The organism is Pseudomonas segetis (genome assembly GCF_900188155.1).
In the GTDB taxonomy this organism is placed as follows: domain Bacteria; phylum Pseudomonadota; class Gammaproteobacteria; order Pseudomonadales; family Pseudomonadaceae; genus Aquipseudomonas; species Aquipseudomonas segetis.
The window spans coordinates 342389-388989 of sequence record NZ_FZOG01000004.1; the positions used below are offsets into that span (position 1 = coordinate 342389).

Sequence of the window (46601 nt, forward strand, 5' to 3'; positions counted from 1 at the left end):
GCCATCGGCCTCGCTGTACTGTTCCCAGACATCGCTGACCAGATTGATCTCTTTCGGCGCTGGCGGCTGCGCATTGGCCTCGGAGCCAAGGACACATACCAGCAATATCGCTAAACATCTCGCGATCATAGGCCTTTCAAATCCATTCGTGAGCAGCGCGACTGCGCTCAATTAGCGCGTAGCCCACGCGCCTCGACTCAAGCCACAACAACTCAGAAACCCAAGCTGGACGCAAAACCACTCGTCCAACCCCAAATTACCAACTGCATTGCGAGCCAGGCAAACACACCTGCCAGCACATCGTCCAGCATAATCCCGAGTCCGCCATGCACATGCCGATCAAGCCAACTGATCGGCCACGGCTTGAGGATGTCGAACAGACGAAACATTAGGAAGCCTAGCAGCAACCAGCCCCATCCTTCAGGAACCAGCCAAAGCGTGATCCACATGCCGACCATTTCATCCCAGACGATGCCTTCATGGTCATGCACGCGCAGGTCGGTCGCCACCTTGCCACACAACCAGAAGCCAAACAGCATGCTGATGCCGAGCATCAGCCAATAGCCCCAGTCCGGAAGCATCTGCCACAGCGGAACAAAGGGCACGGCAGCCATCGAGCCCCAGGTGCCTGGGGCCTTGGGCAGTGTTCCGGAACCGAAACCAAAAGCGATGAAATGCCACGGGTTGCTCCACACCGAATGCGGGATTTTTTCCGGTTCAGCCACCACTGCTCCCAAAATGTTGATAGCCGCCTTTGGCCTGGATAATTTCTTGTCCCTGCGCATCGACCAGCTTAACCCCTTGCCCCGCCAGAACCTTGCCAATGACATGGATCGACAAGCCTTGCTCCTGCAGCGGCGCAAGCCTGGCTTCGGGCAAGGTGAATGCCAGCACATAATCATCGCCGCCACTGAGCGCACAGTTGCGCGCTGTCTCGGCATCGACAAAGACTTGCAGGGATGTTGATAGCGGTACTTTGGCCAACTCGATCTGAAGACAGACCCGGGATGCAGCAGCAATGTGGCCGCAGTCGGCAAGCAGTCCGTCTGAAATATCCAGCGCGGCACTGGCATTACCGCGCAATGCCTGTCCCAGCGAAAGCTGCGGCTGTGGCGACCAGTACTGCTGCAGCAAGGCCTTGGCAGCGGCTGAATCATCACTGCGCTGACCGAGCACCAGCGGCAAGGCACCAGCGGCATCGCCCAGGCACCCGCCGACACAGAGCAAATCCCCCACCTGGGCACCGCTGCGTGTCAGGGCCAGGCCGCGTGGCGTACGTCCAAATACCGTCAGCGTCAGGCTCAGCGGGCCACGGGTGGTATCACCGCCAATCAAGCTTACCGAGCAGGCTCGCGCCATTTGATCCAGGCCTTGGGCAAAAGCCCGCAACCAATCGGCATTGGCGGCTTCGAGGGTTAACGCCAGGGTAAAGCCCAGCGGTGTGGCCCCCATTGCCGCCAAGTCGCTGACGGAGACCGCCAGCGCACGCTGGGCCAGCAGGCAGGGATCAGGATTATGCGGAAAATGCACACCGGCGACCAAGGTATCGGTCGAGACGGCCAGTTGTTCACCAGCAGGCACATCAAGCAAGGCGCAATCATCGCCAATGCCCAGCGCCACGCCGTCACCCGCCTGGGCGCATGCCGCCGAAGCGAAGTAGTGACCAATTAGTTCGAACTCACCCATGACCTTTGACGCCCGAATAGATAAGCAAAAGCCGCACTAAGGCAGGCGGCTTTTGGCTATGACAACGCTGATTGATTAACGCCTGTGAGCGCGAACCTCATCAGCACGCAGGCGCGGTGCCAGCTTGTCGAGCACACCGTTGACGAACTTGTGACCGTCGGTAGCACCGAAGACCTTCGCCAGTTCGATGCCTTCGTTGATCACCACGCGATACGGGATATCGATACGGTTGCGCAACTCGTAGGTCGACAGGCGCAGGATAGCCAGCTCAACCGGGTCCATCTCATCCATAGGACGATCAAGCAAGGGCTCGAATGCGCTGTCTATCTCGGCCTTCTGGCGTGGAACGCCGTGCAGGATCTCGTGAAAATAGGCGCCATCAACCGCAGTGAAATCGTTATCGACACGAAATTGCGCCTCGATTTCATGGAGCGGCTGACCGGCCAGGTGCCATGAATACAATGCCTGCATGGCCAAGGTACGCGCCTGGCGACGGGCCAAGGTTTTCGGACTTGGACCTTTCTTGGCCGGGGCCGCCGACTTTGGCGGCTGGCTATTGCTATCGTTCTGGCTCACTTGGCCTCCAACTGCGCCAGCAGGCTGACCATTTCCAGGGCAGACAAGGCCGCCTCTGCACCTTTGTTACCGGCTTTGGTACCGGAACGCTCGATTGCTTGCTCGATAGAATCCACAGTCAGCACGCCAAATGCAACCGGTACGCCGAATTCCATGGACACCTGAGCCAAGCCCTTGGTGCACTCGCCTGCCACGTATTCAAAGTGCGGAGTACCGCCACGAATAACCGCGCCAAGGGCGATGATTGCATCGAAATCGCCACGTTGAGCGACTTTCTGGGCAACCAGTGGAATCTCAAACGCACCCGGTGCGCGAATGATTGTAATGTCGCTTTCGTTCACGCCATGGCGAACCAGTGCGTCTACGGCGCCACTTACCAGGCTTTCAACAACAAAGCTGTTGAAGCGGCCAACCACCAGAGCAAAGCGGCCCTTGGGGGCAATAAAAGTACCTTCGATGGTCTTCAGGGTCATAGCGAGTCTCGTCTATTAAAGAGCCAGGCCGCCGTTAGCGGCCATGAATGAATTATTCAGAGGGCAGATATTCTACTACCTCTAGATCGAATCCGGATATCGCGTTGAACTTCATCGGTGAACTCATCAGGCGCATTTTGCGCACACCGAGGTCACGAAGTATCTGCGATCCGGCACCGACCGTGCTGTAAGTCGCCGGGCTGGCGGCTTTGCCGTCTCCACCAAGTTGACGCTCAAGGTGCGCCAGCAGGTCCGGACCAGTCAGCGGATTGCCCAGCAGCAGCACCACGCCACTACCTGCCTTGGCCACTTCACTCATGGCCGCACGCAGACTCCAGCGACCTTCCTGCTTGACCATGAACAGGTCACGCAGCGGGTCCATGTTATGCACACGTACCAAGGTTGGTTCCTCGGGGCAAATTTTGCCCAGGGTCAGCGCCATGTGCACGTCGCCTTCAACCGAGTCACGGTAGGTCACCAGGTTGAAGCTGCCAAGTTCGCTGTCGAGCAATTGTTCGCTGACACGCTCGACCGTGCGCTCGTGAATCAGGCGGTAGTGAATCAGGTCGGCAATGGTGCCGATCTTGATCCCGTGTTGCGCGGCGAACTCTTCCAGTTCGGGGCGACGCGACATGGTGCCGTCATCGTTCATGATCTCGCAGATAACGCCACTCGGCTCAAAGCCGCCCATGCGCGCCAGGTCACATGCTGCTTCAGTATGGCCAGCACGCGCCAGTACGCCGCCGGGCTGGGCCATCAACGGGAAAATATGGCCCGGGCTGACAATATCGTCGGCCTTGGCGCTTTTCGATGCAGCCGCTTGCACCGTGCGTGCGCGGTCTGCTGCGGAGATACCGGTGGTGACGCCTTCTGCAGCCTCGATCGACACCGTGAACTTGGTGCCAAAGCCTGAACCGTTGCGCGGCGCCATCAATGGCAACTTGAGCAGTTCACAGCGTTCGCGGGTCATCGGCATGCAGATCAGGCCACGGGCGAAACGCGCCATGAAGTTGATGTGCTCGGCGGTGACGCATTCCGAGGCGATGATCAAGTCACCTTCGTTCTCGCGATCCTCGTCATCCATGAGGATGACCATTTTGCCCTGGCGGATATCTTCAACCAGCTCTTCGATACTATTGAGTGCCATGGTGATTTCCTTAACCTTTCAAGTAGCCGTGTTCAGCTAAAAAACCTTCGGTAAGACCTGAAGCCTTTGGCTCCGCGGCTTTATCACCCAGCAGCAAGCGCTCCAGATAACGTGCCAGCAAATCGACCTCTAGATTGACCTTACGCCCCGGGCGGTAGTCGACCATGATGGTCTCGGCCAGGGTATGCGGAACTATGGTCAGCTCAAACTCGGCGCCATTGACCGCATTCACCGTGAGGCTGGTGCCATCAACCGTGATCGAGCCTTTGTGGGCGATGTATTTGGCCAACTCGTTGGGCGCGCGCAGGGTGAACTGCACGGCACGGGCGTTTTCTTCGCGGCCGACAACCTCACCAACGCCATCAACGTGACCGCTTACCAGATGGCCTCCAAGACGACTGCTCGGCGTCAGGGCTTTTTCAAGATTGACCCGGCTGCCTGGCTTGAGATCGACAAAACCGGTGCGCGCCAGGGTTTCACGGCTGACATCGGCCCAGAAACCATCACCAGGCAACTCGACCGCAGTCAGGCACACACCGTTGACGGCGATGCTGTCGCCCAATTTGACGTCGGATAGATCCAGCTTGCCGGTTTCAACGTAGACCCGCACATCACCGCCCTTGGGCGTCAATGCACGAATGTGACCGATAGACTCGACTATGCCAGTGAACATGGCGCCTCCCCGTCTGCGAGCACGCCGCGGCACTGATCGATCAAGCGACCAGCCTGGGCTGGGTAAATAGAATGTGGCATTTGCGAACTCCTGTTTATAAAAAACAGGGCGTTTCGATCGATAGGGCGCTTGCCAGTGCTCAGCCAGCGAAACCGTTCAGTACACCCGCCTTGCCAACCTGACCGCAGGAACGCTGTACAACGCGTTGCGAATCAATCGACAAAGCCTGGGCAACTGGCTACAGCCTGCTGTCTGGGCACCCTTCAAACAAACCCGCTCTCTCTTTATCCGGACTATTGGGCTGTGCCGGACACCGCACAAGGCAGTGCCTGCAAAAGCCTGTAACCGTCGGCTCCGGAATCACACCGGATCTGCTGACCTTGGCGCCCATTGATCAAGCAAAGGCTCCAAGCGCTCGCGGGCTAGACGCGTTGCGCGCCATTACCGCCGGTGGGGAATTACACCCCGCCCTGAGAACGTTGCGAGGACCTCGGTTCTCGCGAGTGGCTTTTTACCATATTTACGCCCCATACGCACCGCAAACCTGCGCCAATATTGGCTCAGGCTCGCCCTGAATAGACGGCGATAACTGTTGCTTAGTGCGGGACAACCGCCTCGGCGGCCACGACCAGAGGCACCGCGATAATCCGCCAGTCATCACCAACGGCCCGAATATCAGTGATTTTAAGCTGTGGCGCCTCGGCCATTCGTCCCAACGGCAAGTCGAGCAAAGGCCGGGCACTGGAGCCAAGAAACTTGGCGGCGACGAATATCTGATACTCATCAACCAGCCCTTGCCGGGCAAATGCGCCCGCCAGCCGTGGACCAGCCTCGACCAGAATTTCGTTACTGCCACGGGCGGCCAGCTCAACCAGCAACTTGCGCAAATCGACATGACCATTGCTGCCGGGCACGGCCAGCAATTCGTGACCCTCGCTCAAGTAGCGATCTCGCGCCGTGGCGGCCGCACAGGTCGCGACCATTGCCGCACCGGCCTGAAAGAATGCCGCGTCGAGCGGCACGCGCAAGCGCCCATCAATCAGCACGCGCAAAGGCGGACGGGCATCGGCCAGGGCAGACAACTCCGCGTTGAGGCCAAGCTCTTCGTTGCGCACGGTCAGGCGCGCATCATCGGCCAGCACCGTATCGGCGCCGCTGAGCACCACGCTCGAGCGTGCACGCAGCCGCTGCACCGCCGAGCGCGCTGCTGGCCCGGTAATCCATTGGCTTTCGCCACTGGCCATGGCCGTGCGCCCATCAAGACTCATTGCCAGCTTGACCCGTACAAAGGGCAAGCCTTGCTCCATGCGCTTGATGAAACCCGCATTCAACTCGCGGGCCTGCGCTTCGAGCACGCCACTTTGCACGGCAATGCCGGCCTGCATCAGCCGTAGCAAGCCGCTACCGGAAACTTGCGGGTTGGGGTCCTGCATGGCCGCGACGACCCTGGCCACGCCTGCATCAATCAATGCGTCGGCGCAAGGCGGGGTGCGCCCATGATGGCTGCATGGCTCGAGCGTCACATAGGCCGTGGCCCCTTTGGCCCTGGCACCTGCCTGGCGCAAGGCATGTACCTCGGCATGGGGCTCACCGGAGCGGGCATGCCAGCCTTCGCCCACAATCCTGCCGTCCTGAACGATCACACAGCCCACTCGTGGATTCGGGTGCGTTGAGTACAATCCTTTACGAGCCAACTCCAAAGCACGGGCCATAAAGGCGTTATCAACTGTCATGCTTAATCCTTTGAGGGTTCTCGAGACAGGCGATCAATTTCCTCGCGAAACTCATTGAGGTCCTGGAAACGCCGATACACCGAAGCAAAGCGGATGTAAGCCACTTCATCAAGCTTTTGCAGTTCGGTCATGACCAACTCGCCGAGCACCAGCGACTTCACCTCGCGCTCACCGGTGGCACGCAGGCGATGCTTGATATGGGCGATCGCAGCCTCCACTCGCTCGATGCTCACTGGACGCTTTTCCAAAGCGCGGAGCATGCCGGCTCGCAGTTTTTCTTCATCGAAAGGCTGGCGACTGCCGTCTTGCTTGATCAGCCGAGGCATCACCAGTTCCGCAGTTTCAAAGGTCGTAAAACGTTCGCCACACGCCAGGCACTCACGGCGACGACGAACTTGCTCACCTTCGGCCACCAGACGTGAGTCAATCACTTTGGTGTCGTTGGCGGCGCAGAATGGACAGTGCATACAATGGCCTGCCTTGAACAGAAAGGCGCCATGGTAGCGCATCTCAGCGGCAAGACAAGCCGCCAGCTTTGCGGTATACAGGCGGGCAAGAATCCATTGAACGGATACACGACAAAAGGAGCACGCATGTACTTGCGCCACCTCACCCTGATCGGCCTGCTCGGTCTGCTAAGCGCCTGTGCCAGCGACCCCGCTGCGCCAGTAGCCAGCCAGCCCGAAACCAAGACCGCAGCGGCCACAGCCGCCACGCCAGCACATTTACGCGAAATCAGCGGCAACCTGATCGGTGTACCGGATGGCGCCATGGCAGAAGTCGCGCTGTTGGTCATCGGCAGCAATGGCCTGCCCGCTCAGTTGCTGGGTAACATCCAGCTGCGCGGCAATGGCTCGACCCTGCCCTTTCGCCTGGTATTCAATCCCGCGGCGTTCGACCATGGCATCCGGGTTGAGCTGCGCGGGCGAGCCAACCTTGAAGGTCGCCTGATTCAGCATATGCCCACCCAACTGATTCGCAGCGCGCAAAACCAGACGCTTGGCGATATCCGCATGCAGGTTGCGCCGTGACTTCACCCCGCCTGACGCCAAGTGCGCCAGCGGAGCTGCTTGAAGCGCTCAATGCGCTGCTTGGCGATGCGCAATTGAGCATACAAACCCTGCCAGAAACGGATATCAGGCTGTGGCTGATTGATGCCGGGAACATGGATCGCCAGTTCAGCCCGGAAGAAACCCAGCGCATACTCGAAGACCCGCCCTACTGGTGCTTCTGCTGGGCCAGCGGATTGGTCCTGGCGCGCTGGCTGGCGCAGAATCCGCAATGGGTACGCAATAAACGGGTGCTCGATTTCGGTACCGGCTCGGGGATCGCGGCCATTGCTGCAGCCAAGGCAGGAGCCAGCGAAGTCGTGGCCTGCGATCTCGACCCGATGGCCCTGGCGGCGACAAAAGCCAACGCCGAATTGAATAGTGTAAAACTGGGTTACTCCGCAGATTTTTTTACCGAAACGGATCGTTTTGACCTGATCATTGTGGCCGACGTGCTTTATGATCGCGCCAACCTGCCGCTACTGGATCAGTTCCTCAGCCGCGGGCAGCAAGCGCTGGTTGCCGATTCACGGGTACGCAACTTCGAGCACCCGCTGTACCAGCGCCTCGGCCTCATGCAGGCCTGCACCTGGCCGGACCTGGCCGAGCCGGACGAGTTTCGCCAGGTGAGCCTGTATCACGCAGCGCGCAGTTCGGCGACGACGACTTGTTAAACTAGCCCGCAAGCCTTATTAACCTACTTATCAGCCTTTGATCCTGCGAGACAGACCATGAGCGACACCCCCTATATTTTTGATATCTCCGGCGCCGCACAGTTTGATCAACTGGTCGTTGAGAACTCGTTCAATAAGCCGGTACTGGTTGATTTCTGGGCAGACTGGTGTGCGCCATGCAAGGCGCTGATGCCGCTACTGGCACAGATTACCGAGAGTTATCAGGGCGAACTGCTGTTGGCCAAGGTCAACTGTGATATCGAGCAGGACATTGTCGCTCGCTTCGGTATTCGCAGCCTGCCGACCGTTGTGCTGTTCAAGGATGGCCAACCGGTTGACGGTTTTGCCGGCGCCAAGCTCGAGTCGGAAATCCGCGCCATGCTGCAGCCCCATGTTGCGGAGCCGGCACCGGCGCAGGAAAACCTGTTCGACAGCGCCAGCAAGCTGTTTGCCGAGGGCCAGGTCGACGCTGCCGAGGCACAACTCAAGCAACTGCTCGGTGAAGACAACAGCAACGCACCGGCATTGATCTTGTACGCACGCTGCCTGGCTGAACGCGGCGAACTGACCGAGGCGCAAACAGTGCTTGATGCCGTAAGTGGCGACGAACACAAACAAGCTCTCAATGGTGCCAAAGCCCAACTGACCTTCCTGCGCCAGGCGGCTGAACTGCCTGATGCAGCTGAATTGAAGACGCGCCTGGGACAAAACCCCGAGGATGACGAAGCGACTTACCAACTGGCCGTTCAGCAGCTTGCCAACCAGCAATACGAGTCCGCGCTGGATGCATTGCTTAAATTATTCGTGCGCAATCGCAATTATGCGGACGGCCTGGCGCATAAAACCCTTCTCCAGGTGTTCGAGCTGCTCGGCAACGACCATGCGCTGGTCACTCAATATCGTAGAAAACTCTATCAAGCGATTTATTGACTGTAATTATTCAAAAGCCAAGGACTCTAGTTAAGTAAGCACTGCTGCAGAACAACAGGTTTTGCAGCGCTCACAACTATTGACTGAAGCGTTTAAACATCATGAATAGCAAGCACTCAAGGATCGGCTTTTACATTGCGCTGTACGGCACTGTGTTTATTATTGCCTGGATTGGCGCATTCAAGTTCACCCCAGGTGAAGCCAAGGCCATCAGCCACCTGATTGAGCACTCGCCATTTCTCTCGTGGATGTACAGTGTCGGCAGTATCGAGGGCGTCTCAAAGATTATTGGCGTGGGCGAATTGAGCATCGCCGCCCTGTTAGCGCTCTACCCCATCAACAAGAAAGCCTCGCTACTCGGCGGTTTGCTGGCGACAGGCCTGTTCCTGACAACCCTGACCTTCTTGCTGACAACTCCGGGTACCTTGAACCCTGAAAGCGTCTTCCCTTCACTACTGGGCGCGTTCCTGATCAAAGACGTGGTATTGCTTGGTGTTGTTCTGGTGGTCGCCGCCGAATCCTGGATTGAGCTCAAGCACTCAAGGTCAAACCAATCGGCTTGACTCCAACCAGCCGATGAACCGGTTTAGCACTAGCCAAGCCAGTGATAAACCGGCGCATCGGCCCCGCTCTCAACCCGCACCTGCGCACAATGTCGCAAGCGCACCAGCAACTGCTTTGCAGCCAACTCCCCGCCTGCCAATCCCGTAAGCTGTTCCATCAGCAACGGCCCTTCGATGCTACCTGCCTTGCCCAGTAAAGACAGGGTGCTTTGCCAAAGCGCATCAGTCCTGGGCGCCTCAACCGGCGCAGCCTCTGTAGTCGCCGGCGGCGTACTGACTGGCAAGTTAGCGGCCAGGTGCGCCCAATCCTGAGCATCAAGCTCAACAGTCAGATCAACCGGCCAATCACCGATCTTGCCGCGTATGCGTACCATATCGCCTCCAATTTCCTGGGCTGAATGCTCCCACGGCAAGGCGCGCAATGACAACTCGCGCTAGCAATCAGCGATTTAATTCGTTATAACATTACAACTTATTTCACTATCCGCCTGGAGCCAACAATGCGTCGCGTCCTGCTAGCACTGCCTTTCGCCCTTCTTCCACTTGCCGCAATGGCGCACGACCACGATCACGATCACGACCATGCGGAACATGCCAGTCTTGGCGCCCACGAACACGGGGTTGCTCAACTCAATGTCGCGCTTGATGGCAACACTCTGGAAATAGAACTGGAAAGCCCAGCCATGAACCTGGTGGGCTTTGAGCACGCGCCCAGCTCTGATGCCGACAAAGCCGCCATCAGCCAGGCCCGCAGCCAACTTGAAAAGCCTCTGGCACTATTTAGCCTCAACACTGGCGATTGCAGCCTCAGCAGCAAGGAACTGGAAAGCCCGCTGTTTTCAGGGGCTCATGCTGAATCAGAGCATGAACATGAGCACGAAGCCGGTGAGCATGAGCATGAGCACGAAGCCGGTGAGCATGAGCATGAGCATGAGCATGAGCACAGCGAAATTCATGCGCACTACAGCTTCAACTGCAAGCAACCACAAGCCTTGCAACAACTTGAACTGGCCCAGCTGTTCAAGCAATTCCCCGCTACCCATAAAATCCAGCTGCAACTGATTGGCCCAAATGGTCAGCAGGGAGCGGAACTGACCCCTGAGCAGAGCAGCGCCAAGTTCTAAAATCAGCCGCTGTACAGCACAAGGGGCAAGCCCTGCGTAACAATGGCTTCGTTTACTGGAATAAAACCAGTAGGCTCTCGGCCCAGGCTGTGGCGGTACACAGGCACACCAACTCTGTTTACTCCAATATAGACCGGCCCGGGCAACCGGGCCGTTGCATTCATGACTTCAGCACTGATTAGCCTCACCGACCTCGGCTTTGCATGGCCCGGCCAACCTGAGTTGCTTGATATTCCCAGCTTTACCCTGCAACGCGGCGAGACACTGTTCCTCAAAGGCCCCAGCGGCAGTGGCAAAACCACGCTACTGGGCTTGCTCGGTGGCGTGCAAAAGCCTGACCGAGGCTTGATCAAGCTGCTCGACCAGGATCTCAGCGCCTTGTCATCCGGCGCGCGAGATCGGTTCAGGGTCAACCATACCGGCTACATTTTCCAGCAATTCAACCTGCTGCCGTTTTTATCGGTACGTGAAAACGTCGAGTTGCCCTGTCATTTCTCGGACATCAGGAATAATCGCGCTCGTCATCGCCATGGCAGTGTTGCCAAGGCGGCTGCTGGTTTGCTCGCCCACCTGGGTTTGACCGACCCCAGACTGCTCGAGCGCCGTGCCGACTCGTTATCCATCGGCCAACAACAACGCGTTGCTGCGGCACGCGCCCTGATTGGCCAGCCGGAACTGGTCATCGCCGACGAACCGACTTCGGCACTCGATGCCGATGCGCGCGAAGCCTTCTTGCAGCTGTTGTTTGCCGAATGCCGCGAAGCGGGCGCCAGCTTGTTGTTTGTCAGCCACGACCAGAGCCTGGCGCCGCTGTTTGATCGCAACCTGTCGCTTGCCGATCTTAACCACGCCTCCCGGCCACAGGAGATTTAAGGTGTATTTATTTCGTCTGGCGCTGGCGAGCTTAAGCAACCGCCGCTTCACCGCCCTGCTCACCGTTTTCGCCATCGCCTTGTCAGTCTGCCTGTTGCTCGCCGTTGAACGCGTACGCACCGAGGCTCGCGCCAGCTTTGCCAACACCATCAGCGGCACCGACTTGATCGTTGGCGCCCGTTCCGGCTCAATCAACTTGTTGCTCTATTCAGTGTTTCGCATTGGTAATGCGACCAACAACATTCGCTGGGACAGCTTCGAACAACTGGCGCAGAACCCAAGGGTCAAGTGGGCGATCCCGATTTCGCTGGGTGACTCGCACCGCGGCTACCGGGTGATGGGCACCAATACCGACTACTTCGAACATTATCGCTACGCTCGCCAACAGCCGCTGGAGCTAAGCCAGGGCCGTGAGTTTGCCGATGATCCATTCGAGGTCGTGCTCGGCGCCGAGGTTGCCGAAGCCCTGCATTACAAACTGGGCGACGAGCTGGTTCTGGCCCATGGCGTCGCCACCATCAGCCTGGTCAAACACGATGACAAACCCTTTCATGTGGTCGGCATTCTCAAGCGCACCGGCACGCCGGTCGACCGCACCCTGCATATCTCGCTGGCCGGGATGGAAGCACTGCATGTTGACTGGAAAAACGGCATGCCCGCACAAGGCGCAGACAGGATAAGCGCAGAACAAGTGCGCAGCATGCACCTGCAGCCGACGGCGATAACCGCTGTGCTGTTGGGCCTGAAAAGCAAGATCGCCACTTTCAGCTTACAACGCGATATCAATGAGTATCGTGGCGAGCCCTTGCTCGCAATATTGCCGGGCGTTGCCTTGCAAGAGCTCTGGGGCTTGATGGGAACCGCCGAGAAAGCCCTGTTTGTGGTTTCGCTGTTCGTGGTGATAACCGGCTTGATCGGCATGCTCACTGCAATCCTGACCAGCCTCAATGAACGACGCCGCGAAATGGCTATCCTGCGTTCGGTCGGTGCCCGACCTTGGCATATTGCCAGCCTGCTGATATTCGAAGCCTTCAGCCTGGCCTTGGCAGGCGTGCTACTGGGTTTGTTGCTGTTGTATGTCGGCATCGCAGCGGTGCAAGGCTATGTTCAGGCTAACTACGGTCTCTACTTGCCACTCAATGTTCCAAGTGGCTATGAGTGGATGCTGCTCGGCTGTATCCTTGGCGCTGCATTGCTGATGGGTTGCGTACCGGCATGGCGTGCATATCGACAGTCCCTGGCTGACGGTCTTTCAATTCGCTTATGAGGTCACCCATGCTGCGCACCGCCCTTGGCGCCCTGATCCTGGCCATGTCCACCTCGCTATGGGCGGCCGAGCCCCGCGAGCTGACCTGGTCGGAGCTGATCCCGCCCAACGCGCCACCTGTTGTTCGGCAGATGGCGCCCATGCATGACCTATCGCAGCTGGGCGATACCTTGTCCGAGTCTGGCCCCGGCATGAAGCAGCTATCGCCCGCGGCGCCGGTGGTCAAGGCGCTCGATGGCGTCGACGTAAAGCTGCCGGGTTATATAGTGCCGCTGGATGCCACGGATGAGGGACGGGTAACCGAGTTCCTGCTGGTGCCCTACTTCGGCGCCTGCATCCATGTGCCGCCACCGCCGTCCAACCAGATCGTGCATATCACTACCGAACTCGGGGTCAAGCTCGATACCCTGTACCAACCTTTCTGGGTCGAAGGGCCGCTCAAGGTCGAACAAAGCACCAGCGAACTGGCGGACGCTGGTTACCAGATGAGTGCGCAGAAGATCTATCCGTACGAGTTGCCAGAAGGCGAGTAACTGAACATTCCCCCACGGCAGACAGCGCAAAACCTGTCTGCCACGGCCCAAGCCCCGAACCGCGCAAAAGCGAGCCCGCCACCTGAGCCTATTCAGTCCAAATGGTGGGTGAACAAACGCCAATCATCCTAGGGATTCGAATCACAGCGCATTCAAGCAGCGAGCAGCGCGAGGCTTGGCCGCCAGGGTTCCAGCACCGACATGCTCAAACATAAGCAAGTTGCATAACCTATGTGGCGACATGGCGGGCAAAAAATTTCCGACCCGCTCAGCGGGCACTGGCCAGCCGGTCATTGGCGTCCGCATTCAACTCGGCTTGTGCCCAGTTACGCCACTCGCGCACCTGGCGTCGATCTGCACCGGCGTTTTCAGCTTGCTTCAACGCCGCCAGACCGGCTTTCCAGCGCGACTGTTCCAATTCCAGTTGGGCCACGTTCATCCAGTGCTTGCCGCTACCCGATGCGCTAGCCAGTTGGCGATAAACCTCTACCGCATGGGCGCGATCACGGGCTTGCCAGTAGAACATACCAAGGCGCTCCTGACGGGTGCTGTTATTGGCCAGCAAGCCTTGGTCAAGCATGCCCTTGAGTAGCTTGGCGCCTTGCCATGGTTGATCGGCAGCGCTGGCCAGCAGCGTCAGGTTATCCAGTTCCTTGGCACTGAAGCTCAGGCCTTTGGTGCGTGCCGCCCGCAACGTTGCCAAGGCCTTGTCGTAATGGCCAGACAATTGCTGCAATGCCGCCAACTGGCGCCAGTGCTGTACATCATTCGGGCTGCGGGCGAGTAACTGCTGCTGCCACTTTTCTGCTTCTGAATAGCGTTTCAGGTCAGCGTTGACCCCTACCAGGAACTGTAGCCAACGATCCTCGGCACGCGGATTGGCGCGCACATAGCGCTCAGCCAAAGGCAATGCCTTGGCTGGTTGACCTGAAGCCTGGTAAGACTGCACCAGCATCTGCAGAACTTCTTCACTGGCCTTGGCTGGAACCGGCGTCAGTAGGCGTATGACCTCCTTGTAGCGCCGCTCGGAAAGGTTCAGTTTGGCGAGATTGAGCTGTTCGTTTGCCTGTGCGGTCTCGTCGAGCTTGCCGCTTTTGACTGCCTTGCTGAGAAGTTCGATCGCCTTGCCGTTACGGCCCTGGGCCCAGGCAAGATAGCCATGACTGCGCCACAACAAGGTTTCCTCGAGACTCCCGGACTCAGCCTTGACAGCGTTAAGGGCGCGCTCTGCTGCGGCATAGTCACCCTTTTGCTGGGCGACCTGGGCCGTGTTCAAGGCACGCATCACGCTCGGCTCTACCGTTTGCCCGGCCGCAAAAACTTCGCTGGCCAAGCTGGCGTTGACTAGAAAACTCAAAAGCAGTGCTAGACGGATCATTTCAACTATCTCCCTGCAAGCGGAAGTACAAGGTTTTTACTGCCTCGCGCGCCACAGCCAAGCCACCTTCTGTTCGCGGCGCAAATCGCCAGCGGACAGCCGCACGACGCGCCTCACGCTCAAACACATTTTTCGGGCTTGCCTCAAGCACACGTACATTCTCAACCGCGCCGGCACGGGTGATGGTGAAGGCCAGCTTGACGTGCCCTTCAATCCCGCGCTGCAAGGCATAGCGCGGGTATTGCGGACTCACGTCATTGAGCGGCACGACCTCGCTTTCAGGCCCGCCAGACTGAGCACCCGAGTCTGCTGCAGGCGCTGGAGCCGGGGCACTGGGCGCTGCCGCTCCTGCCACCAGACCGGTCAGGTTTGGGGTTGGAGCACTATTTACCGCCACGCCGCTGCTCATGGTCGGCAAGTCGATGTCCAATTTAGGCATGCTCGCATTAGGCGCCGCAGCAACCGGAGTCGGAGGCGTTGGCGGCTGCGGCGTTTGTGGTTGCGGTGGCTGCGGGGCTTGCTGCCGGGTGCGGGTTGCCGTGTCGCTTGAGCGGGTGTCCATGCGCACGAAATTTGCCACGGTCACGGGCTCATCGGATGGCTGGCTGGTTGGCGGTGCGACCATGTAAAGCATCAGCGCAAACAGCAGTACTGCGATCAGGCAGGCGCTTGCAAAGGACAATGCCACACGCATCAAAGCGCTCCCGAGGTGGCTGCCAGCGCGACATCCTGAACACCTGCAAGACGCGCCTGGTCCATCACCTGCACCACCAAGCCAGTGCGAGCATCCTGATCAGCCTGGACCACGACCGCACCTTCGGGCTGGTCGACACGCATGCGCTCAACATTTGCCCGAACGCTGCGTACATCAACCACTTTTTTATCCATCCAAACCTGCCCATCAGCGGTAATCGCGATGAGGATATTGCCTTTGTCTTGCGGACTGGCGGTTTGCGCTTGTGGGCGCTGAACCTCGACTCCAGACTCCTTGATAAAGGAGCTGGTGACGATGAAGAAAATCAGCATGATAAAGACCACATCGAGCATCGGCGTCAGGTCGATACCAGTGTCTTCGTCTTGCTGATGATGACGGCGCATTCTCATGATTAGCTATCTCAGTCGTGTCGCAGCTGGTCAGCCAGCCGCTCAATGGCCTGACGGGCGTTGCGTTCGAGGCGCGCCAGGCTGAACAATCCAGTAATCGCCAGCACCATGCCGGCCATGGTTGGCAACGTCGCCTGCCAGACACCCGCAGCCATTCCGCGCGGATTGCCGGTGCCGCTCATTGCCAGCACATCAAACACTGCAACCATGCCGCTCACGGTGCCAAGCAAGCCCAGCAGTGGATACATCGCCACCAGGGTTTTGCTCAGGCGCAATGGCCCAACCAGGTGTTGCCGTGCCTGGGCCAGCCAGGCGCTGCGAACAGCACGCTGCCAGGTGCCGGAGTCATCTTGCAGAAGTTGCTGCCAGGCTTTACGACGCTCGTCGACCCACACCGGGAAGACTTTGCGCATAAACCAGAAGCGCTCGAGCACCAGCGTCCAGAACACCACGCAGAGCCCTGCCAACGCCCACATCACCACACCGCCCGCGCTCATGAAATCAAGCAACGCATAGGCGCTGTCAGTTACACGCAGCCATAAGGCGAATAGATCAGTCACGGCGCGGCGCCCCAGACAAATGCAAGGCAATCAAACCGGCGCTTTGCTGTTCGAGCAGTTGGATAAGGGCCTTGCTGCGGCTCGCCAGCAAGCTGTGCAGGAACAACAGCGGAATAGCCACCACCAAGCCAAGAACGGTAGTCACCAGGGCTTGCGAAATACCATCGGCCATCAATCGCGAGTCACCGCCGCCGCCCTGGGTAATAGCCTGAAAAGTCACGATCATGCCGGTCACGGTGCCCAACAGGCCGAGCAAGGGTGCAACCGCACTCAGTAGCTTGAGCAGGCCCTGGCCTTTCTCCAGTGGTGGCGTTTCCTGAAGGATCGCTTCGTCAAGCTTGAGCTCCAGGGTTTCCAGGTCAGACAACTGCGGATTCGGCCCCAGTACGCCAATCACACGACCCAGCGGATTGCCATCATCCGGCACGCTGATGTTATGCAACTGTGCTTTCACACCACGATTGACCTTGGCCAGATAAACCATGCGCCAGAGGGCAAGCAACAGGCCCAGCGCGCCAAGCGCGACAATCACCCAGCCGACCAGCCCGCCTTGCTGCAAGCGATCCCATAGACCTGGCTTGCGCTGCAACTGTGCCAGAATCGTACCGCGACTTGGGTCGATCGGCAGGGTCGCCAATGGTTCTTTACTCGCGAGGTAATCACTCACCAGGCCCGAGCCTGCTGGTTGGCGTGCAGGCACCAGTAATTCATTTGAGTCGGCGTCGTAGCGCAAGAACTGGCCATCACTGTAGGCCGAGAATGCCCCAACGCGCAGCACAGGCTGCTGCTTGCGAGTGCCATCTGCGGCAACCACCGGCAATTCAACCTGTTCAACCCGGCCACTGGCGGCCAGGTCTTCAAGCAGCACCATCCAGTAATCTTCAAGGTCTTGAGCCGATGGCAATGCGCGGCTTTCTGACAGGGCCTGCAAACGCTTGATGCGCTCCGGGTATTGCGCATTGAGCAGACTGTCTTGCCATTGCCCGGCGACATCACCGGCACTTTGGCGGACCACGGCAAACAACTCACCCAGGCTTCCCGAGCGCTGCTTGAGCAAGGCTTCCTGCTCAGCCAGTTCGGCTTCCTGGCGGTCAAAATCGGCTTTCAAGCGTTCGGCTTCGGATTTCTGCTCTGCCAAAGAGGCCTGGGCCTTGGCCAGAAGCTGTGCGCGCTCACTACGCTGCGCGACAAATGCCTTCTCGCGGTCCTGCATGGCGCTGACTTCGGCTGCGCGCTCGCTACGAATACGTTGCAGCAACTGGTCTGGGCTCAGCGGCTCAGCCGCGCTGACGGTTACTGGCAGCGCACTCAATACCAGCGCTGCGATCAGCCCACGTTTAATCACAACACTCATTACTGGGCCCCTAGATTCAAAGTCTTCACTGGCAAATCAAGCATGGTTGGCGCTTGCTCTTGGCGGGCAATGGCAATGGCTTGATGAAGCGGACGCCGCGCACTGCTATCAAGCACCTGCCAGGCATGAGCCTGTGGGTTCCACCAACCGCTCTCGTGACCATCAAGGGTCTGGTAATACATCATCGCGCGACCCAGTCGCAGAAACTCAACACTGCGTACACCCTGCTCGCCATCGAGCTCACCGCGCCAGGCCTCAAGCGTACGTCCGTAATCACTTTCGACCTGGTAGGCCTCAAGAATGCGCCGGTATTTTTCAGCTAGGCTGACATCAGCACGAGGCAGCAGATCCTGCAATTGCGCCAGGCGGTCGGCCCGCTCTTCAGGCAGGAAAGGCACATCGGCATTGATGAACTCGCCGAGTACTTCGACCATTTTGCGCATCTGGGGCGTAGCCGCTTGCTGGGTGCGCTCAATACCGTCGAGCTGCGCCTGGTAACCCGCCAACTCTTTTTGTTGAGCGGCAACCAGTTCACGCAGTTGCACGTTGTAGCCCTTCAAGGCCTCAGCTTGCTCCAAGGCACTGCGGTATTGGCTGAGCATTTCGCGGCTGGCGTCATCAAGCTTTTCTATGCGGGCTTGAGAGGCTTTGGCATCTGCAGCCAGACCTTGGCTTTCATCCAGTGCGTCGCCTAAGGGTGCAGCGCTCACGGCAGCACTGGAAAACATCAGCGCGGCCGCCATTAGGCGGATGGGGTAACGGCTCATGCGGTGCAAATCCTCTGCTACGGATACGTTAAAGAGAACTATTATCATCTTTATTAGCAACCAAAGGCAATCGGTGAGTGCTCTAAAAAGGCCAATCCGATGACTTATTGAGCTGGATCAATGCCTGTTTTAGATAGTTAGCTATGATTTATTCATCAGCCAGCCTCACTAACTCAATAGGAGTTATCCATGAATAAATACACCCTTATAGCTCCGCTGCTTGCCCTTGCGATGACCCCTACTTTTGCCCATGCCTATGAGGCCGGTGACATCATCGTTCGCGCAGGCGCTATTACTGTCGACCCGAATGAAGACAGCTCTGGGGTCAAGAGCCCACTGGGCAATCTGGGTGGCAGTGCAACCGTTGAAAGCGACACCCAGTTGGGCCTCAACTTTGCCTACATGATGACCGACCACCTGGGGATCGAACTGCTGGCGGCCACCCCATTTACTCATGACGTAGGTGTACATGGCCTGCAAGGCGGTTTAGCGGGTTTGAATGGTGGCCTTGGTGACGTTAAACAACTGCCACCGACCCTGAGCCTGGTCTATTACCCGCTGGACAAGAACTACGCCTTCCAGCCCTATGTCGGCGTGGGCATCAACTACACCGCGTTCTATGACGCCAATACCTCAAGCAGCGCCGAAGCCAAGGGTTTCAGCAATCTTGACCTGAGCGACTCATGGGGCGCAGCTGCACAAATCGGCGCTGACTACATGATCGACGATCACTGGATGATCAACGGCCAGGTGCGCTATATCGACATCGATACCAATGCCCATGTTGACCTGGCTGGTGTTGGTAAACTGAAGCTCGATGTGGATGTAGACCCTTGGGTCTACATGGTCGGCCTGGGTTATAAGTTCTAACCCCACATCCGCAATGAAAAACCGGCACTCATGTGCCGGTTTTTTCGTATGGGTTTGACCTTATGCGCTGTTACCCGGCAAGCCCCAGCAACTGGCGCAAACCTTCTTTGAGTGGCGTTTCCTGCGGCATGCGATAAGCCTGCTTCAAGCGATCGTTATTGGCCCGCGAATGACGAATATCCCCCGCACGCGGCTCCAGGTAAGTCACTGCTGGCAACCCGCCAAACAACTCGCCGATAGCCTCAAGTAATTGCTTGAGACTGGTAGCCTGGTTCCAACCGACATTGACTGCATCGCTGACCACTTGCTCAGTGAACAAGCCCTGCTGCAACAACTCAATCAAGTCTGCAACAAAGAAAAAGTCGCGCGTTTGCTCGCCATCGCCGAAAACGCTGATCGGCAAGCCCTGCTGCGCACGCTGGGTGAAAATACTGATTACGCCGGAATAAGGCGAGGACGGATCCTGGCGCGGCCCGAAAATATTGAAGAAGCGGAATACAGCGGGCTCAAGGCCATGCTGGCGACGATAAAAATCGAGGTAGTACTCGCTCGACAACTTATCCGAGGCATAGGGCGTCAAGGGCGACTTGGCGGTATTTTCATCAATGGGCTGGCCAGCACCGTTATTGCCGTAAACCGCAGCGCTTGAGGCAAACACCACACGCTTGACCCTGTGCTCACGCATGGCTTCGCAAATATTCAGCGTGCCGACAAAGTTGCTCTGGTGCGTGCTGACCGGGTCATCCACCGAGGCCTGTACCGAAGCTACAGCGGCCAAATGAACCACCGCATCACAGCCCTCGACTGCCGCCGAGACACAAGCGGCATCGGCGACATCGCCCTCGATAAACTGCAGCCGAGGATTATCAGCAGGCAAGTTGCTGCGGTTGCCCATCGATAAGTTATCCAGCACGCGCACGGCATGGCCTTTAGCCAATAATGCGTCGACCATGTGCGACCCAATAAACCCGGCTCCGCCGGTGACCAGAAATAACTTAGACATGACGATAGTATTGATCCAATAGGCTCGGCAGCCCCGCACGCCATGCACGCGGTTTTATACCGTAGGTGTGGAGAATCTTTTTGCATGCAAGCACCGCATGCTGTGGTTCTTCTGCGGCGTCTGGCCGCGCAGCGTGGGCTTGCGCCGCTATATCATCAACCAGGTTACTGCGAAAACTGCGTGCTTCACTCAACAAGGCCTGCCCAAGCGCCAGGGAAGTGGTCGCCTCATGCCCGCCATAGTGATAGGTGCCCCACAATGGCGCCTGGCAATCAAGCTGCTTGAGCACTGCAAGGATGACGCGCGCCGCATCATCCACAGGTGTTGGATTGCCGCGGCGGTCGTCCGCCAGGTAGAGCGTATCATCGCGCCCGGCACGCGCCAAAAAACGCCCCATCAAGCCTTCCGGCGAACTGTCGAGCAGCCAGCCGAAGCGCAGCAGCACATGCCGCGAACACACGGCGCGCACGCTTTGCTCGAGACGCCACAAGGCTTGCCCATGCAACCCCAGCGGCACGGGCTCTTCCTTTTCGCTATAGGCCGTTGCCCGCGCGCCATCGAATACCCGATAGCTGGACGGCTGGATCAAGCGAATTTCGTGGTGTTTGCACAGCTCGGCAAGGCGCTCAACGGCACGCTCCTGGCTGGCAAAGCGCGCCTCGCTCACGGTTTCGGCCTGAAACCAGTCGAAGTAATACGCAAGGTTAATCAAGGCATCGGGACGGGTGTCATCGAGCAACTGAGTCAGATTGGCGGCATCCCAGCCAGAATCAGGTGGTCGCGGCGCAAGGAAGTTAATGTCCTCCTCAGCCCCGAGACGAATCAGCGCTTGCCCCAAAGCGCTGCCGCCACCCAGCAACATCAAACGCATTCGCATAATCGATAGCTATCTCAGCAATCAGAACGGTTATAGATAAGAGAAAGCTACATAGCTTTTTAAAGTTACTTGCATACTAAAGCTCAGGCGTTGAAAAACAAAATAACGCGTACAAAAAACACCATATGGCCAATAAATCACAGCTGAGAGCCTGCAAACTGAGATTGCTCGCTTCTCTCAGCCAGGTTCGGGCTTGGCTGCATGCTGTTCCCCCGAGTTTCTAAACGCCCTTGGTCGATGGCAGCAGCACCGTAATAATTCCAATCAATGGCAGGAAAGAACACAGCTTGTACACATATTCAATGCCATACAGATCTGCCAAATGCCCCAATAACGCGGCACCGATACCACCAAAGCCGAACATCAACCCGAAGAACACACCCGCAATCATGCCGACATTGCCCGGAACAAGCTCCTGGGCGAAAACCACGATTGCCGAGAACGCCGATGCGAGGATAAACCCGATCACCATGCTCAATACCCCGGTCCAGAACAGGTCGGCGTAAGGCAGCACCAAGGTAAAAGGCGTGACACCTAGAATAGACACCCAGATCACCATCTTGCGTCCAATTTTGTCGCCGATTGGGCCGCCAAAAAAGGTTCCTGCGGCAACGGCCCCAAGGAACATAAACAGGTGCAGTTGCGAACTGGCTATCGACAGGTCGAACTTCTCAATCAAATAGAAGGTGAAGTAACTGGTAAAACTGGCCATGTAGAAGTATTTGGAAAAAACCAGCAATGCCAGCACCACAAGCGCCAACCTCACACGCTGGCTGGACAAGCCGTGGGTCGCCTTGCTGCCCTGCTTGAGCTTGAACAAATTCAGGTGATTGCGATACCAGCGACTCAATCCCCAAAGCACGGCGATGGCAAATATTGCAAACAGGCCAAACCAGGCAACGTGGCCTTGCCCATAGGGGATTACGATAGCGGCCGCCAATAGCGGGCCAAAAGCGCTACCGGTATTACCACCGACCTGGAATGTGGACTGGGCCAGCCCAAAACGGCCACCGGACGCCAGGCGCGCAACGCGTGAAGCTTCAGGGTGAAAAGTCGAGGAACCGATACCGACCAGGGCAGAGGCCGTAAGGATTGCCGCGAAGCTGCCCACGAACGCCAGCATAAGAATGCCAACCAGGGTACAGAGTGCCCCGCATGGTAGTAGCCAGGGTTTTGGATGACGGTCGGTGTAATAGCCAACCCAAGGCTGCAGTAAGGAAGCGGTAAGCTGAAAGGTCAAGGTGATCAAGCCAACCTGGGTAAAGCTCAGGCCATAGTTCAACTTGAGCATTGGATAAATCGCTGGCAACACCGCCTGGATCAAGTCGTTGATCAGGTGCGCCAAGGCGCAGGCACCAATCACCCGCATGACCAAAGGACTTGCCGGGCTGGCGGCCACATTGCTCAGGTTTGAAGCCAAGGACGAGGGGTTGCTAGACATAAGTAATTTCCGGTCAGCTAGTGCTCACGACTGCGTGCGTGTAGGTCCATGCAAAAAACCGCCGGTAGTGTAACCCCGAATAGCCAGAGGACTCAGCCTTGTAGTTTTTTGATTGCCCACAAAACAAAAAGCCCCCGCAATGCGGGGGCCTCAAGCCTAAACCTTACAAATAAGTCTAAGGTAACTCTCAGAACGGAATATCGTCATCGAAACTGTCGTAGTCTGGCGCGGGCTGGGCTTGCGGTTGCGCCGCTGGACGTGGAGCTGCCTGCGGTTGTGGCGCACGCTGTTGCGGCGCAGGGCGCTGCTGGCGTGGGGCCGAATCACCGCCCTCATTGTTGGGACGACCGCCAAGCAACTGCATGGTGCCCTGCATGTCGACCACGATCTCGGTGGTGTAGCGCTTGATGCCGTCTTTTTCCCACTCGCGGGTTTGCAGCTTGCCTTCGATATAGACCTGCGAACCTTTGCGCAGGTATTCACCGGCAATTTCAGCCACCTTGCCGAACATCGAAACACGGTGCCATTCCGTTCTTTCGACTTTCTGACCGGTTTGCTTGTCGGTCCACTGCTCGCTTGTTGCCAAGCTCAGGTTAGTAACGGCGTTGCCATTGGGCAGGTAGCGCGTTTCTGGGTCCTGTCCGCAGGTACCGACCAGAATAACTTTGTTAACCCCACGGGCCATAACGATCTCCTAAGCTGTCAGCGCGGCTCTCAGGCTTGCTCTACCAAGGCCTCAAGCGCCGCGCGATCCAATTTTTGGGTGTCCACTTTGATATAGATGGCAGCCTCTTCGGCCACCACAACCGCATCTGTTACACCGGGCAATGCCAGCAAACGCTCCGCCAGCCCAGTATCCTGCACTGCTGAAGCTGAAATCGGCATGCGCAGGCCGGTCACATAGGGTGGTTCGCGCATATTAACAGCAAAGACCAACCAAAGAAGCGCCATCGCTGCACATCCGAGGAACACCCCCGACAAGCTGTAATGCTGATACAACCAACCACCGACAATACCGCCCAATGCGGCCCCAAGAAACTGGCTGGTTGAATAGACCCCCATTGCCGTTCCCTTGCCGCCCGCCGGCGCGACCTTGCTGACAAGCGATGGCAAAGAGGCTTCAAGCAGGTTGAATGCAGTAAAGAACACGATAATGCCCAGCACCAGCGCCTGTAAACTGTGGCCAAACGCCCAGAAATACACTTCACAAGCCAACAGCACCGAAACAGCACCAACCAATACACGCTTCATCTGGCGCTTCTTCTCGGCGTAGATGATGAAGGGCACCATGCCGAAAAAGCCAACCAGCAAAGCCGTCAGGTACACCCACCAATGCTGTTCTTTAGCCAGGTGGCCTTCTTGGACAAGCGCCAGCGGCAGGGCCACGAAGCTGGCCATAAGGATCGAGTGCAAGGCCAGGATGCCAATATCCAGGCGCAACAGGTCACCGTTGCGCAGTGTTGGCATCAATGCCTGCTTGGCCACGCCAGACTCGCGATGCTGAAGCTGCCCCGGTGTGCCGGGCACAATCACGGCGATAATCAGTATGCCGACCAAGGCCATGACCGCCGTTACCCAAAACAGGCCAGACAAACCAAAAGCACGGGTCAAAAGCGGTCCGACCACCATCGCCACGGCAAACGACAAGCCAATGCTCATGCCAATCATGGCCATGGCTTTGGTGCGATGCTGCTCACGGGTCAGGTCTGAGAGCAACGCCATCACCGCAGCGGAAATGGCGCCTGCGCCCTGCAGTACCCGCCCGCCTATCACGCCCCAGATCGAGTCGGCATTGGCCGCCAGTACGCTACCGGCGGCGAATATGAGTAAGCCCACGTAAATCACCGGGCGCCGGCCGATGCGGTCGGAAATCATCCCGAAAGGGATCTGCAAAAATGCCTGCGTCAGGCCGTACACACCAATCGCCAGGCCAATCAGCGCGGGCGTGCTGTCTTTGAGATCCATGCCGTAGGTTGCTAATACCGGCAAGACCATGAACATGCCGAGCATCCGAAAAGCAAAAACCATCGACAGGCCAGCTGCCGCTCGATTTTCGCTGCCACTCATGCGGTCATTGTGCAGATCGTGCATTACCAAGACTCTAAGTCAGACAAGGCCGCGATTCTAACAGCCATATGAACTGCGGCACAGGAGCACACTTTGCCGCAGGGTAGCCGAGGGTCGTATACTCGTGGGTTTCCGCCCGCCAAGCGAGGCCGCTGTTTGTGGACAAGATTCTGATCCGTGGGGCACGTACCCACAACCTTAAGAACATCGACCTGACCTTGCCACGCGACAAGTTGATCGTGATTACCGGCCTGTCTGGCTCGGGCAAGTCGTCGCTGGCCTTCGATACCCTGTATGCCGAGGGCCAGCGGCGCTATGTTGAGTCACTGTCAGCCTACGCCCGGCAGTTCTTGTCGATGATGGAAAAGCCCGACGTCGACACCATTGAGGGTTTGTCGCCGGCAATTTCCATCGAACAGAAATCAACATCGCATAACCCTCGCTCCACCGTTGGCACCATCACTGAAATCTACGATTACCTTCGCCTGCTCTACGCACGCGTCGGCATTCCACGCTGCCCGGATCACGATGTCCCCCTGGAGGCGCAAACTGTCAGCCAGATGGTCGACCAGGTTCTGGCCTTGCCTGAAGGCAGCAAGCTGATGCTCCTGGCGCCAGTCGTCCGCGAGCGTAAAGGTGAGCACCTCTCGGTATTCGAGGAGCTGCGTGCGCAGGGTTTCGTCCGCGCCCGGGTTGACGGCAAGCTTCATGAGCTGGACGAGTTACCCAAGCTCGACAAGCAAAAGAAGCACTCCATTGATGTAGTGGTCGACCGCTTCAAGGTGCGCGAGGATTTGCAGCAGCGCCTTGCCGAGTCGTTTGAAACCGCCTTGAACCTGGCTGACGGCCTGGCCCTTGTTGCACCGCTAGACAAAGATGACGACAGCAGCGGGATCAAGGACGAGATGATTTTCTCGGCGCGCTTTGCCTGCCCGCACTGTGGCCACTCGATCAGTGAACTGGAGCCCAAGCTGTTCTCGTTCAACAACCCGGCTGGCGCCTGCCCAACCTGCGACGGCCTGGGGGTCAAGCAGTTCTTCGACACCAAGCGCCTGATTCATGGCGAGATGACACTGGCCGAAGGCGCGATTCGCGGCTGGGATCGACGCAACGTCTACTATTTCCAGATGCTCGGCTCACTGTCGGCACATTACGGTTTCAGCCTGGAAATTCCGTTCGACGACCTCAGTGCCGAGCATCAAAAAGTCATTTTGTTCGGCAGCGGCACCCAGAGTGTCGACTTCCGCTACCTCAACGACCGTGGCGACATCGTCAAGCGGGCGCACCCCTTCGAGGGCATTGTGCCGAACCTGGATCGTCGCTATCGCGAAACTGAATCGACCAGCGTACGCGAAGAGCTAAGCAAGCTGCTCAGCACTCAGCCGTGCCCGGATTGCCGTGGCACGCGCCTGCGCCGTGAAGCCCGTCACGTATGGGTTGGTGAACGCACACTACCTGCGGTGACCGGCTTGCCAATCGGCGATGCCGCCGAGTATTTCTCTGGTCTGTCACTGACCGGCCGCCGGGGCGAGATCGCCGACAAGATTCTCAAGGAGATTCGCGAGCGCCTGCAGTTCCTGGTTAATGTCGGCCTCGATTACCTGTCGCTGGACCGCAGCGCCGATACCTTGTCCGGCGGGGAAGCGCAGCGTATTCGCCTGGCCAGCCAAATTGGCGCAGGCCTGGTCGGGGTTCTGTATATCCTCGATGAGCCGTCGATTGGCCTGCATCAACGTGATAACGAACGCCTGCTCGGCACGCTCCGCCACCTGCGCGACATCGGCAACACCGTGATTGTGGTTGAGCATGATGAAGATGCTATTCGCATGGCTGATTATGTGGTCGACATTGGCCCCGGCGCGGGCGTTCATGGTGGTCGAGTGGTTGCTGAAGGCACCGCTGCCGAAGTCATGGCACATCCAGACTCACTGACCGGAAAATACCTGTCTGGACGCGTCAAGATCGAAGTCCCAGCCAAGCGCCATCCGGTGAATAAAAAGCAGCTGCTGAAAATCAAGGGCGCACGCGGCAACAACCTGCGCAATGTTGACCTGGAAATTCCTATCGGCCTGCTGACCTGCGTGACCGGCGTATCGGGCTCGGGTAAATCAACCCTGATCAACAACACCCTTTACCCGCTCAGCGCGACTGCGCTCAATGGCGCCACGACCCTGGAAGCGGCAGCCCATGACAGTTGCGACGGTTTGCAGCACCTGGACAAGGTTGTGGATATCGACCAAAGCCCTATCGGTCGCACGCCGCGCTCCAACCCGGCGACCTACACCGGTCTGTTCACCCCCATTCGCGAGTTGTTTGCCGGCGTGCCCGAGTCCCGCTCACGCGGCTATGGGCCTGGCCGCTTCTCGTTCAACGTCAAGGGCGGCCGCTGCGAAGCCTGCCAGGGTGACGGCTTGATCAAGGTTGAGATGCACTTCCTGCCGGACATCTACGTACCTTGCGATGTGTGCAAGAGCAAGCGCTATAACCGTGAAACCCTTGAGGTCAAGTACAAGGGCAAGAACATCACCGAAGTCCTGGACATGACGATTGAGGAAGCCCGGGCGTTCTTCGATGCGGTTCCTGCACTGGCGCGCAAGCTGCAGACCCTGATGGATGTGGGGCTGTCCTATATCAAGCTGGGCCAGAGCGCGACGACGCTGTCGGGTGGTGAAGCGCAGCGGGTCAAGCTATCCCGCGAGCTATCCAAGCGCGACACTGGCAAGACCCTGTACATTCTCGACGAACCGACCACTGGCCTGCATTTCGCGGATATCCAGCAACTTCTCGATGTACTTCATCGCCTGCGTGACCACGGCAATACAGTGGTGGTGATCGAGCACAATCTCGACGTGATCAAGACTGCGGACTGGCTGGTGGACTTAGGTCCCGAAGGTGGTTCCAAGGGCGGCCAGATCATTGCCGTGGGCACACCGGAAGCAGTGTCCGAGATGCCCCAGTCGCACACTGGATACTTCCTTAAACCCTTGTTGGAACGTGACCGCGCCGCGAGCTAGAGAGGGATTACCTAGGGTGGATAATGCTTTTTATCCACCTTTTTTACGGTCTCGAACAAGGCAGCCTGTTTGCGGATTTCGGTATTGCATGGAGGCGGACAAGCTTCGCGTTGTCACACCCTAGGCAATCAATTTGGGTTGTGCCGGGTTTAAATTACATCTGCGCTTGCAGGTAGTTTTCCAGGCCCATCTTGTCGATCAGTTGCAGCTGAATCTCCAGCCAGTAGGCGTGATCTTCTTCGGTGTCTTTAAGCTGGGCCAGCAAAATATCGCGACTTGGGTAGTCCTGCAGGCGTTCGCATAGCTCAATGCCCTTACACAGGGCTGCGCGCACGTGATACTCCAGAGCCAGGTCAAGCTTGAGCATCTCAGGCACACTTTGACCAAAAACAAAGGCATCCGGCGTCATGTCAGGCGTACCTTCAAGGAACAAGATCCGCTTGAGCAACGCATCGGCGTGCTGGGTCTCTTCTTCCATCTCGTGATTGATACGCTCATACAGCTTGGTAAAACCCCAGTCTTCGTAATAGCGTGAGTGCACAAAATACTGATCACGGGCAGCCAGCTCGCCTTTGAGCAGTACTTTGAAATAATCGATTACTTCCTGATGGCCTTTCATCTACCGCTCCTGACACAAACGCTCTGAATATTTGCATATGCTCAACCCCAAGCGGACACAGGTCAAGTAAAAAAAAGGGGCCACCATCGCTGGAGGCCCCGTGGTTGCTGGTGTGAATACTAACGATTGGCTTTTAACGCCTGTCGCACACCATTGCCGTAGTCCGGATGCACCTGGTCAAAATGAGCCAACTGGCGCTCAACAATGAAATCCGGCACACCGGCCATGGCCTCGGCAATATTGCTGAACAGACGCTGCTTTTGCCCCTCGTCAAACAAGTTGAACAAGGCCCGCGGCTGGCTGTAATCATCGTTGCCTACACGATGATTGAATCGATCAGCATCACCTTCCAGCGGCAATGGCGGCTCAGCATATTGCGGCGCCTGCGCAGGGCCATTGAACGAGTTAGGCTCGTAATAGGCATCCGGATTTGAGTTCGCCGTAAAGAAACGCATGGAACCGTCCTTGTGATAATGGTGCACAGGACTCTTCGGTGCGTTTACCGGCAATGCCTCATAGTGCGTCCCCAGGCGGTAGCGATGGGCATCCGCATAGGAAAAGACCCGCGCCTGCAGCATTTTGTCCGGCGAAAAACCAATACCAGGCACCACGTTCGATGGCGAGAAAGCTGCTTGTTCGATCTCGGCAAAATAGTTTTCAGGGTTGGCATTGAGCTCAAGCTCACCCACCTCGATCAATGGGAAATCACCATGCGGCCAGACCTTGGTCAGGTCGAACGGATTGAAGCTGGTGTGCTTGGCCTGCTCCTCTGTCATCACCTGAATAAAGAAGCCCCACTTGGGGAAATCACCCTTTTCAATACTGCCAAACAAGTCTTCCTGCGTCGTTTCCCGGCTTTTACCGACAACTACTTGTGCCTCGGCATTGGTCCAATGCTTGTGACCCTGCTTGGTCTTGAAGTGGAACTTGACCCAGACGCGTTCATTTTCTGCGTTAAGCAGGCTAAAGGTATGCGAGCCGTAGCCATTGATATGACGAACATCCGTCGGCAAGCCGCGATCGGACATCAGGATAGTCACCTGATGCAGTGATTCCGGGGACAGCGACCAGAAATCCCACATTGCAGTGGCTGAACGCAGATTGGTTTTTGGGTGACGCTTTTGCGTGTGGATAAAGTCCGGAAACTTGTAGGGGTCGCGAACGAAAAATACCGGCGTGTTGTTGCCCACCAGATCCCAGTTGCCCTCTTCGGTATAGAACTTCAGGGAAAAACCACGCACATCACGCTCGGCATCAGCCGCACCCTGCTCACCCGCAACGGTCGAGAAACGGGCAAGCATCTGGGTCTTGCTGCCCTTCTGCAATACTTTGGCTTTCGAATAGCGGCTGATGTCATGGGTAATGGTCAGCGTGCCGTAAGCTCCCCAGCCCTTGGCATGCACGGCTCGCTCAGGAATGCGCTCGCGATTCTGGTGCGCGAGCTTTTCAATCAGTTGGTAGTCTTGCATCAACAGTGGACCACGCGGGCCTGCACTAAGAGAATTTTGGTTGTCGGCAATCGGGCTACCAGCACTGGTAGACAACATAGGCTTGCTGCTCATGAGCTCTCTCCTTATTAGATCCAATCGACCGGGCTGTCAGGCCAGCGATGAATCAAGGTTAATCTTGCCTAGAAAAGAGAGCCAATGTATTGAGCAAACCGTCCTGATAGTTAAAAACTCTTAGGCAATCAGAATAAAGCCCACAAAGGTCAGGCCTGCCGCGATCAGCGCATAGGGCAGCTGGGTAATTGCATGACTGATCAGGTTGCAACCTGAACCCTGGGCCGCCAGAACAGTTGAGTCACTGTAGAAACACGCCTGGCTGCCAAAGGCCGAAGCCGACATCAGTGCACCGATAACCAGGGGAATATTGGCGTCGAGGGCATAGGCCAGCGGCATCACTATCGGGATTGTTACCGCAAAAATGCCCCAGGACGAGCCAGTAGCAAATGCCAGCACCGCCATGCTCAAGAACACCATGGCTGGCAACAGCTGCGCAGTCATGAAAGGCTTGAGCGACTCCACGACAAATAACGATAACTGCAACTGATCACAGACTTCTTTGAAAATAAACGCTGCGATAACAGTGCCAATGGCCGGCAACATGGTCTTGAAACCGTCCATCATCTGCTCAAGCATTTCTGCAAGAGGCATCAGGCCCTGCACCAGATAGAAGGGCACGACCAGCGCCATGGTCGCGAGCATGCCCATCCACACATCAATATCGAAATACAGGGTAAAACCAACCAGCAGCAGTAGCGGAACCAGGAAGTTATACAGCTTGCCTTCCACATCCTCGGCGCTCTTGTGCTCGGCTTCAACTGCCTTCATTGCATAGTTGTGCTCGGGACTGAACTCACTGACGTGCATTGCCCCAGCCGAGCCGTGCTGGGCGAGCATTTCAGCCTTGCGCATAGGGCCTATGGCTGGGACAACACCAGCAGCAACTAGCAGCACGAGCACAACAGACAACCAGGCATAGAACATGTAGGGAATGGCGCTCATGTAGACAGTGATCCCCTGCCCGCTTTCAGCAATACCATTGTTCTCAAGCAAACCGCCGAAGAACACCGCCCATGTCGACAACGGGACAAGCACGCAGACAGGCGCAGCAGTCGAGTCGACAATATAGGCGAGCATCTCGCGGGAGACCTTGAAGCGGTCGGTCACGCGCTTCATGGTTTCGCCCACGGTCAGCGCATTGAGATAGTCGTCAATGAAGATAACCAGCCCAAGTACACAGGTCATGAGCAATGACGAGCGCCGCCCTTTGGCCAGTTTGATCGAGGCGCGACCAAAGGCTTGGGCGCCACCTGTGCGCACGAGCAGGGCAATAAGCGCACCGAAGCTGCCACAGACCAGGATCAGCCAGCCAATGGTTTCATCCTGCATGACCTTGAGTGATATCTCGGAAAAGCTGTGAAGCGCACTGGTGGGTGAAATCATCATCAAGCCGGAAATCGCGCCAAGCACTAAAGCAAGAATGGGACGACGCAGCCAAACGGCGAGTACGAGAACAACAACAGGAGGGATTAAGCTCAGGGCAGTAGGTTCGGACATGTGCTTGTTCTTATGAGGAATCAGAGTTCCAAGAACATTACCTGAGGCCGGGCTTGCACACAATATTAAACACGACGTGCGGAATATTGTTCACCCGAGAAACAAAAAAACCGGGCCAGGCCCGGTTTTTTCTACAACCTACAACTTACTCTGCAGCTTCTACTGTGCCGCCGACCGGACGGTCAACCAGCTCAACATAAGCCATAGGAGCGTTGTCACCAGCGCGGAAACCGCACTTGAGGATACGCAGATAACCGCCCTGACGGGTGGCATAGCGCTTGCCCAGGTCGTTGAACAACTTACCAACGATAGCTTTCGAACGAGTACGATCGAATGCCAAACGGCGGTTAGCAACGCTATCTTCTTTAGCCAAAGTGATCAGCGGCTCGGCAACGCGACGCAGCTCTTTTGCTTTCGGAAGAGTAGTTTTGATCAGCTCGTGCTCGAACAGCGATACCGCCATGTTTTGAAACATGGCCTTGCGGTGAGCGCTTGTGCGGCTGAGGTGACGGCCACTTTTACGATGACGCATGGTTCAATTCCTTACCAAACTCTCGTTCGGTGATGATGACGATTAGGCAGTAGCCTTATCGTCTTTCTTCAGACTTGCCGGCGGCCAGTTGTCGAGGCGCATACCGAGGGACAGACCGCGAGAAGCCAGAACATCCTTGATTTCAGTCAGGGATTTCTTGCCCAAGTTCGGTGTTTTCAACAGTTCTACTTCGGTACGCTGAATCAGGTCGCCGATGTAGTAAATGTTCTCTGCTTTGAGGCAGTTTGCCGAACGAACGGTCAGTTCCAGATCATCAACCGGGCGAAGCAGGATCGGATCGATCTCGTCTTCTTGCTCGATCACAACAGGCTCGCTGTCACCTTTGAGGTCGACGAACGCTGCCAACTGCTGTTGCAGGATGGTAGCGGCACGACGAATTGCCTCTTCAGGATCCAGAGTACCGTTGGTCTCCAGGTCGATAACCAGTTTGTCCAAGTTGGTGCGCTGCTCAACACGAGCATTTTCCACCACGTAAGAGACACGACGCACCGGGCTGAACGATGAATCCAGCTGCAAGCGACCAATGCTGCGGCTTTCATCTTCATCGCTCTGACGGGAGTCAGCTGGCTCATAGCCGCGACCACGAGCTACAGTGAGCTTCATGTTCAGCGCGCCAGTAGAAGCCATATTGGCAATTACGTGGTCGCCATTGACGATTTCAACATCATGATCCAGCTGAATATCGGCAGCGGTAACTACGCCCGAGCCCTTCTTCGCCAGAGTCAGTGTCACTTCGTCACGACCGTGCAGTTTGACAGCCAGACCTTTAAGGTTGAGCAGGATTTCAATAACGTCTTCCTGAACACCTTCGATTGCGCTGTACTCATGGAGCACACCGTCAATCTCGGCCTCGACTACTGCACAGCCAGGCATGGAGGACAACAAGATGCGACGCAGCGCGTTGCCCAGGGTATGGCCAAAGCCACGCTCGAGAGGCTCGAGAGTGATCTTGGCGCGGGTCGGACTAACCACCTGCACATCAATATGGCGGGGGGTCAGGAACTCATTTACCGAAATCTGCATGGATGCACCCTTTTTTCTAGCCCTTACTTGGAGTAGAGCTCGACAATCAGGCTTTCGTTGATGTCGGCGGAGAGGTCACTGCGAACTGGGACGGCTTTGAAAACGCCCGATTTCTTTTCAGTGTCAACTTCTACCCATTCAACGCGGCCGCGCTGGGCACACAGCTCAAGAGCCTGAGCAATGCGCAGCTGATTCTTCGATTTCTCGCGTACTGCAACTACGTCACCAGCTTTAACCTGGTAGGACGGGACGTTTACAGTTTTGCCGTTGATGGAGATCGCTTTGTGCGAAACCAACTGACGGGATTCAGCGCGGGTTGCGCCGTAGCCCATACGGTAAACTACGTTGTCCAGACGGCACTCGAGCAGTTGCAGGAGGTTCTCACCAGTAGCGCCTTTCTTGCCGGCTGCTTCTTTGTAATAACCGCTGAACTGACGCTCAAGAACGCCATAGATGCGACGAACTTTTTGCTTCTCACGCAGCTGTGTACCGTAGTCGGACTGACGGCTACGGCGCTGGCCGTGAATACCTGGGGCTGCTTCGATGTTGCACTTCGATTCCAGGGCGCGTACGCCACTTTTCAGGAAAAGATCTGTGCCTTCACGACGAGACAGTTTGCACTTGGGACCAATGTAACGAGCCATATCTCACTGTCTCCTGATTACACGCGACGCTTCTTCGAAGGACGGCATCCGTTATGCGGGATGGGCGTCACATCGGTGATGCTGGCGATCTTGTAACCGCAGCCGTTCAATGCACGGACAGCGGACTCACGGCCGGGACCTGGGCCCTTGACGTTGACGTCAAGGTTCTTCAGGCCGTATTCCAGCGCAGCTTGACCAGCACGCTCTGCAGCCACCTGGGCAGCAAACGGGGTGCTCTTACGTGAGCCGCGGAAACCTGAACCACCAGAGGTAGCCCAAGACAGAGCATTGCCCTGACGGTCAGTAATGGTCACGATAGTGTTGTTGAAAGAAGCGTGGATATGGGCGATGCCATCCACAACTGTCTTTTTGACTTTCTTACGAGTACGAGCAGCAGGCTTAGCCATGACTTATTTCCTGTCGATTCGCGGGCGCAATTACTTGCGGATCGGCTTACGCGGGCCCTTACGGGTACGCGCGTTGGTCTTGGTACGCTGACCGCGGACCGGAAGGCCGCGACGATGGCGCAGACCGCGATAGCAGCCCAGGTCCATCAAGCGTTTGATTTTCATGTTAACTTCGCGGCGCAGATCACCCTCGGTGTTAACCTTGGCGACTTCACCACGCAGCTGCTCGATCTGCTCGTCAGAGAGATCTTTGATTTTAGCTGCTGGGTTCACACCAGTAGCAGCACAGATTTTCTGCGCAGTTGTGCGACCAACACCAAAGATGTAGGTCAGCGAGATAACAGTGTGTTTGTTATCCGGAATGTTAACGCCTGCAATACGGGCCATTCAGTGTAACTCCAATTGACAGCAACCCACGCCCCGGAAGCCAAGAAATGGGGCGCAAGATCTTAACGCTGTAAAAACAAATAATCAACCCGACAGCGCACTAGCTGTCGGGCTTATATCGCTACTATCACTCTCAGCCTTGGCGCTGTTTGTGACGCGGTTCCGCGCTGCAGATCACTCGCACGACACCTTCGCGACGAATAATTTTGCAGTTACGGCACAGCTTTTTCACTGATGCACGAACTTTCATCACCAACTCCTCGAACCTTATGGACACTTCAGCGCATCATGCCGCTGCCGTAGCCCTTCAGGTTGGCTTTCTTCATCAGGGATTCGTACTGGTTCGAAACGAGGTGCGATTGTACTTGGGACATGAAGTCCATTACAACCACGACCACAATCAGCAACGAGGTCCCGCCGAGATAGAACGGAACGTTGGCTGCAACCACCAGAAACTGGGGCAACAAACATACGGCCGTCATGTACATGGCTCCGAACAAAGTCAAACGAGTCAATACGCTATCGATATAACGTGCCGACTGCTCGCCTGGACGGATGCCTGGAATAAAGGCACCAGACTTCTTCAGGTTTTCCGCTACGTCTTTCGGATTGAACATCAGCGCTGTATAGAAGAAGCAGAAGAAAATGATCCCTGCACTAAACAGCAGAATGTTCAACGGCTGACCAGGAGCGATAGCCTGTGAGATATCTTGTAGCCAGCCCAAACCTTCGGACTGACCGAACCAAGACCCCAGCGATGCCGGGAACAACAGAAGGCTGCTAGCGAAGATAGCCGGGATAACCCCCGCCATGTTCACCTTCAGTGGCAAGTGGCTGGTCTGCGCAGCGAAAACCTTGCGGCCCTGCTGACGCTTGGCGTAATGCACCGCAATGCGACGCTGCCCACGCTCAATGAACACCACGAAACCAATGATCGCTACTGCCAGCAAACCGATGGCGACAAGGGCGAAAATGTTGATATCACCCTGACGAGCAGACTCGAAAGACTGCCCTATCGCCCGCGGCAGACCGGCTACGATGCCTGCAAAAATCAGCATCGAAATACCGTTGCCAACACCACGCTCAGTGATTTGCTCGCCGAGCCACATCATGAACATTGCACCAGCAACGAACGTAGTGACCGCGACAAAGTAGAAGCTGAAATCAACTGCAAACGCGACGCCCTGGCTCGCCAAGCCAACGGACATGCCGATAGCTTGAACGAATGCCAGGACGAGAGTGCCGTAGCGGGTGTACTGGCTAATCTTGCGACGACCAGATTCACCTTCCTTCTTCAACTGCTCCAGTTGCGGGCTGACAGCGGACATGAGCTGCATGATGATCGATGCCGAAATGTACGGCATGATCCCCAATGCAAAGATACTCATGCGCTCCAGCGCACCACCGGAAAACATGTTGAACAAGCTAAGAATGGTCCCCTCATTCTGTCGAAACAGATCCGCCAGTCTATCAGGGTTGATTCCAGGCACAGGGATGTGCGCGCCAATCCGGTAGACGATAATCGCCATGAACAGAAAGCGCAGACGAGCCCAGAGCTCGGATAACCCGCCATTGCCTAGCGCTGAGAGAGCACCTTGCTTAGCCATTTATTCCTCGAACTTACCGCCAGCTGCTTCGATAGCCGCGCGCGCACCTTTGGTGGCGGCGATACCTTTAAGGGTAACTGCACGAGTAATCTCGCCGGACAGCATGACTTTTACACGCTGTACGTTTTGATTAATCAGGTCAGCATCCTTCAGCGCCTGCAGAGTAACTACATCACCTTCGATCTTGTTCAGCTCGGAAGTACGCACTTCTGCGCGATCCATAGCCTTCAGAGAGACGAAGCCGAATTTAGGGAGACGACGGTGCAGAGGCTGCTGGCCGCCTTCAAAACCTGGAGCAATGGAACCACCGGAACGGGAGGTTTGACCTTTGTGACCACGGCCACCAGTCTTACCCAAACCACTACCGATACCACGACCCGGACGGTGCTTCTCGCGACGGGAACCCGGCGCAGGACTCAAATCATTCAGGAACATGCGTTAACCCTCCACGCGGAGAAGGTAATAAGCTTTGTTCATCATGCCGCGATTTTCTGGAGTATCCAGAACTTCAACGGTGTGATTGATACGACGCAGGCCAAGACCTTTGACGCAAGCTTTGTGATTAGCCAGACGGCCGTTCACGCTTTTGATCAGCGTGACTTTTACGGTATTAGCCATGATTAGAGAATCTCCTCGACGCTCTTGCCACGCTTAGCCGCAACGGAGTCCGGAGACTGCATAGCTTTCAAGCCTTTGAAAGTGGCATGAACCACGTTCACAGGGTTGGTAGAGCCGTAGCACTTAGCCAGTACGTTGTGAACGCCAGCCACTTCCAGGACAGCACGCATTGCGCCACCGGCGATGATACCGGTACCTTCCGAAGCAGGCTGCATGTACACCTTGGAGGCGCCATGAGCAGACTTCATTGCGTATTGCAGAGTAGTGCCGTTCAGATCAACTGTGATCATGTTGCGACGTGCAGCTTCCATCGCTTTCTGGATAGCAGCTGGTACTTCGCGGGATTTGCCGCGGCCGAAACCAACGCGACCCTTGCCATCACCTACCACGGTCAACGCGGTGAAAGTGAAGATACGGCCACCTTTTACGGTTTTAGCAACACGGTTAACCTGCACCAATTTCTCGATGTAGCCTTCGTCGCGCTTTTGGTCGTTATTTGACATAACTTAGAACTCCAGCCCGCCTTCACGAGCAGCATCAGCCAGCGCCTTAACGCGGCCGTGGTACTTGAAGCCAGAACGGTCGAATGCAACCTGAGTTACACCAGCGGCTTTCGCACGCTCAGCAACCAGCTCGCCAACTTTCTTGGCTGCGTCGATATTGCCAGTGGCGCTATCACGCAGTGCTTTGTCCAAGGTCGACGCGGTGGCCAAAACCTTGCTGCCGTCGGCCGAGATGACCTGGGCGTAGATGTGCTGCGACGAACGATACACGCAGAGACGCACGACTTCGAGTTCGTGCATTTTCAGACGTGCTTTGCGAGCGCGACGCAGTCGAGTAACTTTTTTGTCGGTCATTTGCTAGCCCTACTTCTTCTTGGCTTCTTTACGGCGGACGACTTCGTCAGCGTAACGAACACCTTTGCCCTTGTAAGGTTCAGGACGACGGAAGTCACGAATCTCCGCAGCTACCTGACCAACCAGTTGTTTGTCGACGCCCTTGATCAGGATGTCGGTCTGGCTAGGGGTTTCGGCGGTAACGCCTTGCGGCAATTCGTAGTCGATTGGGTGGGAGAAGCCCAACGCCAAGGACAGAACCTGACCTTTAGCTTGTGCTTTATAACCAACACCTACCAACTGGAGCTTGCGCTCGAAGCCTTCGCTGACGCCGATTACCATGTTGTTAACCAACGCACGAGTGGTACCGGCCATTGCGCGAGTCTGCTGATCACCGTTGCGAGCAGCGAAACGCAGCTCACCGGAATCCTGGACCACTTCAACGGACGAGTGAACGTTCAGTTCCAAAGTGCCCTTGGCACCTTTCACCGAAAGCTGCTGACCGGCGAGTTTGATCTCTACACCAGAAGGCAGCTTGACGGGGTTTTTAGCAACGCGAGACATGCTTATCTCCCCCTAGAACACAGTACAAAGCACTTCACCACCGACACCGGCAGCGCGCGCAGCACGATCCGTCATCACACCCTTGTTGGTGGAGACGATAGACACGCCAAGACCGCCACGAACTTTCGGCAGATCTTCGACAGCTTTGTATTGGCGGAGGCCTGGACGGCTAACGCGTTTTACTTCTTCGATGACCGGACGGCCTTCGAAATATTTCAGCTCGATGGACAGCTGCGGTTTTGCTTCACCGCTGATCTGATAATCCGCAACATAACCTTCGTCCTTGAGAACTTTGGCTACGGCTACCTTCAAAGTAGAAGATGGCATGCTTACGACGGACTTTTCAGCCATCTGGGCATTACGGATACGAGTTAGCATGTCCGCTAACGGGTCCTGCATACTCATGGGCTAGACGCTCCTGATACAAAAAGAATTAGCCTTACGGCTAGAGTCACCAGACACCTTTGGGCGAACCCAGGCTCAGGCGAGCCGAACATTCTAGTGACTGATCAAAAATGAATCAAGCCCCAAAAGGGGCTTGATTCAAATTGCTTGCGATATTCACCTGATTCGCCCGGTAAACCGAGCGAAACAGGTGACTCGCTAACAGTGACTTACCAGCTGGCTTTGACCAGACCTGGAACGTCACCGCGCATAGCAGCTTCACGCAGCTTGATACGCGACAGACCGAACTTGCGATAAACGCCGTGCGGACGACCGGTAATGCGGCAGCGGTTACGCATGCGCGAGGCGCTTGCGTCACGTGGCTGCTTCTGCAGTGCTACTGTCGCTTCCCAACGCGCTTCAGGAGTTGCTTCCTGATCCACGATGATGGCTTTCAGCTCAGCACGCTTCTTGGCGTACTTGGCAACCGTTTGCTGACGCTTCAGCTCACGGTTTCTCATGCTCATTTTGGCCATGATCCAGCTCCTATCAGTTGCGGAACGGGAATTTGAAAGCACGCAGCAATGCGCGACCTTCATCATCCGTCCGAGCAGTGGTGGTCAGGGTAATATCCAGACCGCGGAGGGCATCGATTTTGTCGTAGTCGATTTCCGGGAAAATGATCTGCTCTTTAACACCCATGCTGTAGTTGCCACGGCCGTCGAACGACTTGGCATTCAGGCCGCGGAAGTCACGCACACGCGGCAGGGAGATAGACAGCAGACGATCCAGGAACTCGTACATACGCTCACGGCGCAGAGTAACTTTAACGCCAATCGGCCAGCCCTCACGAACCTTGAAGCCTGCAATCGACTTACGGGCATGAGTCACAACGACTTTCTGACCGGTGATCTTTTCCAGGTCGGCAACTGCGTGCTCGATGATTTTCTTATCACCGATCGCTTCGCCCAGGCCCATGTTAAGGGTGATTTTGGTAATGCGCGGAACTTCCATCACGTTGCTAAGCTTCAGTTCTTCCTGGAGCTTGGGCGCAATTTCCTTCCGATAAATCTCTTTTAGTCGTGCCATGGTCTCTACCTAGCAGTGTTCAAGCATCAACCGCTTTTTGGGTCGACTTGAAGACACGAATTTTTTTACCGTCTTCAACTTTAAAACCAACACGATCTGCCTTGCTGGTTTCGCTATTGAAAATGGCCACGTTAGAAGCGTGCAATGGCGCTTCTTTCTCAACGATACCGCCTTGAACGCCCGACATCGGGTTCGGCTTGGTATGACGCTTCACCAGGTTGATCCCACCAACGACCAAACGGTCGTCAGCGAGAACCTTGAGCACCTTACCGCGCTTACCTTTGTCTTTGCCGGCGATCACGATGATCTCGTCGTCACGACGAATCTTTTGCATGTCGGATCTCCTTACAGCACTTCAGGGGCGAGCGAGACGATCTTCATGAACTTCTCAGTACGAAGTTCGCGAGTCACGGGCCCAAAGATACGGGTACCGATAGGCTCTTGCTTGTTGTTCAGCAGAACAGCAGCGTTGCCATCGAAGCGAATGATAGAGCCATCAGGACGACGAACGCCGTGACGGGTACGGACTACAACAGCAGTCATTACCTGGCCCTTCTTCACTTTACCGCGAGGAATTGCTTCCTTGACGGTTACCTTGATGATGTCACCGATGCCAGCATAACGGCGGTGTGAACCACCCAGCACCTTGATACACATAACGCGACGTGCGCCACTGTTGTCAGCAACGTCGAGCATGGATTGAGTCTGAATCATATAATTTCTCCGACCCCTAGTCCTTAGACTTCCACTGCACGTTCGATGACTTCAACCAGTGCCCAAGTTTTGGTCTTGGCTACGGGACGAGTTTCACGGATCGAAACCTTGTCACCGATGTTGCACTGATTAGTTTCGTCATGCGCGTGCAGCTTGGTCGAACGCTTAACGTATTTGCCGTAGATCGGGTGCTTAACGCGACGCTCGATCAATACGGTGATGGTCTTGTCCATCTTGTCGCTGACAACACGGCCGGTCAGCGTACGGACTGTTTTTTCGGCTTCAGCCATGATCACTTACCTGCCTGCTGGTTGAGCACAGTCTTCACACGAGCGATATCGCGCTTAACTTGCGAGAGCAGATGAGACTGCCCCAACTGGCCAGTCGCTTTCTGCATGCGCAGATTGAACTGGTCGCGCAGCAGGCCGAGCAGTTGCTCGTTCAGCTGCTGTGCTGATTTTTCACGAAGTTCATTCGCCTTCATCACATCACCGTCCGCTTAACAAAAGTGGTGGCGAGAGGCAGCTTTGCAGCCGCCAAGGCGAAAGCCTCACGCGCCAACTCTTCGGAAACGCCTTCGATTTCATACAGGACCTTGCCTGGCTGAATCTGGGCTACCCAATACTCAACGCCACCCTTACCTTTACCCATCCGCACTTCTAGAGGCTTCTTGGTAACCGGCTTGTCCGGGAAAACGCGAATCCAGATTTTCCCGCCACGCTTAACGTGACGAGTCAGAGCACGACGAGCGGACTCAATCTGACGGGCGGTGAGACGACCGCGGGCAACAGACTTCAAGGCGAATTCGCCGAAGCTGACTTTGCTACCGCGCTGTGCCAGACCACGGTTGTGGCCGGTCATCTGCTTACGGAACTTCGTACGCTTTGGTTGCAACATTTGGCGTACCCCTTACTTAGCAGCTTTTTTACGAGGCGCAGGTGCTTGTGGTTTCAGTTCTTCGTGGCGACCACCAATTACTTCGCCTTTGAAGATCCAAACCTTGACACCGATCACACCATAAGTGGTGTGCGCTTCGTACGTGGCATAGTCGATATCGGCACGCAGGGTGTGCAACGGCACACGACCTTCGCGATACCATTCGGTACGTGCGATTTCAGCACCACCGAGACGACCGCTCACTTGGATTTTGATGCCCTTGGCACCAATACGCATGGCGTTTTGTACAGCGCGCTTCATAGCGCGACGGAACATCACACGACGCTCCAGCTGCTGAGCTACGCTCTGCGCAACCAGCATACCGTCGAGCTCCGGCTTGCGGATCTCTTCGATATTGATGTGCACAGGCACACCCATTTGCTTGGTCAGGTCCTGACGCAGCTTCTCAACATCTTCACCTTTCTTCCCGATAACGATACCTGGACGAGCAGTGTGGATGGTGATGCGTGCAGTTTGAGCCGGACGAGCAATGTCGATACGGCTTACGGACGCGCTTTTTAATTTGTCTTGGAGATACTCACGCACTTTCAGATCAGCGAACAAATAGTCCGCATAAGTCCGACCGTCTGCGTACCAGACGGAGGTGTGCTCCTTGACGATTCCCAGGCGAATGCCAATGGGATGTACTTTCTGACCCATCTGATCGACTCCGTTACTTGTCCGCAACCTTGACAGTGATATGGCAAGACCGCTTGACGATGCGATCAGCGCGGCCTTTGGCACGCGGCATGATACGCTTCAGCGAACGCCCTTCGTTGACGAAAACGGTGCTGACCTTCAAGTCATCAACGTCTGCGCCTTCGTTATGCTCGGCGTTGGCTACAGCCGACTCCAGCACTTTTTTCATGATCTCGGCGGCTTTTTTACTGCTAAAAGCCAACAAGTTGAGCGCTTCGCCCACCTTTTTCCCGCGGATCTGGTCGGCGACCAAGCGGGCTTTTTGGGCGGAGATTCGAGCGCCCGACAACTTAGCGGCTACTTCCATTTCCTAACCCCTTAACGCTTGGCTTTCTTGTCTGCTACGTGCCCACGATAAGTGCGGGTACCAGCAAACTCGCCGAGTTTGTGACCGACCATGTCTTCGTTCACCAGAACTGGGACATGTTGACGGCCGTTATGCACAGCAATGGTCAGACCGACCATTTGCGGCAGAATCATAGAACGGCGCGACCAGGTTTTAACTGGCTTGCGATCATTCTTTTCAACTGCCACTTCAATCTTCTTCAGTAGGTGAAGATCGATGAAAGGACCTTTTTTCAGAGAACGTGGCACTGTCGTATCCCTCTAATTACTTGCGACGACGGACGATCATATTATCGGTGCGCTTGTTACCACGAGTCTTAGCACCCTTGGTAGGGAAGCCCCATGGAGACACCGGATGACGACCACCAGAGGTACGACCTTCACCACCACCGTGTGGGTGGTCGACCGGGTTCATGGCAACACCACGAACGGTCGGGCGAACGCCACGCCAGCGCTTAGCACCAGCTTTACCCAGCGAACGCAGGCTGTGCTCGGAGTTCGAAACTTCGCCCAAAGTCGCACGGCACTCGGCCAGAACTTTACGCATTTCACCGGAACGCAGACGCAGAGTCACATAGACGCCTTCACGAGCGATCAGCTGAGCCGAAGCACCAGCGGAACGAGCGATCTGTGCACCCTTACCTGGCTTGAGTTCAATACCGTGAACAGTGCTACCAACTGGAATGTTGCGCAGTTGCAGGCTGTTACCTGGTTTGATCGGAGCCATGATTCCAGCAATCAGCTGGTCACCAGCACTCACACCCTTAGGTGCGATGATGTAGCGACGCTCACCGTCTGCATACATCAACAAGGCGATGTGTGCGGTACGGTTCGGATCGTATTCAATACGCTCGACAGTGGCTGGAATGCCATCTTTGTCGTTGCGACGGAAATCGACCAGACGATAATGCTGCTTGTGACCACCACCGATATGACGGGTAGTGATGCGACCATTGTTGTTACGACCGCCAGTCTTCGACTTCTTTTCAAGCAGCGGAGCGTAAGGAGCGCCTTTATGCAGCTCCTGATTGACCACCTTGACCACAAAACGGCGGCCAGCGGAAGTCGGTTTGCATTTAACGATTGCCATGATGCACCCCTTCCTTACTCAGCACTGCTGGCGAAATCGAGATCTTGGCCTGGCTGAAGCGAAATGATCGCTTTCTTCCAGTCGTTACGCTTGCCCAGACCGCGAGCGGTGCGCTTGCTCTTACCCAGAACATTCTGAGTAGTAACACGCTCAACTTTCACGCTGAACAGGCTTTCGACGGCCTTCTTGATTTCCAGCTTGGTTGCGTCAGTCGCAACTTTAAATACGAACTGGCTTTTCTTGTCGGCCAGTATTGTGGCTTTCTCAGAGACGTGCGGACCCAGCAGCACTTTAAATACGCGTTCCTGGTTCATCCCAGCATCTCCTCGAATTTCTTCACGGCAGAAACGGTAACCAGTACCTTTTCATACGCGATCAGACTGACCGGATCGGAACCCTGTACGTCACGAACATCGACGTGCGGCAGGTTACGAGCAGCCAGGTACAGATTTTGATCAATTGCATCAGACACGATCAGGACATCAGTCAGACCCATGCCATTGAGCTTGCCCAGCAGATCTTTAGTTTTCGGAGCTTCAACAGCGAAGTCTTCAACTACAACCAGACGATCAGTGCGAACCAGCTCAGCAAGAATCGAACGGATCGCTGCGCGATACATCTTCTTGTTCAGCTTTTGGTCGTGATTCTGCGGACGAGCCGCGAAAGTCACACCACCACCGCGCCAGATCGGACCACGAGTGGTACCAGCACGAGCACGACCAGTACCCTTCTGACGCCACGGACGCTTGCCGCCGCCAGATACATCGGAACGGGTCTTCTGTTGCTTGCTGCCTTGACGGCCGCCGGCCATGTAGGCCACAACTGCTTGGTGAACCAGGGTCTCATTGTAATCGCCGCCGAAAGTCGCTTCGGAAACTTCGATCGCTTGAGCGCCATTTACATTTAATTGCATGTCAGCTTCCCCTTAACCGCGAGTCTTAGCTGCTGGACGCACAACCAAGTTACCGCCGGTCGCGCCTGGAACAGCGCCTTTGACCAACAGCAGGTTGCGTTCAGCGTCTACGCGCACAACTTCCAGGGACTGTACCGTCACACGCTCAGCACCCATGTGACCGGACATTTTCTTGCCCTTGAATACGCGACCTGGGGTTTGGCACTGGCCAATAGAACCCGGTACACGGTGGGACACGGAGTTACCGTGAGTGTTGTCTTGGCCGCGGAAGTTCCAACGCTTGATGGTACCGGCAAAGCCTTTACCCTTGGACTGACCGGTCACATCGACCATCTGTCCAGCTTGGAAGATTTCAGCGTTGATCAAGTCGCCAGTTGAGTACTCGCCTTCTTCAAGACGGAATTCCCAAACACCACGACCTGCCGCGACGTTCGCCTTGGCGAAGTGACCGGCTTGAGCCTTGCTGACACGCGAAGCACGACGCTCACCTACAGTGACCTGCACTGCACGATAGCCATCGGACTCCTCAGTTTTGAACTGGGTGACGCGATTCGGTTCGATCTCAATGACCGTAACCGGAATGGAGACACCTTCTTCGGTGAAAATACGGGTCATACCGCATTTACGACCGACTACACCAATAGTCATGTTGTAAACCTCATGAGTGTACGGGGCTTTCACCCGCTATGGCCGCCCATTTCAGAGCGTTACACGACTAAGACCCAAGTCTTAGCCGAGGCTGATCTGCACTTCCACGCCAGCCGCAAGATCGAGCTTCATCAGCGCGTCAACGGTTTTATCCGTTGGCTGGACAATGTCCAGAACACGCTTGTGGGTTCGAATTTCAAACTGATCGCGCGCGTCTTTGTTGACGTGCGGAGAAGTAAGAACTGTGAACCGCTCTTTGCGAGTAGGCAATGGAATCGGACCACGCACCTGAGCACCAGTACGTTTCGCGGTTTCCACGATTTCCTGGGTTGATTGATCGATCAGGCGATGGTCAAAAGCCTTCAACCGAATACGGATTTGTTGGTTTTGCATTTTGACCTCAGATTCCAAGCTGCGATTCCCAACGGACGCAGTACGCCCGTTAAAAGGAGGCGCAATTCTATAGACGCTCCTTACCAGTGTCAACCCAATAAAAAAGCCCCCGCAAGCGGGGGCTTTTTCTAGACAAATCGATTACTCGATGATCTTGGCAACTACACCAGCACCAACGGTACGGCCGCCTTCGCGAATCGCGAAACGCAGACCATCTTCCATGGCGATTGGAGCAATCAGGGTAACAACCATTTTGATGTTGTCGCCCGGCATTACCATTTCAACGCCTTCCGGCAGTTCGCAGTTACCAGTTACGTCCGTAGTACGGAAGTAGAACTGCGGACGGTAGCCCTTGAAGAAAGGAGTGTGACGACCACCCTCTTCTTTCGACAGAACGTACACTTCGCCTTCGAACTTGGTGTGCGGCTTGATGGTGCCTGGCTTAGCCAGTACCTGGCCACGCTCTACGTCATCACGCTTGGTGCCACGCAGCAGTACGCCAACGTTCTCACCAGCACGACCTTCGTCGAGCAACTTACGGAACATTTCAACACCAGTACAGATGGTCTTGGTGGTATCACGGATACCAACAATCTCAATTTCTTCCTGTACTTTAACGATGCCACGCTCAACACGGCCAGTTACAACAGTACCGCGACCAGAGATCGAGAACACGTCTTCGATTGGCATCAGGAACGGCTTGTCGATAGCACGCTCAGGCTCAGGGATGTAAGAATCCAGAGTCTCAACCAGCTTACGAACGGCAGTGGTGCCCATTTCGTTGTCGTCTTGACCGTTCAGAGCCATCAGCGCCGAACCGATCACGATTGGAGTGTCGTCGCCTGGGAAGTCGTAAGTCGACAGCAGGTCGCGAACTTCCATCTCAACCAGTTCCAGCAGCTCAGCGTCATCCACCATGTCAGCCTTGTTCAGGAAGACAACGATGAAAGGTACGCCTACCTGACGGGACAGCAGGATGTGCTCACGAGTCTGTGGCATCGGGCCATCAGCAGCCGAGCAAACCAGGATCGCGCCGTCCATCTGAGCAGCACCAGTGATCATGTTTTTAACATAGTCAGCGTGACCCGGGCAGTCTACGTGTGCGTAGTGACGGGTTGGCGAATCGTATTCAACGTGGGAGGTGTTGATGGTGATACCACGTGCTTTTTCTTCCGGAGCGTTGTCGATCTGGGAGAAATCACGAGCGGCACCGCCCCAAGTCTCTGCACAAACGCGAGTCAGCGCTGCAGTCAGGGTAGTCTTACCATGGTCAACGTGGCCGATTGTGCCAACGTTTACGTGTGGTTTTTTACGTTCAAATTTTTCTTTAGCCA

General features: G+C 56.2%; 63 protein-coding genes and 1 riboswitch (1 of these 64 cut by a window edge). Of the genes, 10 read left to right on the forward strand and 53 right to left on the reverse strand.

Annotated elements, in window-relative coordinates; translation table 11 throughout:
* The 9 genes from CHB79_RS15485 to nrdR form a co-directional block, all read right to left on the reverse strand.
* Window positions 1–129, reverse strand: the start of a protein-coding gene (locus CHB79_RS15485) for a substrate-binding periplasmic protein (protein ID WP_089360573.1). The gene continues 600 nt to the left of window position 1, outside the view; 129 of the gene's 729 nt are visible here — the first part of the coding sequence; it begins with the start codon at window positions 127–129; the stop codon falls past the left edge of the window.
* A gap of 83 nt (window positions 130–212) precedes the next feature.
* Window positions 213–725, reverse strand: a complete 513-nt coding sequence (locus CHB79_RS15490; protein WP_010487082.1) for a phosphatidylglycerophosphatase A family protein — start codon at window positions 723–725, stop codon at window positions 213–215.
* Window positions 718–1686, reverse strand: coding sequence for a thiamine-phosphate kinase (gene thiL, locus CHB79_RS15495; RefSeq protein ID WP_089360574.1), 969 nt, complete (start codon window positions 1684–1686; stop codon window positions 718–720). The genes CHB79_RS15490 and thiL overlap by 8 nt, the downstream gene beginning before the upstream one ends.
* A 75-nt stretch (window positions 1687–1761) precedes the next feature.
* The gene (gene nusB / locus CHB79_RS15500) at window positions 1762–2262 is read right to left on the reverse strand and encodes a transcription antitermination factor NusB (protein WP_425439606.1); all 501 of its coding nucleotides are present in this window, start codon (window positions 2260–2262) and stop codon (window positions 1762–1764) included.
* Window positions 2259–2735 carry a 6,7-dimethyl-8-ribityllumazine synthase gene (gene ribH, locus CHB79_RS15505; protein WP_010487077.1) on the reverse strand — a complete coding sequence of 159 codons (477 nt, stop codon included), beginning with the start codon at window positions 2733–2735 and terminating at the stop codon, window positions 2259–2261. Before ribH ends, nusB begins: the two co-directional genes overlap by 4 nt.
* 52 nt (window positions 2736–2787) lie before the next feature.
* On the reverse strand, window positions 2788–3882 hold the full coding sequence (ribBA, locus tag CHB79_RS15510) for a bifunctional 3,4-dihydroxy-2-butanone-4-phosphate synthase/GTP cyclohydrolase II (RefSeq protein WP_089360575.1): 1095 nt from the start codon (window positions 3880–3882) through the stop codon (window positions 2788–2790).
* 10 nt (window positions 3883–3892) lie between these two features.
* On the reverse strand, window positions 3893–4555 hold the full coding sequence (locus CHB79_RS15515) for a riboflavin synthase (protein WP_089360576.1): 663 nt from the start codon (window positions 4553–4555) through the stop codon (window positions 3893–3895).
* Between the two features lie 271 nt (window positions 4556–4826).
* Window positions 4827–5037: riboswitch (FMN riboswitch) on the reverse strand.
* Between the two features lie 114 nt (window positions 5038–5151).
* Window positions 5152–6288, reverse strand: coding sequence for a bifunctional diaminohydroxyphosphoribosylaminopyrimidine deaminase/5-amino-6-(5-phosphoribosylamino)uracil reductase RibD (gene ribD, locus CHB79_RS15520; RefSeq protein WP_010487070.1), 1137 nt, complete (start codon window positions 6286–6288; stop codon window positions 5152–5154).
* A 2-nt stretch (window positions 6289–6290) separates the two neighbouring features.
* On the reverse strand, window positions 6291–6755 hold the full coding sequence (gene nrdR, locus CHB79_RS15525; RefSeq protein ID WP_010487069.1) for a transcriptional regulator NrdR: 465 nt from the start codon (window positions 6753–6755) through the stop codon (window positions 6291–6293).
* A 126-nt stretch (window positions 6756–6881) separates the two neighbouring features.
* On the opposite strand from nrdR, the gene CHB79_RS15530 reads away from it, so the two are divergent.
* The 4 genes from CHB79_RS15530 (at window position 6882) to CHB79_RS15545 (ending at window position 9504) form a co-directional block, all read left to right on the forward strand.
* On the forward strand, window positions 6882–7319 hold the full coding sequence (locus CHB79_RS15530; RefSeq protein WP_089360577.1) for a hypothetical protein: 438 nt from the start codon (window positions 6882–6884) through the stop codon (window positions 7317–7319).
* Window positions 7316–8011, forward strand: a complete 696-nt coding sequence (locus tag CHB79_RS15535) for a class I SAM-dependent methyltransferase (protein WP_245851508.1) — start codon at window positions 7316–7318, stop codon at window positions 8009–8011. The genes CHB79_RS15530 and CHB79_RS15535 overlap by 4 nt, the downstream gene beginning before the upstream one ends.
* Window positions 8012–8068: 57 nt before the next feature.
* Window positions 8069–8941 carry a thioredoxin gene (gene trxA, locus CHB79_RS15540; RefSeq protein WP_089360578.1) on the forward strand — a complete coding sequence of 291 codons (873 nt, stop codon included), beginning with the start codon at window positions 8069–8071 and terminating at the stop codon, window positions 8939–8941.
* A 101-nt stretch (window positions 8942–9042) separates the two neighbouring features.
* Entirely contained in the window at window positions 9043–9504 is a 462-nt protein-coding gene (locus tag CHB79_RS15545) for a DUF417 family protein (RefSeq protein ID WP_089360579.1), read from the forward strand.
* A gap of 29 nt (window positions 9505–9533) precedes the next feature.
* Here CHB79_RS15545 and CHB79_RS15550 read toward each other — a convergent pair whose 3' ends face one another.
* Complete coding sequence (locus CHB79_RS15550) at window positions 9534–9878, reverse strand: hypothetical protein (RefSeq protein WP_010487058.1); 345 nt, start codon at window positions 9876–9878, stop codon at window positions 9534–9536.
* 126 nt (window positions 9879–10004) lie between these two features.
* Between CHB79_RS15550 and CHB79_RS15555 the strand changes: the two genes are divergently transcribed.
* The 4 genes from CHB79_RS15555 (at window position 10005) to CHB79_RS15570 (ending at window position 13301) form a co-directional block, all read left to right on the forward strand.
* Window positions 10005–10628: a DUF2796 domain-containing protein gene (locus tag CHB79_RS15555; RefSeq protein ID WP_089360580.1), complete on the forward strand. Its 624-nt coding sequence runs from the start codon at window positions 10005–10007 to the stop codon at window positions 10626–10628.
* Window positions 10629–10790: 162 nt separating this feature from the next.
* Window positions 10791–11501, forward strand: coding sequence for an ABC transporter ATP-binding protein (locus CHB79_RS15560; RefSeq protein ID WP_089360581.1), 711 nt, complete (start codon window positions 10791–10793; stop codon window positions 11499–11501).
* A 1-nt stretch (window position 11502) separates the two neighbouring features.
* A complete protein-coding gene (locus CHB79_RS15565; RefSeq protein WP_089360582.1) occupies window positions 11503–12768 on the forward strand; it encodes an ABC transporter permease in 1266 nt (421 codons plus the stop codon).
* Window positions 12765–13301: a DUF3299 domain-containing protein gene (locus CHB79_RS15570; RefSeq protein ID WP_089360583.1), complete on the forward strand. Its 537-nt coding sequence runs from the start codon at window positions 12765–12767 to the stop codon at window positions 13299–13301. The genes CHB79_RS15565 and CHB79_RS15570 overlap by 4 nt, the downstream gene beginning before the upstream one ends.
* A gap of 268 nt (window positions 13302–13569) precedes the next feature.
* Here the strand turns inward: CHB79_RS15570 and CHB79_RS15575 are convergent, their stop codons facing one another.
* The 6 genes from CHB79_RS15575 to CHB79_RS15600 are packed head-to-tail and all read right to left on the reverse strand — an operon-like array spanning window position 13570 to window position 18464.
* Entirely contained in the window at window positions 13570–14679 is a 1110-nt protein-coding gene (locus CHB79_RS15575; protein WP_010487049.1) for a tetratricopeptide repeat protein, read from the reverse strand.
* 1 nt (window position 14680) lies between these two features.
* A complete protein-coding gene (locus CHB79_RS15580; RefSeq protein ID WP_089360584.1) occupies window positions 14681–15373 on the reverse strand; it encodes an energy transducer TonB in 693 nt (230 codons plus the stop codon).
* Window positions 15373–15783 (reverse strand): ExbD/TolR family protein, encoded by a 411-nt coding sequence (locus CHB79_RS15585; RefSeq protein ID WP_029529509.1) that lies wholly within the window; start codon window positions 15781–15783, stop codon window positions 15373–15375. The genes CHB79_RS15580 and CHB79_RS15585 overlap by 1 nt, the downstream gene beginning before the upstream one ends.
* An 11-nt stretch (window positions 15784–15794) precedes the next feature.
* On the reverse strand, window positions 15795–16343 hold the full coding sequence (locus tag CHB79_RS15590; RefSeq protein ID WP_010487043.1) for a MotA/TolQ/ExbB proton channel family protein: 549 nt from the start codon (window positions 16341–16343) through the stop codon (window positions 15795–15797).
* Window positions 16336–17697: a MotA/TolQ/ExbB proton channel family protein gene (locus CHB79_RS15595; protein WP_010487041.1), complete on the reverse strand. Its 1362-nt coding sequence runs from the start codon at window positions 17695–17697 to the stop codon at window positions 16336–16338. Before CHB79_RS15595 ends, CHB79_RS15590 begins: the two co-directional genes overlap by 8 nt.
* Window positions 17697–18464, reverse strand: a complete 768-nt coding sequence (locus CHB79_RS15600; RefSeq protein WP_010487039.1) for a DUF3450 domain-containing protein — start codon at window positions 18462–18464, stop codon at window positions 17697–17699. Before CHB79_RS15600 ends, CHB79_RS15595 begins: the two co-directional genes overlap by 1 nt.
* Before the next feature lie 189 nt (window positions 18465–18653).
* On the opposite strand from CHB79_RS15600, the gene CHB79_RS15605 reads away from it, so the two are divergent.
* Window positions 18654–19334, forward strand: coding sequence for an OmpW/AlkL family protein (locus CHB79_RS15605; RefSeq protein ID WP_089360585.1), 681 nt, complete (start codon window positions 18654–18656; stop codon window positions 19332–19334).
* 70 nt (window positions 19335–19404) lie between these two features.
* Here the strand turns inward: CHB79_RS15605 and CHB79_RS15610 are convergent, their stop codons facing one another.
* The 5 genes from CHB79_RS15610 to CHB79_RS15630 all read right to left on the reverse strand — a co-directional run bounded on the left by CHB79_RS15610 (window position 19405) and on the right by CHB79_RS15630 (window position 24746).
* Window positions 19405–20337, reverse strand: coding sequence for an SDR family NAD(P)-dependent oxidoreductase (locus CHB79_RS15610; RefSeq protein WP_089360586.1), 933 nt, complete (start codon window positions 20335–20337; stop codon window positions 19405–19407).
* Window positions 20330–21214, reverse strand: coding sequence for a sugar nucleotide-binding protein (locus tag CHB79_RS15615; RefSeq protein WP_089360587.1), 885 nt, complete (start codon window positions 21212–21214; stop codon window positions 20330–20332). Before CHB79_RS15615 ends, CHB79_RS15610 begins: the two co-directional genes overlap by 8 nt.
* A gap of 220 nt (window positions 21215–21434) precedes the next feature.
* Window positions 21435–22655: an MFS transporter gene (locus CHB79_RS15620; protein ID WP_089360588.1), complete on the reverse strand. Its 1221-nt coding sequence runs from the start codon at window positions 22653–22655 to the stop codon at window positions 21435–21437.
* A gap of 187 nt (window positions 22656–22842) precedes the next feature.
* Window positions 22843–23340, reverse strand: a complete 498-nt coding sequence (locus CHB79_RS15625; protein ID WP_010487031.1) for a single-stranded DNA-binding protein — start codon at window positions 23338–23340, stop codon at window positions 22843–22845.
* A 29-nt stretch (window positions 23341–23369) separates the two neighbouring features.
* A complete protein-coding gene (locus CHB79_RS15630) occupies window positions 23370–24746 on the reverse strand; it encodes an MFS transporter (protein ID WP_089360589.1) in 1377 nt (458 codons plus the stop codon).
* A gap of 134 nt (window positions 24747–24880) precedes the next feature.
* Here CHB79_RS15630 and uvrA point away from each other — a divergent pair, with 134 nt between their 5' ends.
* Window positions 24881–27736, forward strand: a complete 2856-nt coding sequence (gene uvrA / locus CHB79_RS15635; protein WP_089360590.1) for an excinuclease ABC subunit UvrA — start codon at window positions 24881–24883, stop codon at window positions 27734–27736.
* A gap of 154 nt (window positions 27737–27890) precedes the next feature.
* On the opposite strand, the gene bfr is transcribed toward uvrA, so the two are convergent.
* From bfr to tuf, 32 genes are all read right to left on the reverse strand, one after another.
* Window positions 27891–28355, reverse strand: a complete 465-nt coding sequence (bfr, locus tag CHB79_RS15640) for a bacterioferritin (protein WP_089360591.1) — start codon at window positions 28353–28355, stop codon at window positions 27891–27893.
* A gap of 119 nt (window positions 28356–28474) precedes the next feature.
* On the reverse strand, window positions 28475–29917 hold the full coding sequence (locus CHB79_RS15645) for a catalase (protein ID WP_089360592.1): 1443 nt from the start codon (window positions 29915–29917) through the stop codon (window positions 28475–28477).
* A 120-nt stretch (window positions 29918–30037) separates the two neighbouring features.
* Window positions 30038–31417, reverse strand: a complete 1380-nt coding sequence (locus tag CHB79_RS15650) for a Na+/H+ antiporter NhaC family protein (protein WP_089360593.1) — start codon at window positions 31415–31417, stop codon at window positions 30038–30040.
* A 145-nt stretch (window positions 31418–31562) separates the two neighbouring features.
* Window positions 31563–31949 (reverse strand): 50S ribosomal protein L17, encoded by a 387-nt coding sequence (gene rplQ / locus CHB79_RS15655; protein WP_010487018.1) that lies wholly within the window; start codon window positions 31947–31949, stop codon window positions 31563–31565.
* Window positions 31950–31991: 42 nt separating this feature from the next.
* A complete protein-coding gene (locus tag CHB79_RS15660) occupies window positions 31992–32993 on the reverse strand; it encodes a DNA-directed RNA polymerase subunit alpha (RefSeq protein ID WP_087515492.1) in 1002 nt (333 codons plus the stop codon).
* Window positions 32994–33016: 23 nt separating this feature from the next.
* Window positions 33017–33637, reverse strand: coding sequence for a 30S ribosomal protein S4 (rpsD, locus tag CHB79_RS15665; RefSeq protein ID WP_087515491.1), 621 nt, complete (start codon window positions 33635–33637; stop codon window positions 33017–33019).
* A gap of 17 nt (window positions 33638–33654) precedes the next feature.
* Window positions 33655–34044 (reverse strand): 30S ribosomal protein S11, encoded by a 390-nt coding sequence (rpsK, locus tag CHB79_RS15670; protein WP_013789773.1) that lies wholly within the window; start codon window positions 34042–34044, stop codon window positions 33655–33657.
* A 30-nt stretch (window positions 34045–34074) separates the two neighbouring features.
* Complete coding sequence (rpsM, locus tag CHB79_RS15675) at window positions 34075–34431, reverse strand: 30S ribosomal protein S13 (protein ID WP_010487012.1); 357 nt, start codon at window positions 34429–34431, stop codon at window positions 34075–34077.
* A 133-nt stretch (window positions 34432–34564) separates the two neighbouring features.
* The gene (gene rpmJ, locus CHB79_RS15680) at window positions 34565–34681 is read right to left on the reverse strand and encodes a 50S ribosomal protein L36 (RefSeq protein WP_002555468.1); all 117 of its coding nucleotides are present in this window, start codon (window positions 34679–34681) and stop codon (window positions 34565–34567) included.
* A gap of 28 nt (window positions 34682–34709) precedes the next feature.
* The gene (secY, locus tag CHB79_RS15685) at window positions 34710–36038 is read right to left on the reverse strand and encodes a preprotein translocase subunit SecY (protein WP_087515490.1); all 1329 of its coding nucleotides are present in this window, start codon (window positions 36036–36038) and stop codon (window positions 34710–34712) included.
* A complete protein-coding gene (gene rplO / locus CHB79_RS15690; RefSeq protein WP_010487008.1) occupies window positions 36039–36473 on the reverse strand; it encodes a 50S ribosomal protein L15 in 435 nt (144 codons plus the stop codon).
* A 3-nt stretch (window positions 36474–36476) separates the two neighbouring features.
* Entirely contained in the window at window positions 36477–36656 is a 180-nt protein-coding gene (gene rpmD, locus CHB79_RS15695; RefSeq protein WP_010487007.1) for a 50S ribosomal protein L30, read from the reverse strand.
* 2 nt (window positions 36657–36658) lie between these two features.
* Window positions 36659–37159 carry a 30S ribosomal protein S5 gene (rpsE, locus tag CHB79_RS15700; RefSeq protein WP_010487004.1) on the reverse strand — a complete coding sequence of 167 codons (501 nt, stop codon included), beginning with the start codon at window positions 37157–37159 and terminating at the stop codon, window positions 36659–36661.
* A 3-nt stretch (window positions 37160–37162) separates the two neighbouring features.
* Window positions 37163–37513 (reverse strand): 50S ribosomal protein L18, encoded by a 351-nt coding sequence (gene rplR, locus CHB79_RS15705; protein WP_010487002.1) that lies wholly within the window; start codon window positions 37511–37513, stop codon window positions 37163–37165.
* 9 nt (window positions 37514–37522) lie between these two features.
* On the reverse strand, window positions 37523–38056 hold the full coding sequence (gene rplF / locus CHB79_RS15710) for a 50S ribosomal protein L6 (RefSeq protein WP_010487001.1): 534 nt from the start codon (window positions 38054–38056) through the stop codon (window positions 37523–37525).
* A gap of 12 nt (window positions 38057–38068) precedes the next feature.
* Complete coding sequence (rpsH, locus tag CHB79_RS15715; protein ID WP_010486999.1) at window positions 38069–38461, reverse strand: 30S ribosomal protein S8; 393 nt, start codon at window positions 38459–38461, stop codon at window positions 38069–38071.
* Window positions 38462–38670: 209 nt separating this feature from the next.
* Window positions 38671–38976, reverse strand: coding sequence for a 30S ribosomal protein S14 (gene rpsN / locus CHB79_RS15720; protein WP_010486998.1), 306 nt, complete (start codon window positions 38974–38976; stop codon window positions 38671–38673).
* Between the two features lie 13 nt (window positions 38977–38989).
* Complete coding sequence (gene rplE, locus CHB79_RS15725) at window positions 38990–39529, reverse strand: 50S ribosomal protein L5 (protein ID WP_010486996.1); 540 nt, start codon at window positions 39527–39529, stop codon at window positions 38990–38992.
* 19 nt (window positions 39530–39548) lie between these two features.
* Window positions 39549–39863 (reverse strand): 50S ribosomal protein L24, encoded by a 315-nt coding sequence (rplX, locus tag CHB79_RS15730; protein WP_010486994.1) that lies wholly within the window; start codon window positions 39861–39863, stop codon window positions 39549–39551.
* Window positions 39864–39874: 11 nt separating this feature from the next.
* A complete protein-coding gene (gene rplN / locus CHB79_RS15735) occupies window positions 39875–40243 on the reverse strand; it encodes a 50S ribosomal protein L14 (protein WP_003281831.1) in 369 nt (122 codons plus the stop codon).
* A gap of 23 nt (window positions 40244–40266) precedes the next feature.
* On the reverse strand, window positions 40267–40533 hold the full coding sequence (gene rpsQ, locus CHB79_RS15740) for a 30S ribosomal protein S17 (RefSeq protein WP_010486991.1): 267 nt from the start codon (window positions 40531–40533) through the stop codon (window positions 40267–40269).
* A 2-nt stretch (window positions 40534–40535) separates the two neighbouring features.
* Entirely contained in the window at window positions 40536–40727 is a 192-nt protein-coding gene (gene rpmC, locus CHB79_RS15745) for a 50S ribosomal protein L29 (RefSeq protein WP_002555481.1), read from the reverse strand.
* Complete coding sequence (gene rplP / locus CHB79_RS15750; RefSeq protein WP_003243901.1) at window positions 40727–41140, reverse strand: 50S ribosomal protein L16; 414 nt, start codon at window positions 41138–41140, stop codon at window positions 40727–40729. Before rplP ends, rpmC begins: the two co-directional genes overlap by 1 nt.
* A 12-nt stretch (window positions 41141–41152) precedes the next feature.
* Window positions 41153–41839: a 30S ribosomal protein S3 gene (rpsC, locus tag CHB79_RS15755; RefSeq protein WP_010486985.1), complete on the reverse strand. Its 687-nt coding sequence runs from the start codon at window positions 41837–41839 to the stop codon at window positions 41153–41155.
* 13 nt (window positions 41840–41852) lie between these two features.
* The gene (gene rplV, locus CHB79_RS15760; protein WP_003103908.1) at window positions 41853–42185 is read right to left on the reverse strand and encodes a 50S ribosomal protein L22; all 333 of its coding nucleotides are present in this window, start codon (window positions 42183–42185) and stop codon (window positions 41853–41855) included.
* Between the two features lie 11 nt (window positions 42186–42196).
* Window positions 42197–42472 (reverse strand): 30S ribosomal protein S19, encoded by a 276-nt coding sequence (rpsS, locus tag CHB79_RS15765; RefSeq protein ID WP_010486981.1) that lies wholly within the window; start codon window positions 42470–42472, stop codon window positions 42197–42199.
* 16 nt (window positions 42473–42488) lie between these two features.
* Window positions 42489–43313: a 50S ribosomal protein L2 gene (gene rplB, locus CHB79_RS15770; protein WP_010486979.1), complete on the reverse strand. Its 825-nt coding sequence runs from the start codon at window positions 43311–43313 to the stop codon at window positions 42489–42491.
* A 14-nt stretch (window positions 43314–43327) separates the two neighbouring features.
* Window positions 43328–43627: a 50S ribosomal protein L23 gene (gene rplW, locus CHB79_RS15775; RefSeq protein WP_010486977.1), complete on the reverse strand. Its 300-nt coding sequence runs from the start codon at window positions 43625–43627 to the stop codon at window positions 43328–43330.
* Window positions 43624–44226, reverse strand: coding sequence for a 50S ribosomal protein L4 (gene rplD / locus CHB79_RS15780; RefSeq protein ID WP_010486975.1), 603 nt, complete (start codon window positions 44224–44226; stop codon window positions 43624–43626). The genes rplW and rplD overlap by 4 nt, the downstream gene beginning before the upstream one ends.
* 12 nt (window positions 44227–44238) lie before the next feature.
* Window positions 44239–44874 (reverse strand): 50S ribosomal protein L3, encoded by a 636-nt coding sequence (rplC, locus tag CHB79_RS15785; protein WP_089360594.1) that lies wholly within the window; start codon window positions 44872–44874, stop codon window positions 44239–44241.
* Window positions 44875–44955: 81 nt separating this feature from the next.
* Complete coding sequence (rpsJ, locus tag CHB79_RS15790; protein ID WP_010486970.1) at window positions 44956–45267, reverse strand: 30S ribosomal protein S10; 312 nt, start codon at window positions 45265–45267, stop codon at window positions 44956–44958.
* Between the two features lie 141 nt (window positions 45268–45408).
* The coding region (tuf, locus tag CHB79_RS15795) for an elongation factor Tu (RefSeq protein ID WP_089360595.1) at window positions 45409–46601 on the reverse strand (1193 nt) is incomplete at its 5' end.

What these genes read in the sequence shown, in the direction of transcription:
- ribBA (WP_089360575.1), bottom strand. Translation starts at nt 3,882, where the DNA reads ATGGCACTCAATAGTATCGAAGAGCTGGTTGAAGATATCCGCCAGGGC.
- CHB79_RS15605 (WP_089360585.1), top strand. Translation starts at nt 18,654, where the DNA reads ATGAATAAATACACCCTTATAGCTCCGCTGCTTGCCCTTGCGATGACC.
- rpsQ (WP_010486991.1), bottom strand. Translation starts at nt 40,533, where the DNA reads ATGGCTGAAGCCGAAAAAACAGTCCGTACGCTGACCGGCCGTGTTGTC.
- rplP (WP_003243901.1), bottom strand. Translation starts at nt 41,140, where the DNA reads ATGTTGCAACCAAAGCGTACGAAGTTCCGTAAGCAGATGACCGGCCAC.
- rpsH (WP_010486999.1), bottom strand. Translation starts at nt 38,461, where the DNA reads ATGAGTATGCAGGACCCGTTAGCGGACATGCTAACTCGTATCCGTAAT.
- secY (WP_087515490.1), bottom strand. Translation starts at nt 36,038, where the DNA reads ATGGCTAAGCAAGGTGCTCTCTCAGCGCTAGGCAATGGCGGGTTATCC.
- rpsD (WP_087515491.1), bottom strand. Translation starts at nt 33,637, where the DNA reads ATGGCTCGTTACATTGGTCCCAAGTGCAAACTGTCTCGTCGTGAAGGC.
- rplN (WP_003281831.1), bottom strand. Translation starts at nt 40,243, where the DNA reads ATGATTCAGACTCAATCCATGCTCGACGTTGCTGACAACAGTGGCGCA.
- rplX (WP_010486994.1), bottom strand. Translation starts at nt 39,863, where the DNA reads ATGCAAAAGATTCGTCGTGACGACGAGATCATCGTGATCGCCGGCAAA.
- CHB79_RS15555 (WP_089360580.1), top strand. Translation starts at nt 10,005, where the DNA reads ATGCGTCGCGTCCTGCTAGCACTGCCTTTCGCCCTTCTTCCACTTGCC.
- thiL (WP_089360574.1), bottom strand. Translation starts at nt 1,686, where the DNA reads ATGGGTGAGTTCGAACTAATTGGTCACTACTTCGCTTCGGCGGCATGC.
- rplF (WP_010487001.1), bottom strand. Translation starts at nt 38,056, where the DNA reads ATGTCTCGCGTTGCTAAAAACCCCGTCAAGCTGCCTTCTGGTGTAGAG.
- rpsM (WP_010487012.1), bottom strand. Translation starts at nt 34,431, where the DNA reads ATGGCCCGTATTGCAGGCGTTAACATTCCGGATAACAAACACACTGTT.
- trxA (WP_089360578.1), top strand. Translation starts at nt 8,069, where the DNA reads ATGAGCGACACCCCCTATATTTTTGATATCTCCGGCGCCGCACAGTTT.
- rplQ (WP_010487018.1), bottom strand. Translation starts at nt 31,949, where the DNA reads ATGCGTCATCGTAAAAGTGGCCGTCACCTCAGCCGCACAAGCGCTCAC.
- CHB79_RS15575 (WP_010487049.1), bottom strand. Translation starts at nt 14,679, where the DNA reads ATGATCCGTCTAGCACTGCTTTTGAGTTTTCTAGTCAACGCCAGCTTG.
- CHB79_RS15610 (WP_089360586.1), bottom strand. Translation starts at nt 20,337, where the DNA reads ATGTCTAAGTTATTTCTGGTCACCGGCGGAGCCGGGTTTATTGGGTCG.
- nrdR (WP_010487069.1), bottom strand. Translation starts at nt 6,755, where the DNA reads ATGCACTGTCCATTCTGCGCCGCCAACGACACCAAAGTGATTGACTCA.
- rplV (WP_003103908.1), bottom strand. Translation starts at nt 42,185, where the DNA reads ATGGAAGTAGCCGCTAAGTTGTCGGGCGCTCGAATCTCCGCCCAAAAA.
- CHB79_RS15530 (WP_089360577.1), top strand. Translation starts at nt 6,882, where the DNA reads ATGTACTTGCGCCACCTCACCCTGATCGGCCTGCTCGGTCTGCTAAGC.
- rplE (WP_010486996.1), bottom strand. Translation starts at nt 39,529, where the DNA reads ATGGCACGACTAAAAGAGATTTATCGGAAGGAAATTGCGCCCAAGCTC.
- rpsE (WP_010487004.1), bottom strand. Translation starts at nt 37,159, where the DNA reads ATGTCAAATAACGACCAAAAGCGCGACGAAGGCTACATCGAGAAATTG.
- CHB79_RS15620 (WP_089360588.1), bottom strand. Translation starts at nt 22,655, where the DNA reads ATGTCTAGCAACCCCTCGTCCTTGGCTTCAAACCTGAGCAATGTGGCC.
- CHB79_RS15660 (WP_087515492.1), bottom strand. Translation starts at nt 32,993, where the DNA reads ATGCAGATTTCGGTAAATGAGTTCCTGACCCCCCGCCATATTGATGTG.
- rplB (WP_010486979.1), bottom strand. Translation starts at nt 43,313, where the DNA reads ATGGCAATCGTTAAATGCAAACCGACTTCCGCTGGCCGCCGTTTTGTG.
- rpmD (WP_010487007.1), bottom strand. Translation starts at nt 36,656, where the DNA reads ATGGCTAATACCGTAAAAGTCACGCTGATCAAAAGCGTGAACGGCCGT.
- rpmC (WP_002555481.1), bottom strand. Translation starts at nt 40,727, where the DNA reads ATGAAGGCGAATGAACTTCGTGAAAAATCAGCACAGCAGCTGAACGAG.
- CHB79_RS15650 (WP_089360593.1), bottom strand. Translation starts at nt 31,417, where the DNA reads ATGTCCGAACCTACTGCCCTGAGCTTAATCCCTCCTGTTGTTGTTCTC.
- rpsC (WP_010486985.1), bottom strand. Translation starts at nt 41,839, where the DNA reads ATGGGTCAGAAAGTACATCCCATTGGCATTCGCCTGGGAATCGTCAAG.
- rpsN (WP_010486998.1), bottom strand. Translation starts at nt 38,976, where the DNA reads ATGGCCAAAATGAGCATGAGAAACCGTGAGCTGAAGCGTCAGCAAACG.
- CHB79_RS15550 (WP_010487058.1), bottom strand. Translation starts at nt 9,878, where the DNA reads ATGGTACGCATACGCGGCAAGATCGGTGATTGGCCGGTTGATCTGACT.
- rplW (WP_010486977.1), bottom strand. Translation starts at nt 43,627, where the DNA reads ATGAACCAGGAACGCGTATTTAAAGTGCTGCTGGGTCCGCACGTCTCT.
- CHB79_RS15630 (WP_089360589.1), bottom strand. Translation starts at nt 24,746, where the DNA reads ATGCACGATCTGCACAATGACCGCATGAGTGGCAGCGAAAATCGAGCG.
- rplO (WP_010487008.1), bottom strand. Translation starts at nt 36,473, where the DNA reads ATGTTCCTGAATGATTTGAGTCCTGCGCCGGGTTCCCGTCGCGAGAAG.
- CHB79_RS15515 (WP_089360576.1), bottom strand. Translation starts at nt 4,555, where the DNA reads ATGTTCACTGGCATAGTCGAGTCTATCGGTCACATTCGTGCATTGACG.
- ribH (WP_010487077.1), bottom strand. Translation starts at nt 2,735, where the DNA reads ATGACCCTGAAGACCATCGAAGGTACTTTTATTGCCCCCAAGGGCCGC.
- rpmJ (WP_002555468.1), bottom strand. Translation starts at nt 34,681, where the DNA reads ATGAAAGTTCGTGCATCAGTGAAAAAGCTGTGCCGTAACTGCAAAATT.
- ribD (WP_010487070.1), bottom strand. Translation starts at nt 6,288, where the DNA reads ATGACAGTTGATAACGCCTTTATGGCCCGTGCTTTGGAGTTGGCTCGT.
- rplC (WP_089360594.1), bottom strand. Translation starts at nt 44,874, where the DNA reads ATGACTATTGGTGTAGTCGGTCGTAAATGCGGTATGACCCGTATTTTC.
- bfr (WP_089360591.1), bottom strand. Translation starts at nt 28,355, where the DNA reads ATGAAAGGCCATCAGGAAGTAATCGATTATTTCAAAGTACTGCTCAAA.
- rpsJ (WP_010486970.1), bottom strand. Translation starts at nt 45,267, where the DNA reads ATGCAAAACCAACAAATCCGTATTCGGTTGAAGGCTTTTGACCATCGC.
- CHB79_RS15570 (WP_089360583.1), top strand. Translation starts at nt 12,765, where the DNA reads ATGAGGTCACCCATGCTGCGCACCGCCCTTGGCGCCCTGATCCTGGCC.
- CHB79_RS15545 (WP_089360579.1), top strand. Translation starts at nt 9,043, where the DNA reads ATGAATAGCAAGCACTCAAGGATCGGCTTTTACATTGCGCTGTACGGC.
- rplR (WP_010487002.1), bottom strand. Translation starts at nt 37,513, where the DNA reads ATGACCGACAAAAAAGTTACTCGACTGCGTCGCGCTCGCAAAGCACGT.
- CHB79_RS15645 (WP_089360592.1), bottom strand. Translation starts at nt 29,917, where the DNA reads ATGAGCAGCAAGCCTATGTTGTCTACCAGTGCTGGTAGCCCGATTGCC.
- CHB79_RS15595 (WP_010487041.1), bottom strand. Translation starts at nt 17,697, where the DNA reads ATGAGTGTTGTGATTAAACGTGGGCTGATCGCAGCGCTGGTATTGAGT.
- CHB79_RS15560 (WP_089360581.1), top strand. Translation starts at nt 10,791, where the DNA reads ATGACTTCAGCACTGATTAGCCTCACCGACCTCGGCTTTGCATGGCCC.
- rpsK (WP_013789773.1), bottom strand. Translation starts at nt 34,044, where the DNA reads ATGGCTAAGCCTGCTGCTCGTACTCGTAAGAAAGTCAAAAAGACAGTT.
- rplD (WP_010486975.1), bottom strand. Translation starts at nt 44,226, where the DNA reads ATGCAATTAAATGTAAATGGCGCTCAAGCGATCGAAGTTTCCGAAGCG.
- CHB79_RS15585 (WP_029529509.1), bottom strand. Translation starts at nt 15,783, where the DNA reads ATGAGAATGCGCCGTCATCATCAGCAAGACGAAGACACTGGTATCGAC.
- CHB79_RS15625 (WP_010487031.1), bottom strand. Translation starts at nt 23,340, where the DNA reads ATGGCCCGTGGGGTTAACAAAGTTATTCTGGTCGGTACCTGCGGACAG.
- CHB79_RS15615 (WP_089360587.1), bottom strand. Translation starts at nt 21,214, where the DNA reads ATGCGAATGCGTTTGATGTTGCTGGGTGGCGGCAGCGCTTTGGGGCAA.
- CHB79_RS15600 (WP_010487039.1), bottom strand. Translation starts at nt 18,464, where the DNA reads ATGAGCCGTTACCCCATCCGCCTAATGGCGGCCGCGCTGATGTTTTCC.
- CHB79_RS15580 (WP_089360584.1), bottom strand. Translation starts at nt 15,373, where the DNA reads ATGCGTGTGGCATTGTCCTTTGCAAGCGCCTGCCTGATCGCAGTACTG.